The 56,117-nt window shown below is 61.9% G+C and carries 53 protein-coding genes (1 of these 53 cut by a window edge); 31 read left to right on the top strand and 22 right to left on the bottom strand.

Annotated elements, in window-relative coordinates; translation table 11 throughout:
• Positions 1–846: 846 nt before the first annotated feature.
• Genes BLV67_RS18750 through BLV67_RS18760 form a run of 3 tightly spaced genes read right to left on the bottom strand, consistent with a single transcriptional unit; the run spans position 847 to position 4,896 of the window.
• Complete coding sequence (locus BLV67_RS18750; RefSeq protein ID WP_069785883.1) at positions 847–2,184, bottom strand: c-type cytochrome; 1,338 nt, start codon at positions 2,182–2,184, stop codon at positions 847–849.
• Positions 2,185–2,200: 16 nt separating this feature from the next.
• Complete coding sequence (locus BLV67_RS18755) at positions 2,201–4,438, bottom strand: xanthine dehydrogenase family protein molybdopterin-binding subunit (RefSeq protein ID WP_069785882.1); 2,238 nt, start codon at positions 4,436–4,438, stop codon at positions 2,201–2,203.
• Complete coding sequence (locus tag BLV67_RS18760; protein ID WP_065930245.1) at positions 4,438–4,896, bottom strand: (2Fe-2S)-binding protein; 459 nt, start codon at positions 4,894–4,896, stop codon at positions 4,438–4,440. Before BLV67_RS18760 ends, BLV67_RS18755 begins: the two co-directional genes overlap by 1 nt.
• 694 nt (positions 4,897–5,590) lie before the next feature.
• Between BLV67_RS18760 and BLV67_RS18765 the strand changes: the two genes are divergently transcribed.
• Positions 5,591–6,331: a hypothetical protein gene (locus BLV67_RS18765; protein WP_069785881.1), complete on the top strand. Its 741-nt coding sequence runs from the start codon at positions 5,591–5,593 to the stop codon at positions 6,329–6,331.
• Between the two features lie 117 nt (positions 6,332–6,448).
• Positions 6,449–6,748: a hypothetical protein gene (locus BLV67_RS18770; protein WP_069785880.1), complete on the top strand. Its 300-nt coding sequence runs from the start codon at positions 6,449–6,451 to the stop codon at positions 6,746–6,748.
• Positions 6,749–6,988: 240 nt separating this feature from the next.
• Here BLV67_RS18770 and BLV67_RS33135 read toward each other — a convergent pair whose 3' ends face one another.
• The 3 genes from BLV67_RS33135 to BLV67_RS32975 all read right to left on the bottom strand — a co-directional run bounded on the left by BLV67_RS33135 (position 6,989) and on the right by BLV67_RS32975 (position 8,356).
• On the bottom strand, positions 6,989–7,498 hold the full coding sequence (locus BLV67_RS33135; protein ID WP_065930242.1) for a hypothetical protein: 510 nt from the start codon (positions 7,496–7,498) through the stop codon (positions 6,989–6,991).
• A 67-nt stretch (positions 7,499–7,565) separates the two neighbouring features.
• Complete coding sequence (locus BLV67_RS18780) at positions 7,566–8,192, bottom strand: helix-turn-helix domain-containing protein (protein ID WP_069785879.1); 627 nt, start codon at positions 8,190–8,192, stop codon at positions 7,566–7,568.
• 5 nt (positions 8,193–8,197) lie between these two features.
• Entirely contained in the window at positions 8,198–8,356 is a 159-nt protein-coding gene (locus BLV67_RS32975; RefSeq protein ID WP_017137721.1) for a hypothetical protein, read from the bottom strand.
• A gap of 242 nt (positions 8,357–8,598) precedes the next feature.
• On the opposite strand from BLV67_RS32975, the gene BLV67_RS18785 reads away from it, so the two are divergent.
• From BLV67_RS18785 to BLV67_RS18795, 3 genes are all read left to right on the top strand, one after another.
• Positions 8,599–10,713, top strand: a complete 2,115-nt coding sequence (locus BLV67_RS18785; RefSeq protein WP_069785878.1) for a TonB-dependent receptor family protein — start codon at positions 8,599–8,601, stop codon at positions 10,711–10,713.
• Between the two features lie 240 nt (positions 10,714–10,953).
• Positions 10,954–11,496 (top strand): sigma-70 family RNA polymerase sigma factor, encoded by a 543-nt coding sequence (locus BLV67_RS18790; protein ID WP_069785877.1) that lies wholly within the window; start codon positions 10,954–10,956, stop codon positions 11,494–11,496.
• Positions 11,493–12,425, top strand: a complete 933-nt coding sequence (locus BLV67_RS18795) for a FecR family protein (RefSeq protein ID WP_069785876.1) — start codon at positions 11,493–11,495, stop codon at positions 12,423–12,425. Before BLV67_RS18790 ends, BLV67_RS18795 begins: the two co-directional genes overlap by 4 nt.
• A 1-nt stretch (position 12,426) precedes the next feature.
• Here the strand turns inward: BLV67_RS18795 and BLV67_RS18800 are convergent, their stop codons facing one another.
• Positions 12,427–14,244 (bottom strand): sigma-54-dependent Fis family transcriptional regulator, encoded by a 1,818-nt coding sequence (locus BLV67_RS18800; protein ID WP_069785875.1) that lies wholly within the window; start codon positions 14,242–14,244, stop codon positions 12,427–12,429.
• A 289-nt stretch (positions 14,245–14,533) separates the two neighbouring features.
• Here BLV67_RS18800 and BLV67_RS18805 point away from each other — a divergent pair, with 289 nt between their 5' ends.
• From BLV67_RS18805 to BLV67_RS18830, 6 genes are read left to right on the top strand one after another with little or no spacing between them, the layout of a single operon-like run.
• On the top strand, positions 14,534–15,628 hold the full coding sequence (locus tag BLV67_RS18805; protein ID WP_058421312.1) for an ABC transporter ATP-binding protein: 1,095 nt from the start codon (positions 14,534–14,536) through the stop codon (positions 15,626–15,628).
• Positions 15,628–16,725: an ABC transporter ATP-binding protein gene (locus tag BLV67_RS18810; RefSeq protein ID WP_069785874.1), complete on the top strand. Its 1,098-nt coding sequence runs from the start codon at positions 15,628–15,630 to the stop codon at positions 16,723–16,725. Before BLV67_RS18805 ends, BLV67_RS18810 begins: the two co-directional genes overlap by 1 nt.
• A complete protein-coding gene (locus BLV67_RS18815) occupies positions 16,722–17,588 on the top strand; it encodes a carbohydrate ABC transporter permease (protein ID WP_017137728.1) in 867 nt (288 codons plus the stop codon). The genes BLV67_RS18810 and BLV67_RS18815 overlap by 4 nt, the downstream gene beginning before the upstream one ends.
• A gap of 10 nt (positions 17,589–17,598) precedes the next feature.
• Positions 17,599–18,399 (top strand): carbohydrate ABC transporter permease, encoded by an 801-nt coding sequence (locus tag BLV67_RS18820; protein ID WP_003174634.1) that lies wholly within the window; start codon positions 17,599–17,601, stop codon positions 18,397–18,399.
• Between the two features lie 11 nt (positions 18,400–18,410).
• Positions 18,411–18,683 (top strand): DUF2160 domain-containing protein, encoded by a 273-nt coding sequence (locus BLV67_RS18825; protein WP_065930250.1) that lies wholly within the window; start codon positions 18,411–18,413, stop codon positions 18,681–18,683.
• Positions 18,684–18,731: 48 nt separating this feature from the next.
• Positions 18,732–20,474: an ABC transporter substrate-binding protein gene (locus tag BLV67_RS18830; RefSeq protein WP_065930235.1), complete on the top strand. Its 1,743-nt coding sequence runs from the start codon at positions 18,732–18,734 to the stop codon at positions 20,472–20,474.
• Between the two features lie 82 nt (positions 20,475–20,556).
• Here the strand turns inward: BLV67_RS18830 and BLV67_RS18835 are convergent, their stop codons facing one another.
• The gene (locus tag BLV67_RS18835; protein ID WP_069785873.1) at positions 20,557–20,895 is read right to left on the bottom strand and encodes a hypothetical protein; all 339 of its coding nucleotides are present in this window, start codon (positions 20,893–20,895) and stop codon (positions 20,557–20,559) included.
• Between the two features lie 184 nt (positions 20,896–21,079).
• Positions 21,080–21,508 carry a hypothetical protein gene (locus BLV67_RS18840; RefSeq protein WP_069785872.1) on the bottom strand — a complete coding sequence of 143 codons (429 nt, stop codon included), beginning with the start codon at positions 21,506–21,508 and terminating at the stop codon, positions 21,080–21,082.
• A 165-nt stretch (positions 21,509–21,673) separates the two neighbouring features.
• Between BLV67_RS18840 and BLV67_RS18845 the strand changes: the two genes are divergently transcribed.
• Positions 21,674–22,687, top strand: coding sequence for an ABC transporter substrate-binding protein (locus tag BLV67_RS18845; protein ID WP_069785871.1), 1,014 nt, complete (start codon positions 21,674–21,676; stop codon positions 22,685–22,687).
• Between the two features lie 145 nt (positions 22,688–22,832).
• On the opposite strand, the gene BLV67_RS18850 is transcribed toward BLV67_RS18845, so the two are convergent.
• Positions 22,833–23,621, bottom strand: a complete 789-nt coding sequence (locus tag BLV67_RS18850; protein WP_069785870.1) for an AraC family transcriptional regulator — start codon at positions 23,619–23,621, stop codon at positions 22,833–22,835.
• Between the two features lie 85 nt (positions 23,622–23,706).
• On the opposite strand from BLV67_RS18850, the gene BLV67_RS18855 reads away from it, so the two are divergent.
• The 4 genes from BLV67_RS18855 to BLV67_RS18870 all read left to right on the top strand — a co-directional run bounded on the left by BLV67_RS18855 (position 23,707) and on the right by BLV67_RS18870 (position 26,820).
• Complete coding sequence (locus BLV67_RS18855) at positions 23,707–24,705, top strand: bile acid:sodium symporter family protein (protein WP_065930231.1); 999 nt, start codon at positions 23,707–23,709, stop codon at positions 24,703–24,705.
• Between the two features lie 86 nt (positions 24,706–24,791).
• A complete protein-coding gene (locus BLV67_RS18860; protein ID WP_056857921.1) occupies positions 24,792–25,154 on the top strand; it encodes a hypothetical protein in 363 nt (120 codons plus the stop codon).
• Between the two features lie 111 nt (positions 25,155–25,265).
• Positions 25,266–26,450 (top strand): sugar transporter, encoded by a 1,185-nt coding sequence (locus BLV67_RS18865; protein WP_069785928.1) that lies wholly within the window; start codon positions 25,266–25,268, stop codon positions 26,448–26,450.
• A gap of 13 nt (positions 26,451–26,463) precedes the next feature.
• Positions 26,464–26,820: a lysozyme inhibitor LprI family protein gene (locus tag BLV67_RS18870; protein ID WP_065930229.1), complete on the top strand. Its 357-nt coding sequence runs from the start codon at positions 26,464–26,466 to the stop codon at positions 26,818–26,820.
• Between the two features lie 60 nt (positions 26,821–26,880).
• Here the strand turns inward: BLV67_RS18870 and BLV67_RS18875 are convergent, their stop codons facing one another.
• Positions 26,881–27,129, bottom strand: a complete 249-nt coding sequence (locus tag BLV67_RS18875) for a hypothetical protein (RefSeq protein ID WP_056858072.1) — start codon at positions 27,127–27,129, stop codon at positions 26,881–26,883.
• Between the two features lie 415 nt (positions 27,130–27,544).
• Positions 27,545–28,468, bottom strand: coding sequence for a transaldolase (gene tal, locus BLV67_RS18880; RefSeq protein WP_069785869.1), 924 nt, complete (start codon positions 28,466–28,468; stop codon positions 27,545–27,547).
• A gap of 345 nt (positions 28,469–28,813) precedes the next feature.
• Between tal and BLV67_RS18885 the strand changes: the two genes are divergently transcribed.
• The 5 genes from BLV67_RS18885 to BLV67_RS18905 all read left to right on the top strand — a co-directional run bounded on the left by BLV67_RS18885 (position 28,814) and on the right by BLV67_RS18905 (position 34,605).
• Positions 28,814–30,133 (top strand): LLM class flavin-dependent oxidoreductase, encoded by a 1,320-nt coding sequence (locus BLV67_RS18885; RefSeq protein ID WP_069785868.1) that lies wholly within the window; start codon positions 28,814–28,816, stop codon positions 30,131–30,133.
• Positions 30,134–30,285: 152 nt separating this feature from the next.
• Complete coding sequence (locus BLV67_RS18890) at positions 30,286–31,344, top strand: ABC transporter substrate-binding protein (RefSeq protein WP_065930227.1); 1,059 nt, start codon at positions 30,286–30,288, stop codon at positions 31,342–31,344.
• Positions 31,331–32,320, top strand: a complete 990-nt coding sequence (locus BLV67_RS18895) for an ABC transporter permease (protein WP_083269292.1) — start codon at positions 31,331–31,333, stop codon at positions 32,318–32,320. The genes BLV67_RS18890 and BLV67_RS18895 overlap by 14 nt, the downstream gene beginning before the upstream one ends.
• A complete protein-coding gene (locus BLV67_RS18900) occupies positions 32,314–33,102 on the top strand; it encodes an ABC transporter ATP-binding protein (protein ID WP_069785867.1) in 789 nt (262 codons plus the stop codon). Before BLV67_RS18895 ends, BLV67_RS18900 begins: the two co-directional genes overlap by 7 nt.
• 150 nt (positions 33,103–33,252) lie before the next feature.
• Positions 33,253–34,605, top strand: a complete 1,353-nt coding sequence (locus BLV67_RS18905) for a Fic family protein (RefSeq protein WP_069785866.1) — start codon at positions 33,253–33,255, stop codon at positions 34,603–34,605.
• A 6-nt stretch (positions 34,606–34,611) separates the two neighbouring features.
• Here the strand turns inward: BLV67_RS18905 and BLV67_RS18910 are convergent, their stop codons facing one another.
• Positions 34,612–35,154: an acyl-CoA thioesterase gene (locus BLV67_RS18910; protein WP_069785865.1), complete on the bottom strand. Its 543-nt coding sequence runs from the start codon at positions 35,152–35,154 to the stop codon at positions 34,612–34,614.
• A 106-nt stretch (positions 35,155–35,260) separates the two neighbouring features.
• Between BLV67_RS18910 and BLV67_RS18915 the strand changes: the two genes are divergently transcribed.
• The gene (locus BLV67_RS18915) at positions 35,261–36,217 is read left to right on the top strand and encodes a GlxA family transcriptional regulator (RefSeq protein WP_069785864.1); all 957 of its coding nucleotides are present in this window, start codon (positions 35,261–35,263) and stop codon (positions 36,215–36,217) included.
• Between the two features lies 1 nt (position 36,218).
• Here the strand turns inward: BLV67_RS18915 and BLV67_RS18920 are convergent, their stop codons facing one another.
• On the bottom strand, positions 36,219–37,082 hold the full coding sequence (locus BLV67_RS18920) for a LysR family transcriptional regulator (protein ID WP_069785863.1): 864 nt from the start codon (positions 37,080–37,082) through the stop codon (positions 36,219–36,221).
• A gap of 102 nt (positions 37,083–37,184) precedes the next feature.
• Here BLV67_RS18920 and BLV67_RS18925 point away from each other — a divergent pair, with 102 nt between their 5' ends.
• Positions 37,185–38,183, top strand: coding sequence for a quinone oxidoreductase family protein (locus BLV67_RS18925; protein WP_069785862.1), 999 nt, complete (start codon positions 37,185–37,187; stop codon positions 38,181–38,183).
• Positions 38,184–38,483: 300 nt separating this feature from the next.
• A complete protein-coding gene (locus tag BLV67_RS33695) occupies positions 38,484–38,888 on the top strand; it encodes a hypothetical protein (RefSeq protein ID WP_176727906.1) in 405 nt (134 codons plus the stop codon).
• A 121-nt stretch (positions 38,889–39,009) separates the two neighbouring features.
• Here BLV67_RS33695 and BLV67_RS18935 read toward each other — a convergent pair whose 3' ends face one another.
• Positions 39,010–39,732, bottom strand: coding sequence for a pirin family protein (locus tag BLV67_RS18935; RefSeq protein ID WP_069785861.1), 723 nt, complete (start codon positions 39,730–39,732; stop codon positions 39,010–39,012).
• Positions 39,733–39,913: 181 nt separating this feature from the next.
• On the opposite strand from BLV67_RS18935, the gene BLV67_RS18940 reads away from it, so the two are divergent.
• Together BLV67_RS18940 and BLV67_RS18945 are read left to right on the top strand one after the other, a co-directional pair.
• A complete protein-coding gene (locus BLV67_RS18940) occupies positions 39,914–40,864 on the top strand; it encodes a GlxA family transcriptional regulator (RefSeq protein ID WP_065930247.1) in 951 nt (316 codons plus the stop codon).
• A 147-nt stretch (positions 40,865–41,011) separates the two neighbouring features.
• A complete protein-coding gene (locus tag BLV67_RS18945; protein WP_069785926.1) occupies positions 41,012–42,451 on the top strand; it encodes an ATP-binding protein in 1,440 nt (479 codons plus the stop codon).
• On the opposite strand, the gene BLV67_RS18950 is transcribed toward BLV67_RS18945, so the two are convergent.
• Together BLV67_RS18950 and BLV67_RS18955 are read right to left on the bottom strand one after the other, a co-directional pair.
• Positions 42,398–45,160 (bottom strand): ATP-binding protein, encoded by a 2,763-nt coding sequence (locus BLV67_RS18950; protein WP_069785925.1) that lies wholly within the window; start codon positions 45,158–45,160, stop codon positions 42,398–42,400. The two genes, BLV67_RS18945 and BLV67_RS18950, sit on opposite strands and share 54 nt — an antisense overlap.
• A gap of 57 nt (positions 45,161–45,217) precedes the next feature.
• Positions 45,218–45,616 carry a helix-turn-helix domain-containing protein gene (locus BLV67_RS18955; RefSeq protein WP_065930217.1) on the bottom strand — a complete coding sequence of 133 codons (399 nt, stop codon included), beginning with the start codon at positions 45,614–45,616 and terminating at the stop codon, positions 45,218–45,220.
• Positions 45,617–45,820: 204 nt separating this feature from the next.
• On the opposite strand from BLV67_RS18955, the gene BLV67_RS18960 reads away from it, so the two are divergent.
• The 5 genes from BLV67_RS18960 (at position 45,821) to BLV67_RS18980 (ending at position 50,897) form a co-directional block, all read left to right on the top strand.
• A complete protein-coding gene (locus BLV67_RS18960) occupies positions 45,821–46,729 on the top strand; it encodes a LysR substrate-binding domain-containing protein (protein WP_056857896.1) in 909 nt (302 codons plus the stop codon).
• Positions 46,730–46,827: 98 nt separating this feature from the next.
• Entirely contained in the window at positions 46,828–47,418 is a 591-nt protein-coding gene (locus tag BLV67_RS18965; RefSeq protein ID WP_069785860.1) for an antibiotic biosynthesis monooxygenase, read from the top strand.
• Positions 47,415–49,253, top strand: a complete 1,839-nt coding sequence (locus BLV67_RS18970) for an amidohydrolase (protein ID WP_056857894.1) — start codon at positions 47,415–47,417, stop codon at positions 49,251–49,253. Before BLV67_RS18965 ends, BLV67_RS18970 begins: the two co-directional genes overlap by 4 nt.
• Positions 49,254–49,281: 28 nt before the next feature.
• Entirely contained in the window at positions 49,282–49,899 is a 618-nt protein-coding gene (gene ycaC / locus BLV67_RS18975; RefSeq protein ID WP_005787666.1) for an isochorismate family cysteine hydrolase YcaC, read from the top strand.
• A 116-nt stretch (positions 49,900–50,015) separates the two neighbouring features.
• Positions 50,016–50,897: a LysR family transcriptional regulator gene (locus BLV67_RS18980; RefSeq protein ID WP_069785859.1), complete on the top strand. Its 882-nt coding sequence runs from the start codon at positions 50,016–50,018 to the stop codon at positions 50,895–50,897.
• 122 nt (positions 50,898–51,019) lie between these two features.
• Here BLV67_RS18980 and BLV67_RS18985 read toward each other — a convergent pair whose 3' ends face one another.
• From BLV67_RS18985 to BLV67_RS19005, 5 genes are all read right to left on the bottom strand, one after another.
• The gene (locus BLV67_RS18985; RefSeq protein WP_069785858.1) at positions 51,020–51,967 is read right to left on the bottom strand and encodes a D-isomer specific 2-hydroxyacid dehydrogenase family protein; all 948 of its coding nucleotides are present in this window, start codon (positions 51,965–51,967) and stop codon (positions 51,020–51,022) included.
• A 13-nt stretch (positions 51,968–51,980) separates the two neighbouring features.
• A complete protein-coding gene (locus BLV67_RS18990; RefSeq protein WP_069785857.1) occupies positions 51,981–53,144 on the bottom strand; it encodes an acyl-CoA dehydrogenase family protein in 1,164 nt (387 codons plus the stop codon).
• 34 nt (positions 53,145–53,178) lie between these two features.
• Positions 53,179–54,519, bottom strand: a complete 1,341-nt coding sequence (locus BLV67_RS18995) for an LLM class flavin-dependent oxidoreductase (protein WP_069785856.1) — start codon at positions 54,517–54,519, stop codon at positions 53,179–53,181.
• 14 nt (positions 54,520–54,533) lie between these two features.
• A complete protein-coding gene (locus BLV67_RS19000) occupies positions 54,534–55,508 on the bottom strand; it encodes an ABC transporter substrate-binding protein (RefSeq protein ID WP_069785855.1) in 975 nt (324 codons plus the stop codon).
• Positions 55,509–55,607: 99 nt separating this feature from the next.
• A protein-coding gene (locus BLV67_RS19005) for a rhodanese-related sulfurtransferase (protein ID WP_069785854.1) crosses the window boundary here: on the bottom strand, positions 55,608–56,117 show its 3' portion. It continues 1,074 nt past the right edge of the window; 510 of the gene's 1,584 nt are visible here — the last part of the coding sequence; its start codon lies off the right edge, out of view; its stop codon occupies positions 55,608–55,610.

Here is a 56,117-nt window from a genome sequence, read left to right on the forward strand (position 1 = left end):
CGTTGCGGGGTGGGTCGGGGACGACTTTTTTCATTGTTTAGCTACCTTTTGGATTCAGGGAGCCGAACCGTTCGCGACTAAACGTAGGGTGGCGGCTGTACGCAGGTTAGTCGACCGGACCAAAAGGTAAAAACCGGCGCACCCGAGGGCGCCCTGCGCACAGCCACCATAAAACCTCATGGAGGACCATGCACCTTTTGGAATACCGAGCGACTAAACCCGATCACTGATAAGCAGTGACGGATCGCAGACTAGCCACCGATTCCAACAGGCACAAGGCGGCAAGGATTGTCTAGGAAACGTCCTGCAATTTAAAGAGACGCGCCCTGCTGGCCCTTTAAAAACCATGACCAAATGCCACTAATCCCGCCACAGATCGTTCCCACGCGCAGCAAAGGAACGCAGCCTGGGACGCTCCGCGTCCCGCCCACAACATTCAAGTTTTGCGCAGGTGCGACGCGGAGCGTCACGGGCTGCATTCCCACGCGGGAGCGTGGGAACGATCTATCATGCTCGTGATCAGTGACCTGTTGGGCATGCCTAAATTTCACATCAAAAGAGGCGAGGTGACCGAGGCAGAGGTGGCGGCCGTCCCTCTGTCCCTCAAGCGTTGGGCGGTGTGGCCGCATCATTTTGGGATGGTATGGTTTGCTGGCTGTATCCTCTGGACCCTCTTGTATGGCTGGTAGCCTGCGGCCATCAGATCGTTCCCGCGCTCTGCGTGGGAATGCAGCCTGGGACGCTCTGCGTCCCGCTCACAACATTCAAGTTTTGCGCAGCTGTGACGCGGAGCGTCACGGGCTGCATTCCCACGCGGGAGCGTGGGAATGATCTGTTAACGATCTGTCAGCGCATATGCAAAATGATCGGGCTACTACTGGCCGGGTCCGTATGCCCGCGCAGCTTGTTCACCGCCGCAGCCTCCACCGCGCCGCCGTTGTTGCCCCATGTGCCGCGCACGTAGCTCAACACCTGGGCGATTTCCTGGTCGGACAATTGCTCGCGGAACGCTGGCATGCGGTACGCATCCGGCACACCCGCGGTCACGATGCGTTGCGAGCCATTGAGGGTGATGTTGATCGCCGAGGCGCTTTCCTTGGCCAGGGCTGAGGTGGCCCCGGCCAACGGTGGCATCCACTCCGGCTGGCCTTTGCCGTCCAGGCCATGGCAAGAGGCGCAGCGGGTGGCGTAGGTGTGGGCACCCGGAGCGCTCGTGTCGAGTGCTGCCGTTTGGTATTGCCACGGCGAACCGTCACGCTGCGGGTCGCCCGGCAGTGATTTGAGATAACGCGCTATGGCCGCCAGGTCGTCGTCCTGCATGAACTGTGTGGAGTTGTTAAACGCCTCGGTCATCGAGCCATACACCACCGCGTGTTTATTACGCCCGGTTTTGAGGAACTGCACAATCTCCGGCTCGCTCCAGCGGCCCAAACCGGTGTTGTGGTCCTGACGCAGACTCGGTGCATACCAACCGTCGAGCAGGGCACCGGCGAGGAACGGTGCGCCGGACTCGTCCAATGCCTTCTCGTTAAACGCCAGCCCACGCGGCGTGTGGCAACTGCCGCAATGGCCTGGGCCCTGGACGATATAGGCGCCACGGTTCCACAACGCGTCCTGCTCGGGTTTGGCGGCATAGGTTTTAGTCGGCGCGAACACGCCGTTCCACAGTGCGATGGGCCAGCGCATGTTCAGTGGCCACGGGATGCTGCTGGGGATGTTCGGCTCGCTGGCCGGTTGCACGCCTTGCATGAAAAACGCATACAGCGCACGCATGTCGTCGTCGCTGAGTTTTACGTAGGACGGGTAGGGCATGGCCGGGTAGAGCCGTCGCCCACCCGGCGCCACGCCGTGGCGCACGGCGCGGTCGAAGTCGGCGAGGCTGTAGGTGCCGATGCCGACGTTTTTGTCCGGCGTGATGTTGGTGGCATGAATGGCGCCCAGCGGCGTGGCCATCTCCAGGCCGCCGGCAAACGGCGCTTTGCCCGGCAGGCTGTGGCAGGCCACGCAATCACTGACGCGGGCGACGTATTCGCCACGGCTGACCAGGGTCGGGTCAGCCGTGGCGTTGGCCTGTTCAAAAGGCGAAGCCGGTTGACGGGTGACGTACCAGGCCAGCAGGCCGGCGGCGACTGCGCCGGCCAGCACCAGCCAGCCAGCGGTTCTAGCCAATCGTTGGTTGTTCATAGGCGTTCCTTGTCGGTCAGGCGAAGGTGTAGCGGCTCAGGGGCAGACTGCGGATGCGCTGGCCGGTCAAGTGCGCCACCGCATTGGCCACGGCAGGCGCCACTGCGGGCAGCGGCGGCTCGCCGATACCGCCCATCTTTTCGCCGCTCTCGACGATCTTTACGTGCACCTTGGCCATCCGCGAGGGTGGCAGGATCGGGTAAAGGTCGTAGTTGCGCGCCCGTGGTTTACCGTCCACGTACACCGCTTCTTCCACCAACGTTTGTGACAAGCCCAACGCTACGGCGCCATTGACCTGGGCCTCGATGATCGCCGGGTTGACGATGCTGCCAGGGTCGATGGCTTCCCAGATGTTATGCACCTTGACCTGGCCGTTTTCGATCGACACTTCGGCAACCACCGCCGCATGCGAGCCAAAGGGCGAGGCCATGGCCACGCCACGGGCACGCCGGCTGCCGTCTTCGGCGGTGTAGGGGCCACGCTTCCAGCCACCGGACAACTCGCCCACCGCTTGCAGCAAGGTGGTCAGGCGTTTGTTGTCGCGCAGCAAGTGCAGGCGCAACTCATACGGGTCATGGCCGCCTTTGTCGGCCAGTTCATCGAGGAAGGCTTCGTAGAAAAAGTCATTCAGCGAGTTGCCCACCGAACGCCAGTAGCCAAGCATGGTCGGGCCTTTGACGTAGATCTGGGCGATGCGTTTGTTGGGAATCGCGTAGGACTTGCCCGACAACCCTTCAAGGGCCGTCGGGTCGATTTTGTCGCCCTGTTTGCCGGCGATGGCTTCGGACGGGCCTTCGGTGGCGCTCACGGCTTCGATGGCCACCGGCAAGCCTTTGTCATCCAGCGCCGCGCGGAACTTGACCACTGCGACCGGGCGCAGCACATCACGCAGGAACTCTTCTTCGCGGCTCCAGATCAGCTTGACCGGGCGGCCCACAGCCTTAGCCAGCGCGACGGCCTGCGGGTACGGGTTGGCCGAGTCATACAGAAAATGCCGGCCGAAAAAGCCGCCCAGCAACGGCGAATGCAGGGTGATCTTTGACACATCCAGCCCGGTGCGCTTGGCGATATCGGCGCGGAACATGTCGGGTGCCTGGTTCGGCAGCCAGACTTCCAGCGTGCCGTCCGGGTTATAGCGCGCCAGGGCCGATGGCGGCTCCAGTTGGGCATGGTTAACGTACTGGTTGTGGTAAGTGGCTTCGACCTTGGTCTTGGCGTTTGCCAATGTGGCGTTGACGTCGCCTTCGTTTTCTTCGTCGCGGGCCGGGCCTTGCTGGGCGGCGAGGAAGTCACGGTATTTGTCGCTGGAAAAGTCTGCCGGCATGGCGCGCACTGTGGAGTCGGCGGCGGCTTCCAGCCATTCGACCTGAATAGCTTCTACTGCACGCTTGGCGTGCCACCAGCGCTCGGCCACCACGGCTACGGCGCCAGGCAATTGATGCACCGAGTGCACGCCTTTCATGGCTTCGACCTGGGACTGATTGCGCAGGCTGCCCACGGTCATGCCCAGGCGCGGCGCATGCTGCACGGCGGCGTGGAGCATGCCGTCGACCTTGAGGTCGATGCTGTATTGCGCCTTGCCGGTGGATTTGTCGTAGGCATCCAGGCGTTTGACCGGCTTGCCGATCCAGCGGAACTGGCTCGGGTCGCGCAGGGTGATGGTGGACGGGTCAGGCACCGGCATGTCGAGGGCGCGGCTGGCCAGTTCGCCGTAGCCCAGCGAGCGGCCCGAAGCGGCGTGTACTACGCGGCCGGGTGTGGTGGTCAGTTGCGCGACCGGCACGCCCAGTTGCTCGGCGCCGGCCTGCAACAGCATGGCGCGGGCGAGGGCGCCCAGGCGACGCATGGTCGGGTAACTCATGCGCACCGACATGCTGCCGCCGGTGATGCGCATGCCGTTTTCCATCACCACATAGGCATCGCCCGGTGGCGCGGCCTCGACGACAAAGGTGGCAGGGTCGGCGTCCAGTTCTTCACCGACAATTTGCGCCATGGCGGTGTGGGTGCCTTGGCCGCCTTCCATAAAGGGGCTGAGCAGGCGCACCGTGCCGTCCGGGCGAATCTCCAGAAACGCCGGCACCTGCGTGCCGCGCTCCGCAGGGTTGGCGGTGGCCGCGAAGGCGCGGCCGCTTCCCAGCGGCAAGCCGAAACCAATCACCAGTGCGCCCACGGCGGTGCTGGCCAGAAAACGCCGGCGCGACAGGTTGACCGGCTCGCCCAGGGCCACATCCAGCAGTTCGTTGCGCGTATTCATCAGACGCGCTCCTTCTGCTGGGCCAAATCCTGCATGGCGGTGTGGATGGCGTTATAGGTGCCGCAGCGGCACAGGTTGACCATCGCCGCATCAATTTGCGCGACCGTCGGCGCGGGGGTGTGCTTGAGCAGCGCCGTGGCCGCCATCACCTGCCCGGACTGGCAATAACCGCATTGCGCCACCTGATGTTCGACCCAGGCAGCGACTACATGCTTGCCCACCGCATCGTCCTCAATGGCCTCGATGGTCGTGACCTCGCGGCCGACCACGCCCGCCACCGGCGTGACGCAAGAGCGCACCACGTTGCCGTCCACCAGCACCGAACACGCGCCGCACTGGGCCAGGCCACAGCCATACTTGGTGCCGGTCATGCCGAGGTCGTCGCGGATCACCCACAGCAGCGGCGTGTCGGCGTCGGCATCGACCTGGTAGGTCTTTTGGTTGATACGTAATTCCATGGCGGGTTTACCTGCTGATCATCGGTTGGTGGTGCTGAGCCCTTTTGAGCTCTTATAAGAATGTTGGACTCGTGGCCCATCGTTGCACTCTAGACCACGGCGCAAAAGCTATCTATCCACCAGTCGATAAGTCGGAGGATCAGGCAAGTATTTCGCAGGAATGCACTACTGGCGGCTTGATCGTTCCCACGCTCCGCGTGGTAACGCATCCTCTGACGCTCTGCGTCACGGCGTCAGAAGCGGGACGCGGAGCGTCCAGGGCGGCATTCCCACGCAGAGCATGGGAACGATCCTGATGCACTGCCAGCGGTTTGATCGTTCCCACGCTCCGCGTGGTAACGCATCCTCTGACGCTCCGCGTCACGGCGTCAGAAGCGGGACGCGGAGCGTCCAGGGCGGCATTCCTTTGCGGCGCGTGGGAACGATCCTGATGCACTGCCGGCGGTTTGATCGTTCCCACGCTCCGCGTGGACGCATCCTCTGACGCTCTGCGTCACGGCGTTAGTAGCGGGACGCGGAGCGTCCAGGGCGGCATTCCTTTGTGGCGCGTGGGAACGATCCTATAGGCACTCTTTTGTGCGTAGGCAACCTCTGAACCGACCCGGCTCGCCGCACTTTTTTTGATTCTCCTGATCTACCCCTGTCATGACCCCACTCATTCAGAGTGTGGGCAGCACAATCAGACCCGGTGCCGATGGATCGAACTTCACATATTTTTTTCACGCGCTGGCCGTTGTTGTCAGCGGCTCTATTGGCACTGTTTGCCAGCGGTTGCAGCCAGCAGCAGGGCCGCGATATCGCCAGCCAGTTCAGCAATGGCAGGCCCGATGAGTTCTTTCAGACCAGTGTCGACCGCATGGCAACCTTGAGCATGCGTGACAACCTGCAAAGCCTGTATCTGCTGATGAGCAAGCTTTATCTGCGCAACCCCAACCAGTGGCGCCAATCCGGTTACCCGGATGCGGTGAGCGCCGCGCGGGAAATCCGCCAGGCCATCGAGCAGCAGCAACCGCTGCCGGCCCTGGGCGAGCGGCGCGATCTCGCGGCCTTGAGTTACTCGTTGAGCCCCGACTTCAAAGGCGACCGGGTCGGCGCGTTTATCTACGCGATCGGCAGCATGCTGGTGACCGCCCACGGCGGCCGCACCCAGTTTTATATGACCGACTCGATCAACCCGCAGTTTGTCAGCAACGCCGCACGTAATATCGAGAAAGCCACCTGGCTGCTCAGCCAGCGCCAGGACGCCAACGGGGTGTTGCTGCTGTTTTCCAACGAGATATCGGAGGAGGGCAGCAACCTCAGCTTTGCCGTCGAGTTCGGCAAAGTGGTTGCGCGCCTGGACCTGCTCGCCCAGATGCTCGATGAGCGCTACCGACGTGTGGCGCTCAACTATGCGCAGAGTTTGCTGCTGATGAATTTCTTGCCGGTGCAGTGATGTAGGTACGGTATTTCCCTTTCAAATGTAGGAAATGGCCTATCTTAATCCCCTGTGCTTGAAACACCCTTCGGTGGGCAATAGCCTCGGGCTTTTCTCAACGGATGAGTGCCTACCTTGGGTAAGCGAAAAACGGTTTGGCCTACGGATCGCGAAGTTCGCCTGCGATTTATCCTCTTTGCGGTAATCGATGTGGCAAGCGCCCAAGGCGTTCCTGCCGAGGTGTTATTGACCGCACATAAACTGCTGCGCGACTCGCCGGCGGAGTCTCAGTTACGCAAAGCCCTGGCCGGGATTCTGGCATGCGATGAAATGGCGGGGTTCAGTTTCCCCAGGGGGTCTGAGGCGGATGATTTCATGCGCTCGATCGAACCGCTGACGGACGAGACCGATTACCGGGTTTTGCCCTCGGGTTAGATCGTTTATTTCCTTAAGTGAGGTCGCAAGGCTTTAATCGCATATCCATGCTGACGTTTATGCGGTGCCAGTAGCGGCTTTAAACGTCTTTGCAGCAATTCGTCTGTTATCACGTAAAACGTCGCTGTGTTGATCACCCAAGCAAGCTCCCGAACAGCCGTTTGTGCTGCTCTGCCGTCGTCTTGCACCGTCGCCCGGTGTCTCTAGAATCGGCGCCAGAACTTAGCCATTTCCTGTCGATTACGGAGTTTCGAACATGATGAACGCAATGCAGATGCCGATGAACACGTCCATGCCAATGATGCCGATGATGGGCATGCCGATGATGATGGCGACCATGAAGTGCGAAATGGCGGGCGATGCCATGATGTGCACCATGAAGCCGGCGGCCGGTATGGACATGGCGCAGTTCAAGACCAACGCCGAGATGATGGCGATGATGATGAACTGCGGCATGCCGATGATGATGCAGTGCGCAAACATGTCGATGCTGTGCATGTCGGCCGATGCCATGAAGATGATGGCTGACATGAACATGCCGATGATGACCATGGGCATGTCGATGCCGATGATCAAGTGCATGATGGAATGCACCCTCATGGGCGACAGCATGATGTGCAAAATGATGCCGATGCCAGGCATGAGCATGGCCATGATGGATAACTGCTGCATGCTCATGAACAAGCTGATGAACGACTGCGCCATGCCAATGATGATGAGCTGCAACGGCATGCCGATGATGTGCTGCACTTGCTGACCCCCTGCTGCGTAAAACATGTGCAAAAAAAAAGCCCCGACTTGTCGGGGCTTTTTGCATTCAGTCCAGGCGTTCCGGGTAGGTGATCACCAAAAATGCCACCGCCTCGCTGTCCGCCGGGTTGCGGTAGCGGTGGGGCTGGTCGGCGTAGAACAGGATCGAGTCGCCGGTGGAGAGCAAGTAGCGCTCATCGTTGACGCTGACTTCCAGTACGCCCTGGGCCACCACCAGGTTTTCCTGAATGCCGGGGCCGTGACCGGCTGAAACTTCCTCGCCGAGTGCCCGCAGGCGGATTTCGTAAAATTCCGATTGGCGTGCGGTATCAAAGGGAAACAACGCACGGCTGACGAATGCCCCGTCGGCACTCACCAGGCGTTTGCTCTGTTGCGCCGGCAACACCTCGACGCCTTCAAACCCACGGTCCTCCAAAAACGCCGCGACCGACACCTTCAAGCCTTTGGCGATTTTGCACAGCACCTTGATCGACGGCACGCTGCGCCCGGACTCGATCTGCGCCAGCATCGCACGGCTCACGCCGCACGCGCGTGCCAGCCCGTCCAGCGAAAGGTGGCGTTTACTGCGCAACCGTTGCAGGTTCTGCGCCACGCACAGGCTGGTGTCGTCATCCTCAATCGCAGGTTTTGGCAGGGGGTCGGCTGATTCGGGCAGTACCTGTAAAAAATTCATCGGCGTTACGCCCGGCGCGTATCACTGGCGGTTGCGGTGTGGGCGGAGAACACCGCAAGCCCCGCGCGTGCCGCGTACATGGCCCACATCAGCTCGGCCGCGGCACGCGCCTGACGGCGTTTACGGTGGAGGGTGAAGTCAATAACGCTGGCGGATGTTTGCATGGGGGAAATCTCGTGGGCGACTCAATGGCTCCACAGTAATGCGTGCTGGTTATTTCTTTAAATACTGAGTTTGCATGTGTTAATGCGATTTTGGACTTAGAAAATAATCCCGGTCCGAGGCTGTTGTGGGAAGGGTCCGGTCCGTTAATTAAGCGTGACCTGGTGAACCTGCCTGGCTTCCCATCACTGTTCGCGTGATGGCCGAGGCTTTTTCACGCCCCCGAATGCCAAGGATTTGACCCATGCTGTTGCGCCAACCCCCACTGCTGTTTGCCGCCCTGACCCTCAGTTCACTGGCGCACGCCGACACCCTGCAACTGGCCCCGGTCGAGGTCTCCGGCAGCGAAGCCAGCGACGCCGAAATGGCCCAGGCGCAGCTCAAGAGCGTGCCCGGCGGCACCAACTTCATCGATATGAGCAGCGTGCAGCAGGGGCGCGTCAGCACCAACGAAGACGTGTTCAAGTACCAGGCCGGCGTCTACGCCAAGGCGGCGAATAATGAAGGGGTGAAGCTGTCGATTCGCGGTTCTGGCCTGAACCGCAGCCCCGGCTCCCACGCCTCGGGCCTGTATGAAATGCTCGACGGTTTGCCGCTCACCGGCCCCGGCGGCACGCCCTATGAACTCAAGGACCCGCTGTGGCAGAGCCGCGTCGAGGTGCTGCGCGGCGCCAACGGTTTTGACCAGGGCGCCCTGGCCCTGGGGGGCTCGGTCAACTATGTCACGCACACCGGCTATGACGCGCCGAAGTTGCAGGTACGCTACGAAGTGGGCAGTCGCGGTTATGCCCAGCGCGAAATCAGCTCCGGCCAGGTGCTGGGCGACGCCGACTATTACATCAGCCTCACCGACTCCGAATCCGACGGCTACCAGCATCAGAGCGCCGGCACCGGCAAGGGCATCGCGGCCAACTTCGGCTACCGCTTCAACCCGGACCTGGAAACGCGCTTCTATTTTCGCTACCGCGAGACCACCAACGACAGCCCCGGCAAGCTGACGCGCTATCAGATCAGCCATGACCCCAGCGCCGCGAACCGCCTCAATGCCGCCCGCGACTCCAAACGCCTGCAGCCGGGCTCGACCTGGATCGCCAACAAGACCACCTTGCAGCTCGATGACAATGCTCGCGTCGAGGTGGGGCTGGCCTATCACGACTACCCGATGGATTTGCGCGAAGGGCTTAACCGCCTGAAAGTCGCCTACACGGATGTGAGCGGCACCCTGAACTACATCCGCCAGGACAGTTGGTTCGGCCACGCCAGTAAAACCACCGTTGGCCTGCGCACCACCCAGGCGATGCCGAACAACGGCGCCTCGGAATATGTGCGCGTGCCGTCGAGCAACCCGGCCACCTATTACGCCCCGGGCACCAAAACCCGCGACTACAGCTACCTGGGTTCCGACACGGTGCTGCATATCGGCAACGAACTGGAACTGGCGCAAGACCTGTGGCTGACCACCGGCCTGGCGGCGATCTACACCCGCCGCGAAACCCAGGTCAGCTACCCCGAAGGGCAGGCACCGCTCAGTCAGCATGATTGGGACTACGCGCCGCGCATTGGCCTGCGCTATGACTTCACCCCGCAGTTGCAGGTGTATGGCAACCTCAGCCGTTCGGTCGAGCCGCCGCACGCGTGGTCGATGATCTGGGGTTCCAACAAGTACTTTTCGGGCGGCCCCGCTAACGGACTGGCGCGCGAAGGCGTGAGCTTGCGCAATCAGACCGCCACCACCCTGGAGATAGGCGGGCGCGGTGAGCAATGGTTCGGCCAGTGGGACCTGGCGCTGTACCGCTCCGAAGTGCGTCACGAACTGCTCGCTGTGGAAACCCAGGCGCAGACCCAGACCAGCAGCGCCGTGGTCGCCGAGGCCAACGCCAGCCCCACCGTGCACCAGGGCGTGGAACTGAGCCTGCTCAGCCCGTTGTGGGACGGCGGTCGCAATGGCCAGGTGGCCTTGCGCCAGGCCTACACCTACAGCGATTTCCACTACCGCGACGACGACCGCTTCGGCGCCAACACCTTGCCGGGCATCCCCAAGCATTACTACCAGGCGCAGGTGCGCTACAGCCACCCGACCGGTTTCTACACCAGCCTCAACACCGAGCACGCTTCACGGGTGGCGGTGGATTACGCCAACTCTTACTACGCCGCAGCGTACACAACCCTGGGCGCCACCTTCGGCTACGACGCGCCGAAACAGGACTGGCAAGCCTGGGTTGATCTGCGCAACCTCACCAATCGGCGTTATGCCAATACCGTCACGCCGGGGTATGACGACAAGGGGGTGGATGTGGCGCGGTCTACGCCGGCCGATGGGCGCGGAATCTATACCGGTGTTTCCTGGAGTTGGCGTTAAGCAGATTTAGCTGTCAGCGAGGTCGAACTGTGGGAGCTGGCGTGTGTGGGAGCTGGCTTGCCTGCGATGCAGACGCCTCGGTCATTCAGTTGAACTGAGGTGATGCCATCGCAGGCAAGCCAGCTCCCACACAAGCCCGCCCACGGCATCCGGGCCATCCGAGTGGCCCTTGCCCCGTCGCCGTTTTACTGGCATTGTTTGCGCAATTGGTAATATTTCCCATTTGAGAAGTTTTTGCGCATGCATGACATTCCGGCCGCGCCAGGCGATTGCGCCCGTCAGCAGACCCTTACGGCGATGTACCGCGAGCACCATGCCTGGTTGCACGGCTGGCTGCGCAAAAAACTCGGCTGTTCCCACTACGCCGCCGACCTGGCCCACGATGCGTTTATCCGCGTGTTGATGCTGGCCGATCCGCAGGCCATCAAGGAACCTCGCGCCTTTCTCGCCACCACTGCCGGGCGCCTGTTGATCGATGGCGCGCGCCGCCGCCGGATCGAAAAGGCCTACCTGCAAGCCCTGCTGGTGCAGTGTGAAGATGCCGGCATGCCCGACCCGGCCGCCATCCATGTGGCGCTGCAAGCCCTGGAGCGCATCGCCGAGATGCTCGCCGGCCTGCCGGCGAAAACCCGTGAAGCCTTCCTGTTAAGCCGCCTGGACGGGCTCACCTACAGTGAGATCGCCACGCGCCTTGAGGTGTCATCCAGCACGGTCAAAAACTACCTGTCCACCGCGCTGGTGCATTGCTACCACAGCCTGTACGGGGCGGACCTGTTGCCGTGAACTCCGAACACATCATTCAACAAGCGGCGAATTGGCTGACGCGGCTGCACGATGAAGACGTCAGCGAGGCCGAACGCCAAGCCTTCAACACCTGGTGCCAGGCCGACCCGCGCCATGCCGTGGCCATCGAGCGCATGCGCTCGCTCTGGGGTGACTTCGATACGTTGCCCGCGCAACCGGCACGCATCGCCCTGAATCGTGCCTTTGCGCCCCAACGGTCGCGCAGGGTGCAGGCCTTGGGTGTGCTCGGCGTAGTGCTGTGCGGCTGGTTCGGTGTGCAGCACATGCCGGTGTGGATGGCCGATCAGCGCACCGGCATCGGCGAGCGTCGCCAGGTCGCCCTTGAAGACGGCAGCCAGTTGCAGCTCAACAGCAATTCGGCCGTGGACGTGAAATTCGACGGCCACCAGCGCGTGATCGAACTGCTGCAAGGCGAGCTGTGGGTTGACGTGGCCAGGGACGCGCAACGGCCGTTCGTGGTACGCACCGATCAAGGCACGGCCACGGCCCTGGGCACGCGTTATCTGGTCAAGCGTGCGGCGGACGGCAGCACGGTGGTCACGGTGATCGAGTCCGCCGTGGCGGTCAAAGGCGACACGGGCGAGGGCGTCAAGGTCACGGCCGGGCAGCGCGCGATTCTTGATCATGGCCACGCGGGGCCTGTCCAGGCCAGCACCAGCGCCGACCCGGATGCCTGGACCCGTGGCTTGCTCAAGGTCAACGACCAACCGCTGAGTGAGGTGCTGCAAACCCTGGCCAGCTACCGCCACGGCCTGGTGCGCTTCGATGCCCAGGCGTTGAAAAACCTGCGCGTTTCCGGGGTGTTCAAACTCGACGACACGGCGGCTGCGCTCTCGGCGCTGGCCGATAACCTGCCGATCCGAGTGGAGTACTTCACCGACCTGATGGTGGTGGTCAAACCGCGCTAGCTCAACCTTCGTGCTGGCGCAGGCGCTTGTACAGGGTGTTGCGGCTTACGCCCAGCTCCCGCGCCAGGTGCGAGATGTTGCCGCCCGCCGCTTTCAGGCGTTGGGCCAGGTCGCTGCTGTCTTCCAGGCTTTGCCGGGTGGGCAAGGGCGCCGCCACGTTCAAATCGACGAAAAAATCATCCGGCAGATGCTCCGGTCGCACCGGTTGCTCCTCGGCCATTGCCAGCGCCACCTGCAACACGCTGCTGACCTGGCGCAGGTTGCCCGGCCACGGGTGCTGCTCGAACAAGGCCAGCACCTCGGCACTCAGCCCGGCCCATTGGGTCGGCTCACGGTGCTGCTGCCACAACTGCTGGAACAGCGCCTGTTTGTCGGTGCGCTCGCGCAAGGGCGGCAGTTCCAGGGTCAGGCCACCGATGCGGTAGTACAAATCCTCACGAAAGTGCCCGGCCTGCACCCAGTCGCGCAGCACGCGGTTGGTGGCCGAGATAATGCGCAAGTCCACCGGGAACAGCTCGCTGCTGCCCACCGGCTGCACGCAGCGCTCCTGTAGCACGCGCAGCAAGCGGGCCTGGGTCGGCAGGGGCATGTCGCCAATTTCATCCAGAAACAGCGTGCCCTTGTCCGCCTTGCGGATCAGGCCGATGCTGCCTTTCTGGTTGGCACCGGTGAAAGCGCCTTTTTCATAGCCAAACAGCTCGGACTCGACCAGTTCGGCGGGGATCGCTGCACAGTTCACCGCAATGAACGCCTGTTTGCTGCGCGAGCTGGCCTGGTGCAGGGCTTTGACGAATACCTCTTTGCCGACGCCGGTCTCGCCGTGAATCAACAACGGAATGTCCTTTTCCAGCAATCGCTCGGCCTGGCGCACGGCCTTTTCCACGCGCACATCGCCAAAATGCAGGGTCTGGATGCTCATCGGCGCAGGTTTGCCGGGTTTGGGCTCAGCAAAGACCCGTGCCTGCACCGGCATCTTCTGCGGCCGCTTCAATAAACACTGGAACCGATTGCGGCCCGCCGCCTGCAACGAGAACGGCAAGCCCTCCGGTTGATTCAGCAACTCCAACAACGAGACCTTGAACAAGCTGTCGATCAGCACCCGCGACAGGCTGATGCCCAGCAAGTTATCGGCGCGGCGGTTGGCCGATAGCACCTGGCCGCTGTCATCAAAAATGATCAGGCCCGCCCACTGGCTGTCGAGGTTGTTCAGGCCGGTGTTGAAGGTCAGTTGAAAATGCTCGCCGCGAAACAAGTTAAGGATCAGCCGGTTCTCGACGGTCTGGCTCATCATCTTGACCATGCCCAAAGTGTGGGAGGGCGGCAGGTAGCTGTCGCTGGACACATCCAGCACGGCAATGATTTCGCGCTGGGCATCAAAGATAGGCGCCGCCGAGCCGGTCATGAAGCGGTTGGCCTTGAGGAAGTGTTCATCGTGCTCGATATGCACCGCCTGGGCACAGGCCAGCGCGGTGCCGATGGCATTGGTGCCGCTGGAGCGCTCCATCCAACTGGCGCCGGCACTGAAGCCGCGCGCCAGCTTCGGCTCGATAAAACGCTGGGTGCCCCACGAGGTCAGCACCTGGCCCTGATTGTCGGCCAGCATGATCAGGCAGTTGGAATTGCTGAGGATGTTTTCGTAGTAGGGCAGCACTTCCTGATGGGTGGTCTGCACCAGGGAATGCTGGCTTTCGAGCAACTGGCTGATGCCTTCGGCGGGCAGCTGATCGAAGCTGGGCGTGCTCTGGTGGTCCAGGCCGAAGGCGCGGCAACGGCGCCAGGATTCCTGGATAAGGGTGTCGTGTGCGAGGGGTTCGGCCATGGGGGCGACCTTCTTTTATTTTTATTGTTATCAAGCCTTGCGCCGTCCAACTGTGGGAGCTGGCTTGCCTGCTCCCACATTAAATCTGTGGCGCCCATCGATTGTTGTTCAGAATTGTTCAATGTCAACCCGCCCGCTGTTCAGTTGTTCAGCGCTGATTGTTCATTTGTGTTCATGCCTGAACGTCTTGTTCGGCGCATTTCCTTACAGATCAGCCACCTGCCACTTCTGGCACGAAACTCGCTGCTACGAATGGCCAGAATCATTCCAATAATAAAAAGGGCGTGTCATGTCATTGACCCTGGAACATGTCTCCCGCGTTGTCGAAGGCCAGACCTGGATCGACGACGCCAACCTGCGTTTCGAAGCCGGTTCCTTCAACGTATTGCTCGGCCGCACGCTGTCCGGCAAGACCAGCCTGATGCGCCTGATGGCCGGGCTGGACAAGCCCGACAGCGGCCGCATCCTGATGAACGGCGTCGACGTCACCCACAAGCCGGTGCGCCTGCGCAACGTGTCGATGGTCTACCAGCAGTTCATCAACTACCCGACCATGACCGTGTTCGAAAACATCGCCTCGCCGTTGCGTCAGGCCGGTGTGTCCAACGAGCTGATCCACAGCAAGGTGCTGGAAACCGCGCAGATGCTGCGCATCGAGAAATTCCTGCAGCGCCATCCGCTGGAGCTGTCCGGCGGCCAGCAGCAACGCACGGCCATGGCCCGGGCCTTGGTCAAAGACGCCGAGCTGATCCTGTTCGATGAGCCGCTGGTGAACCTGGACTACAAACTGCGCGAAGAGCTGCGTCAGGAAATGCGCGAACTGTTCAAGGCGCGCCACACCATCGCCATCTACGCCACCACCGAACCCAATGAAGCCCTGGCCCTCGGTGGCACTACCACCATCCTGCACGAAGGCCGGGTGATCCAGAGCGGCAAGGCTGCCGAGGTGTATCACCAGCCCCAGACGGTGCTGGCCGCCGAGCTGTTCTCCGAACCGCCGATCAACCTGATGCCGGGGCGGATCAGTGGCAATGAAGTGAGCTTTGCCAATGTCGTGCACTTCCCGTTGAATGTGGACTTGCGCCCGATCGGCGAAGGCGAGTTCCGGTTTGGCGTGCGCCCCAGCCATATCAGCCTGGTGCCGAGCAACGACGATGACCTGGAACTGGCGGTGACCGTGGAAGTGGCCGAGATCAGCGGCTCGGAAACCTTCCTGCATGTGCGCAGCGAGCACTTTTTGTTGGTACTGCATCTGCCGGGCGTGCATGAATACGACGTCGACGCGCCGATCCGTGTGTATATCCCTACCCATAAACTCTTCGTGTTTGATGGCCAGGGCCGTTTGGTCCAGGCCCCCGGGCGCCGCGTTGCGAGGGTTGCCTGATGGCCGAGATCCATTTGCAGAACCTCGCGCACAGCTACAGCCCTACACCCAATGGCCCTGAGGACTACGCCATTCGGGCCATGAACCATGTGTGGGAGCAGGGCGGCGCCTACGCCTTGCTCGGGCCGTCGGGCTGTGGCAAGTCGACCTTGCTCAATATCATCTCCGGGTTGCTCAGCCCGTCCGAAGGCCAGGTGTTGTTTGACGCCAAAGTGGTCAACGACCTCACTCCCGAGAAACGCAATATCGCCCAGGTGTTCCAGTTCCCGGTGGTGTACGACACCATGACGGTGTTCGACAACCTGGCGTTTCCCCTGCGGAACCAGGGCATGGCCGAGGCGAAAATTCACAGCAAGGTGCAGGAAATTGCCGAAGTCCTCGACCTGCAAGCCCTGCTGAGCAAAAAAGCCCGCAACCTCACCGCCGATGAAAAACAAAAAGTTTCCATGGGCCGTGGCCTGGTGCGCGATGACGTGTCGGCGATCCTGTTCGACGAACCGCTGACGGTGATCGACCCGCACCTCAAATGGAAACTGCGCCGCAAGCTCAAGCAGATTCATGAGCAGTTCAATATCACCATGGTCTACGTCACCCACGACCAGCTTGAGGCGTCGACTTTCGCTGACAAAATCGCGGTGATGTACGGCGGGCAGATCGTGCAGTTCGGCACGCCGCGTGAGCTGTTCGAGCGGCCCAGCCACACCTTTGTCGGCTATTTCATCGGCAGCCCCGGGATGAATCTGATCGAGGTGCAGGCCGAAGCCGGCGGCGTGCGCTTTGCCAGCACGTTATTGCCGCTGTCCGAGGCCTTGCAACAGCGCCTGTGCGAGGCGGACTACAAAAAGCTGCAGGTGGGTATCCGCCCGGAATTTATCCACGTGTGGGACGAGTACAACCCTGACGCGCTGCAGGCCGACGTCGTCCATGTGGAAGACCTCGGCACCTACAAGATCATGACCCTCAACCTCGACGGCGCGCCGTTGAAAGTGCGCCTGGCCGAAGACAAACCGGTGCCCGAAGGCCACGCCTCCATCAGTTTTCCCACGCAATGGTTGATGGTGTACGCCGACGATTACCTGCTGGAGGTGCAGCCATGAACAAGGTGCAGAACAACAAGGCCTGGTGGCTGGTGTTGCCGGTGTTCCTGCTGGTGGCGTTCAGCGCGGTGATCCCGATGATGACCGTGGTCAACTATTCGGTGCAGGATATTTTCGACCAGTCCAGCCGCTACTTTGTCGGTGCCGACTGGTACAAACAGGTGCTGCTCGACCCGCGCCTGCATGATTCCTTGCTGCGCCAGTTCATCTACTCGGCCTGCGTGCTGCTGATCGAAATCCCGCTGGGCATCGCCATCGCCCTGACCATGCCGACCAAGGGACGCTGGTCATCATTGGTGTTGATCATCCTGGCGATTCCGCTGCTGATCCCGTGGAACGTGGTCGGCACCATCTGGCAGATTTTTGGCCGCGCCGACATTGGCCTGTTGGGTTCGACGCTCAACGCCATGGGCATCAACTACAACTATGCGGCCAACACCATGGACGCCTGGGTGACGGTGCTGGTGATGGACGTGTGGCACTGGACGTCACTGGTGGCGCTGCTGTGTTACTCGGGGCTGCGCGCCATACCGGACGTGTACTACCAGGCCGCGCGGATTGATCGCGCATCCGCCTGGGCGGTGTTCCGACATATCCAGTTGCCAAAGATGAAAAGCGTGCTGCTGATCGCGGTGATGTTGCGCTTTATGGACAGCTTCATGATCTACACCGAGCCATTCGTGCTGACGGGCGGCGGGCCGGGTAACGCCACCACCTTCCTCAGTCAGACCTTGACCCAAATGGCCGTAGGCCAATTCGACCTGGGCCCGGCGGCAGCGTTTTCTCTGGTGTACTTCCTGATCATCCTGTTGGTGTCCTGGCTGTTCTACACCGCCATGACCCACTCCGACGCCAACCGCTGAGGCCGCCAACATGAGCAAGCGCAAGGTTATCCCGCTGCTGATCTACATCCTGTTTCTGCTGGTGCCGATCTACTGGCTGCTGAACATGTCCTTCAAGAGCAACACCGAAATCCTCGGCGGGCTGACCCTGTTTCCGCAGGACTTTACCCTGGCCAACTACAAGGTGATCTTCACTGACCCGAGCTGGTACACCGGTTACCTCAACTCGCTGTACTACGTGAGCCTGAACACGGTGATCTCCCTGAGCGTGGCGCTGCCGGCGGCCTATGCGTTTTCGCGCTATCGTTTCCTGGGCGACAAGCACCTGTTCTTCTGGCTGCTGACCAACCGCATGGCGCCGCCGGCGGTGTTTTTGCTGCCGTTTTTCCAGCTGTATTCGTCCATCGGGCTGTTCGATACGCACATCGCCGTGGCGCTGGCGCATTGCCTGTTCAACGTGCCGTTGGCGGTGTGGATCCTGGAAGGCTTCATGTCCGGCGTACCCAAGGAAATCGACGAAACCGCCTACATCGACGGCTACAGTTTTCCCAAGTTTTTCGTGAAGATTTTTATCCCGTTGATTGGCTCCGGTATCGGCGTGACCGCGTTTTTCTGCTTCATGTTTTCCTGGGTCGAACTGCTGCTGGCGCGCACCTTGACCTCGGTCAACGCCAAGCCCATCGCGGCGGTGATGACGCGCACGGTCTCGGCCTCCGGCATTGATTGGGGCGTGCTGGCAGCGGCCGGGGTGTTGACCATTCTGCCAGGCATGCTGGTGATCTGGTTTGTTCGCAACCACGTGGCCAAGGGCTTTGCCCTGGGCCGGGTCTAGAGGGTTCGATGATGGAATGGATGGCCTGGACCACACCCACCGCACTGTTCTTTGTGACGATTGGCCTGCTGCTGGCAGGCATGACCACCTGGGAACTGCGTTCGCCGAGTATTCCTCGGCGCGGTGTGTTGCCGATCAGCACCACCCGTGGTGATCGTTTGTTTATCGGTCTTCTCGGCAGCGCCTACCTGCATTTGCTGGTGATCGGCGTTACCGACTGGAGCATCTGGGTGGCGTCTGCGCTATCCCTGGTATGGCTGTTGAGTGTGATGCGTTGGGGCTAGTGCCCTTATGAACTAGTGCCCTTATGAATAAACCACCAGGAGGTCTCTATGTTGAATAAAAACAATAAGCTGCGACATAGCATTTCATTGGCCGCCGTACTGGCCTTAAGCGGTTTGAGCGCCACGGCCTGGGCCGATGCGTACGAAGATGCCGCGAAAAAATGGATCGGCAGCGAGTTCAAACCGTCCACCCTCACCGAAGCCCAGCAGCTCGAAGAGTTGAAGTGGTTTATCAAGGCGTCGGAACCGTTCCGTGGGATGAAGATTAACGTGGTGTCGGAAACCCTCACCACCCACGAGTACGAATCCAAGGTACTGGCCAAGGCCTTCAGCGAAATCACCGGCATCAAGCTGACCCACGACCTGCTGCAGGAAGGCGACGTGGTCGAGAAGCTGCAAACCCAGATGCAGTCCGACAAGAATATCTATGACGGCTGGGTGAACGATTCCGACTTGATCGGTACGCACTTTCGCTATGGCAAGACCGAATCCATCACCGACCTGATGGCCAACGAAGGCAAGGATTTCACCTCGCCGACCCTGGATATCAAGGACTTTATCGGCATCTCCTTCACCACGGCGCCGGACGGCAAGATCTACCAGTTGCCCGACCAGCAGTTCGCCAACCTCTACTGGTTCCGCGCCGACTGGTTCGAACGCGCGGACCTCAAAGCCAAGTTCAAGGAAAAGTACGGCTACGAGCTGGGTGTGCCGGTGAACTGGTCGGCCTATGAAGACATTGCCAAATTCTTCAGCGAAGACGTCAAGGAGATCGACGGCAAACGCATCTATGGGCACATGGACTACGGCAAAAAAGACCCGTCCCTGGGCTGGCGTTTCACCGATGCCTGGTTCTCCATGGCCGGCGGCGGCGACAAGGGCCTGCCCAACGGCTTGCCGGTGGACGAGTGGGGCATTCGCGTGGAGGACTGCCACCCGGTGGGTTCCAGCGTGACCCGTGGCGGCGACACCAACGGCCCGGCCGCGGTGTTTGCCACGCAAAAATACGTGGACTGGATGAAAGCCTACGCGCCACCGGAAGCGGCGGGCATGACCTTCTCCGAATCCGGCCCGGTGCCGTCCCAGGGCAATATCGCCCAGCAGATCTTCTGGTATACCGCGTTTACGGCCGACATGACCAAGCCGGGCCTGCCGGTGGTGAATGCCGACGGCACGCCGAAGTGGCGCATGGCGCCGTCGCCGGTCGGGCCGTATTGGGAAAAGGGCATGAAGAAGGGTTATCAGGACGTGGGTTCCTGGACCTTCCTCAAGTCCACGCCCGAGAAGCAAAAACTCGCGGCCTGGCTGTACGCGCAGTTCGTGACCTCGAAAACCGTGTCGCTGAAGAAAACCATCGTTGGCCTGACGCCGATTCGTGAGTCCGATATCAACTCCCAGGCCATGACCGACATGGCGCCGAAACTCGGCGGCCTGGTGGAGTTCTACCGCAGCCCGGCACGGGTGGAATGGACCCCGACCGGCACCAACGTGCCCGACTACCCACGCCTGGCGCAGTTGTGGTGGAGCAACATCGCCGCAGCGGCCAGCGGCGAGAAAACCCCGCAACAGGCGCTGGATAACCTGGCCAAGGAGCAGGACGCGATCATGACGCGCCTGGAACGCTCCAAGGTGCAGCCGGTGTGCGGCCCGAAAATGAACCCGGAGCGGGATGCGCAATACTGGTTTGACCAGCCGGGTGCGCCGAAGCCCAAGCTGGCGAATGAGAAGCCTAAAGGTGAGACCGTGGCTTATGGTGACCTGTTGAAGCAGTGGGAGGCGGCGCGCAAGTAATCACTGGTTCGTGATGACAAAACGGCACGCTTGCGTGCCGTTTTTCAGGAGCAGAACGGATGGCTGGTCCGTTTAAGGGACGTTACTGATGGGATGGTGGGATATTGACGACGCCGTAGCCAGCGCCCGATCGCAGATCCCTGATTGTCATATCCCAGGTCGAACCCGTGGAAGTCAGGTGATACACATGATTTTGCTTTAGATAAAGTACGGTATCAGGCGCGTGGCCATTAATGTTCGTCGTAGTGAGTTCTCCGTACTGACAGTCTTGGGTAACGATCAAAACCGTTGCACCAGGGCGGTCGTTTGGAAGAACCCTATAGCGTCCCATCATGTTGGCCAGTAGAGCAATTACAGTCACATCATTCGCCCCGGCGAGGTCACTGGGAATGTCGCCTTGGCTGCCATATATCAAAGTCATTTTGATCATCCTTAATTGAGTGTGCAATTATTCAGACGTTGGTAGGGTTGGCTAGAAAATCACGGCCTGAATGCACTGAATGTAAGGCTGGGCGAATAGGTTTTATACTGTGAAAATTGACAGTTTTCATACTGTTTGATAAGTAGAGCAGTTGTTTTTATTTCCTAAAAATTCTCGAGTGGGTTCAACTCGCCTGCGGCTGAACCTGTAACTGCCCATCCACATCCTTGACCAACCCACTGGCCAAAAACAGCGGCGCCACACGCTTGTGCAACTGCGGCTCGACAAACTCTTTCACCGTCTCCAGCACCAACACACCACTGAGCGGCAGCTCGGCCTTGGTGTAGGACAACCACGCTTTCTTCAACACCATCAACACATCACTGCCCGCCGTTGAGGCGAAGCGGCGGTGCGTAGGTTTGCCGTCAAAGCTGAAGGTGTGCTGGAACGCGTAGCCGGTTTCGTCGCCGTTGGCGGCGGTGCAGCGCACGCAGGTGCACGGGCCATCGCCGAACGCGCTGCGCAGGTAAGCGTTGAAGTCCACCACGGGCTTGAGTGACAGGCGCTTATCGACCTCGAACAGATCCCCAGTCATTTTATCGTCAGTGTTCAACGGCTATTTCCTCGCAGGTTGGCAGGTGTATTTCAAAGCGCGGCACAATAACAGCCATAGGGCATTTTGGGGATGATTAGCATAACAATAGATCCCGATATTCTTTTCCAGTCTTAAAATTCGTCGCTAGGCTCTATCACCTTCTCGAAAACGCGGCAGATTCCCATGACTTTCAAGCGTTCCTCCCTGACCCTGTTGGCCGCGTCCCTGGCGGCCGCGAGCGCCTTGCTCAGCCCCGGCGCCCACGCCGAAGGCAAGATCAGCATTGCCCAGCAATTCGGTATCGGCTACCTGATCCTCGACGTAGTGCGCGACCAGCACCTGATCGAAAAACATGGCAAGGAGCAGGGCCTGGATATCCAGGTGGAATGGAACAGCATTTCCGGCGCCACCGCCATGAATGAATCACTGCTGGCCGGCGCCCTGGACGTGGTTTCGGCCGGTGTGCCGCCGATGCTCACCCTGTGGGACCGCACCAAGGGCAAGCAGAACGTCAAGGCCATCGCTTCCCTGGGTTCGATGCCCAATTACTTGCTGACCAATAATCCTAACGTGAAGACCTTGCAGGACTTCACCGACAAAGACCGCATCGCGGTGCCGGCCGCTGGCGTGGGTTTCCAGTCGCGTACTTTACAGATCGAGACCGCCAAGCTGTTTGGCGATGCCAATTTCAAGAAGTTTGATGATATCTCGATCAGCCTGGCCCACCCGGATGCCACGGCGGCGTTGATTGCCGGTGGTTCGGAGATTAATTCACACTTCTCCAGCCCGCCGTTTCAGTATCAGGAGTTGTTGAGCCCCAAGGTGCACAAGGTGCTCAGTTCCTACGACATTCTTGGCGGGCAGGCGTCGTTCAACGTGCTCTATACCACGCAGAAATTTCACGATGACAACCCCAAGACCTACAAGGCGTTTTATGACGCGCTGGCGGAGGCCGAGAAGATCATCAAGGCCGATAAACCTGCGGCCGCCAAGACGTATATCCGCGTAGAGGAGTCCAAGCTGCCGTTGGATCTGGTGGAGAAAATCGTCCAGGACCCGGAAATCGACTTCACCATCGTGCCGCAGCGTACGTTTATCTATGCGCAGAAGTTGCAGGAATTGGGCGTGCTGAAGAACAAGGCGGCGAGCTGGAAGGATTACTTCTTTGAAGAGGCCCATGGTGGAGATGGCAGCTAAGCGCCTTTTTTGAAGTGAAATACAGTCAAAGTGTGGGAGCGGGCTTGCTCGCGAATGCGGTGTGTCAGTCGCCAGATTCATTGGCTGGTTCACCGTATTCGCGAGCAAGCCCGCTCCCACAATTGGATCTCCTATATCTGTTATGTCAGCGGAAGAATTCGCCGGGCGTAGACTCAAACTGCTGCCGAAACGCATTGATAAACGCCGACGTCGACTCATACCCACACCCCAGCGCCACATCCGTCACCCGTTCGCCTTGCTCCAGCGCGGGCAGGGCGCTCAGCAAGCGCAGGCGCTGACGCCAGGCGCGAAAGGTCAGCCCGGTGTCACTCAAAAACAACCGGCTCAGGGTCTTTTCACTGACCCCAAGCTTCTGGCTCCAGTCACCCAAGGTGGTCTGCTGCTCCGGGTGCAGGTTCAGGCTGCGGTAAATCTGCCGCAGCCGCGGGTCATGGGGCAACGGCAGCATCAAATCCACTTGGGGGGCGGCCGCAAGCTGGTCGAGCACCACCTGAGCCAGCCGCCCGTCTGGCCCATCCTCGGCATATTCCACCGGCAACTCGCTGAAACTGCGGATCAACTCGCGCAACAAACTGCTCACCTCCAGCACCTGGCAACGCTCTGCCGCCCAGGCGGTGACGCTGCAATCGAGGTACAGGCTGCGCATTTCCGTGTGCGGTGAACTGAATACCCGGTGCGGCACGCCCGCCGGAATCCACACGGCACGCTGAGGCGGGGCGACGAAGCGGCCGACACTGGTCTGGATCTCCAGCACCCCCGAAATCGCATACGACAACTGCACCCACGGGTGGCTGTGCCGACGGGTCAGCGCGCGGTTGGGCAGTGATTCGGTGCGCCCATACACCGGGCGCGGCAGGCTGGAAAGCCCGGGGACAGTGCGCCGAACCGTCTTGTCATGTCCTTTAGGCGGCATTTACTGGCTCATTGGCGTTAGTCGGTAACAAGCCGTTAAGTTAGAGTCGCAGCGATGCTCTTGGCAACCCCTGGAAGATTTGCTTATGACCCGCCCGCGATTTCTACCTGACAACTTCACCCTGACCCTGATCGCCACGGTGATCCTCGCCTCACTGCTGCCCGCCAGCGGCCAGACCGCCGTGGCCTTCGGCTGGGTGACTAACCTGGCCATCGCGCTGCTGTTTTTCCTGCACGGCGCCAAGCTGTCGCGCCAGGCCATCGTCGCCGGTGCCGGGCACTGGCGCCTGCATTTGCTGGTGTTCAGCCTGACCTTTGTGCTGTTCCCGTTGCTGGGCCTGGCGCTCAAGCCGCTGCTGTCGCCGCTGATCGGCAATGACCTGTACATGGGCATGCTGTATCTGTGCGCGCTGCCGGCCACGGTGCAATCGGCGATTGCCTTCACCTCGCTGGCGCGCGGCAACATCCCGGCAGCCATCTGCAGCGCGGCGGCTTCCAGCCTGTTCGGCATCTTCCTGACGCCGTTGCTGGTGACCTTGCTGCTTAACGTACACGGCGATGGCGGCTCGACGGTCGACGCGATCCTGAAAATCAGCGTGCAACTGTTGCTGCCTTTCGTGGCGGGCCAAATTGCCCGGCGCTGGATTGGCGAGTGGGTGGGCCGTAACAAGTCCTGGCTGAAGTTCGTCGATCAAGGCTCGATTCTGCTGGTGGTGTATGGCGCGTTCAGCGAAGCGGTCAACGAAGGCATCTGGCACCAGATCCCGCTGTGGGAGCTGGGCGGTCTGGTCGTCGCCTGCTGCGTGTTGCTGGCCTTGGTGCTGGTGGCGTCCACCGTGCTGGGCAAGGCGTTTGGCTTCAGCCAGGAAGACCGCATCACCATCCTGTTCTGCGGCTCGAAGAAAAGCCTGGCCACCGGCGTGCCGATGGCCCAGGTGCTGTTCGCCGGGGCGACCATGGGCGTGCTGATTTTGCCGTTGATGCTGTTTCACCAGATCCAGTTGATGGTCTGTGCGGCGTTGGCGCAGCGCTACGCCAAGCGCCCGGAAAGCATCCCCGAGATGATGGGCCAGGTCGATCCGTGATCCAGCGCACACCTTGGCGCGATTGACCTCAAGTTAACGCCCGAGCGGACGACTTCCTTATTGAGAGCCCAATAAGGAGTGTCGGCATGAACGTTAAAGGTATTTCGCTGTTTACCGGCCTGTTTTGCCTATGGGCGGGCGCCTGTGGTGCCGCGCAGACCATCGGGCAGGGCACCATTCAGTTTCGCGGCGCCATCGTCGAACCTGGCTGTGCGACAAATGCGCGCAGTGGCGCGGTGATGGAGTTGACCGGGTGCGCCAGTTCCAATCGCGGCAGCCGCTTCGAGGTGCGCAATATGGCGCCAGTGGCCAGCGTCAACGCCGCCCATGTAAAGCTGGTGGCAGACAGCGGCGACGGGCGTTATTACAACCAGCGTTACCTGCTGGTGGACGCCTTTGGGAAGCCGATCCAGTCGGGGAACTACGTGATTACCATGACCTCGCCCTAAGCTTTTGGGCGACGATCCGCGTCAACAGCGGGCCAAGAAACCTATAGAATGCTCGGCGGCGGCGCTGTTCTGCGCGGCCGTTGGATCATCGCCAGAGTATCTCGCCCGCCAATGAGCATTTCAGCCGCAACGCCCCAAGCCAATTGGCAACCGGTCATCGCCTTGGCGCTAGCCGCCTTTGTGTTCAATACCACCGAATTCGTGCCCGTCGGTTTGCTCAGCGCCATCGGTGCGAGCTTCGACATGCCCATCGCCAGCGTCGGCCTGATGCTCACCATCTATGCCTGGATCGTCTCGTTGACCTCGCTGCCGGTGATGCTGCTGACGCGTAACGTCGAGCGGCGCAAATTGCTGATCGTGCTGTTCGGCCTGTTTATCGCCAGCCATATCCTCTCCAGCGTCGCCAACAGTTTTGGCCTGCTGATGGTCAGTCGCATCGGCATTGCGTTGTCCCACGCGCTGTTCTGGTCGATTACCGCGTCCCTGGCCGTGCGCCTGGCGCCGGAAGGCAAGCAGGTGCAAGCCCTTGGGTTGTTGGCTACTGGCACCTCTTTGGCGATGGTGTTGGGCATTCCCCTGGGCCGTCTGCTCGGCGAAGCCATGGGCTGGCGCACCACCTTCCTGGTGATCGCCGCGTTTGCCGCCGCCCTGGTGTTCTGGCTGGCGCGCACCTTGCCGCCGCTGCCGAGCCAGAACTCCGGCTCGCTGCGCAGCCTGCCGTTACTGTTCAAACGCCCGGCACTGGTGGCGCTGTACGTGCTCACCGCCATGACCGTCACCGCGCAATTCACCGCCTACAGCTACATCGAACCCTTCGTTGAAGGCGTGGCCGGTTTGGGCGGTGGCGCCGTGACCCTGATTTTGCTGGTGTTCGGCGGCGCGGGCATCATCGGCTCGCTGCTGTTCAGCCTGGTGCACCGTTTCAACCCGCATATTTTCGTGGTCAGCGCGGTGTTCCTGCTCGCGGCCTGCTTGACCCTGATGCTGCCCTTGAGCGGCGCCGAGTCGTACCTGGTGGTACTGAGCATTTTCTGGGGCATGGCGATCATGGGCTTCGGCCTGGCGATGCAATCGAAGGTACTGGTGCTGGCACCGGACGCCACCGACGTGGCCATGGCAATGTTCTCCGGCATCTACAACATCGGCATCGGCGGCGGCGCCCTGATGGGCAGTTGGGTCGGCAGCCACTTCGGCTTCGCCTGGATCGGCGTGGCGGGCGGGGCGTTGGCGGCCGTGGCGTTGATCGGGTATTGCCTGGCGATTCGCAAGTTTGGGACGGGTGTGGTGCGTAACTGAGGAGTAACGATTGATGATCAAACCTGCTGTTTTCGCGATGTTTGCCAGCGTGTCTGCGCTGTTGCTCAGCCCTTCGAGCGTTGCCGCCAGTTTCGACTGCGCCAAGGCTCGGGCGCCTGACGAAATCACCATCTGCAAAAATGTCAGCCTCAACGATCAGGACGTGACCATGGCGTTGCTCTACGACCTGAACAAGCACTTTATGGCCATGGGCGGGCGCGGTTCATTGATGGACGGGCAGGCCGAGTGGCTCAAGCAGCGCCATGCCTGCGGGGCAAAAGTCAGTTGCCTGAGCGCTGCTTATACGCAGCGGATCGGCATGTTGCGCGGGTTTATTGATGAGCGGGTGATGACGAAAGGGCCGTTTTGAGTCATTCCCGATGCGGCAGTTAGAGGGCGACCAACAGGTCGCCCATTTTTCTTTACAGCCCTACGCTCGCAATCTTCGCCCAATCACATCGAGTAAATCGCAACCGTCACGCAGTGGAATACTCAACAGCAACGCGAAGTCCTGCAGCACAACAGCGTCGCTGCTGAGCCCATCGCGAAGCGCCAGGTTCTCCAGAAATTGAGTGACTGCCCGTATGCGAAACACCGCGGCATCATGCAGTGCGTCCAGTGGTGCCTGAGTGTCGATAAGCAGGGTAGGGATAGTGCAATCGGGGCCTGTGATGGGCATATACCGATCTTGTGCGGTCATGGATCTTGCTCCTATATCTGAATGAGCCGTCACCTTCTGCCGCCAAGCAGAATTAGGGTGGCGGATTACGCAAGGTTGGCGGACCGGGGATATAGGACCCGGCACTTCCGAAGAAGTCCCTGCGCAACCCGCCATTGCACGAAATCACGGGCGCAAAAAAAGCGCCTGCAATCGTGTTGGGGGCGCTGTTGCGCCTATATCTGGTCGGACCGCCAAGTCCAATCGCAGCGTTTGCTGCGAGTTGAAAGGTTAACGTGCGAGGTTCTCAGGGGCAACAGGCAAATGGGCGGGATCTAAAATTTGGATCATTCGCCTGTGCGGCAATCTGCTTTTCTGTGGGAGCCTGCTCGCCACAAGCCAGCTCCCACATTTGACCGCATGCAGTTTTAGACCCTTACAGTGCAGCCAGTACCGCCTCGAGTTTCTCCTGGCCCCGCGCAAACTGGCGAATGCCTTCGGCCAGCTTCTCGGTGGCCATCGCATCTTCATTCGACGCCCAACGGAACTGCGCTTCGGTCAATGGCTGGCGCGCTTCGCCTTCTGCGCCCGGCGCCAATTTGCGTTGCAGCACGCCGTTATCGTCAGCCAGTTTTTGCAGCAGGTCAGGGCTGATGGTCAGGCGGTCGCAACCGGCCAGTTCTTCGATCTGGCTCAAGGTGCGGAAGCTGGCGCCCATCACCACGGTGTCGATTGTGTTGGCCTTGTAGTAGTTGTAGATACGCGTCACCGACTGCACGCCTGGGTCTTCGGCACCGGTGTAGTCCAGGCCGGTGTTTTTGCGGTACCAGTCGTAGATGCGGCCCACGAACGGCGAGATCAAAAACACCCCGGCATCGGCGCAGGCCTGGGCCTGGGCGAAGGAAAACAGCAGGGTGAGGTTGGTCTGGATGCCGGCTTTTTCCAGGCGCTCGGCGGTGCGGATGCCTTCCCAGGTGGAGGCCAGTTTGATCAGCACGCGGTCGCGGCCGATACCGGCCTGGTCGTACAGGGCGATCAGCTGGTTGGCCTTGGCCCACAGCGCGTCTTCGTCGAACGACAAACGTGCGTCGACTTCCGTGGAAATACGCCCCGGAATCACCTTGAGAATGCCCGCGCCCACCGACACCGCAAAGTGGTCGCAGGCCAGGTCCACATCGCCTTTGGACAGGTTCACCGCATTGCGCAGCAGCTCGGCGTATTCCGGGATGGCGGCGGCCTTGAGCAGCAGCGACGGGTTGGTGGTGGCATCCACCGGGCGCAGGCGGCTGATGGCTTCCAGGTCGCCGGTGTCGCAGACCACGGTGGTAAATTGCTTGAGTTGTTCGAGCTTGGACGTCATGAGCGGCGGTCCCCAGGAAAAGAGTGAAGGGTAGCTGTTGTACCATTTCCAGGGCGCCCTGTTTACCGTGCGTAAACCTGTCGCGGCCTTAAGGCTTCCAAATCTGCACATCCTGCGCATCCACCGCCTTGGCGTAAGGCGTGCCCGTCATCACCGCGATTTTTTTGCGAAATAGCGCCAAGCTTGGAGTTATGAAAAAGCATTCGATAAATACTCTTTCGATCTGAGCTTAGGGCACTTTTTGTAACATCCGACCAATCGGGCATAACCATAGAGTTATATGATTCTTTCATAATTGTGTGTGATTAATATAATCAAAGGCGAATTTTCCCGCGAAGACGCTTTATGACCACACGCCGCCAGATCCATTTGTCAGCCTTCCTGTTAAGCGGCCCGGTGGTGCACAGCCACGCGGTATGGCGCCACCCCGAAACCGTCGGCAATTACCTCGACCCCGAGTACTACACGCGTATCGCCAAGGTTGTGGAAGAAGGCCTGTTCGATTTCCTGTTCTTCGCCGATCGCCTGGCCGTGGGCGACCAGATGGGCGGCTCCCGTGAGTTTGCCTTGCGCTACGGCGCCCAGGACGCCACGCGCCTGGACCCGTTGCCGATCCTGTCGTACCTGATCGGCCAGACCACCCGGCTTGGGCTGGGCGCGACCCGCTCCACCACCTATTACGAACCGGCGCATATTGCCCGCGAGTTTGCCACCCTGGACCACCTGTCCAAGGGCCGCGCGGCGTGGAATATCGTCACCTCGATGAACGACAGCGAAGGGCGTTTGTTCGGCAAGGCCAAGCACCTGGAGCACGACCTGCGCTACGACCGCGCCGATGAGTTTGTCGAGGTCGCGCTGAAACTCTGGAACAGCTGGGGCAAGGACGCGCTGAAGCTCGACCGCGAAAGCGGGGTGCTTGCCGACCCGGCATTGATTACCTCGGTGCAACACCAGGGCGAGTGGTTCCGGGTCGAAGGCCCACTGAATATCCCGCGTTCGCCCCAGGGCCGGCCGGTGCTGATCCAGGCCGGTTCGTCCGGGCGTGGTCGGCGCTTTGGCGCACGGTGGGCCGAGGCGATTTTTACCATTCACCCGCACCTGGCGGCGATGCGGGCGTTTCGCGATGACGTGCGCGCCCAGGTGGTGCAACAAGGCCGCGCCGCCGACAGCTGCAAAATACTCACGGCGGTGATGCCGTTCATTGGCGGCAGCGAAGCCGAAGCCCGCGCCAAGCGCGACCAGCACAACGCTCTGGCGCGGCCGGAGTTGGGGCTGGTGACACTGGCTTCGCAATTGAATGTGGACCTGTCGCCGTTCCCGTTGTCGGCCACCCTGGCCGAGGTGGCGCAGTCGCCGCTGATCCACCCGGCGGCCGCTGAAAAGCTGCTGATGCAAGGCGCTGAGCTGACCCTGGAACAACTTGGCCGGATCTTCGCCAGCAGCGTGCGCGTGCCGCAACTGGTGGGTACCGGCGCGCAGATCGCCGACCAATTGGCCGAGCTGTTCAAGCAAGGCGGTTGCGACGGCTTTGTGATTTCGCCGGGGTACTTGCCGGGCTCGTTCACCGAATTTGTCGAGAGCGTGATTCCGCATTTGCAGCGCAAGGGCCTGTTCCGCACCGCGTACGAAGGCTCGACGCTGCGTGAGCACCTGGGGCTGGACTGAATGCGTTCTATGTGGGAGTTGGCTTGCCTGCGATAGCGGTGGGTCAGTTTGCATCGTTGTCGGCTGACACTGCGCTATCGCAGGCAAGCCAGCTCCCACATTAGGGCGGCGGTGTTTTTTATTGGGTACATCAATTTAAAGGGATATTGCGCATGGCTGCTTTCGATCACTTGACCCGTCGCCGCTTGCTCGGCATGGCAGGCATTTCCATGGCCGGCCTGGCGCTGCCCAGCCTGGGCTTTGCGGCCGACGAGCACGCCGGGCACGGCACGCCTGCGGAACCAGCAGGCACCGGCGCGTTCATCCGCCTCGACTCGCCGCGCAAGCTCAAACTGGCGGTCAACCTCAACGCTGTGTGCCTGGCACCCGTGGTGATCGCCCACGGCCAGGGATTTTTCAGCAAACACAACCTTGATGTAGAGCTGGTCAACTTCGGCAACTCCACCGAAGTGCTGCTCGAAGCCATCGCCACCGGCAAGGCGGATGCCGGCATCGGCATGGCGCTGCGTTGGCTCAAGGCGCTGGAACAAGGCTTTGACGTCAAGCTCACGGCCGGCACCCACGGCGGTTGCTTGCGCTTGCTGAGTGCCGCGAACGGTGGCGTGAATAAGCTGGAGGACCTCAAGGGCAAGGCCATCGGCGTCACCGACATGGCCAGCCCCGACCGCAATTTCTTCTCGATCCTGCTGAAAAAGCACGGCGTCGACCCGGTGCGCGATGTGGAGTGGCGCCTGTACCCGGCCGACCTGCTGGGCACCGCGCTGGAGCGTGGCGAAGTGCAGGCGGTCAGCGGCAGTGACCCGTTCATGTACCGCCTGATCAAGTCCGGCGTGGCGCGGGAGTTGTCCACCAACCTGGTGGAGGAATACGCCAACCTCAGCTGCTGCGTGGTCGGCGTCACCGGCAAGCTGGTACGTGAAGACAAGCGCGTGGTGGCGGCGCTGACCCAGGCGATTCTGGAGGCCCATGATTATTCCGTGCAGCACCCCGAAGAGGTCGCCAAGGGCTTCCAGGCCTATGCGCTCAATACTACGACAGAAGAAGTGCAGGCGATCCTGCACGATCACACCCACGGTCACCATGCGGTCGGCGCGGCATTGACGCAGGAAATCACCACCTATGTCACCGACCTGAAAACCGTCGAGGTGATCAGCAAGGGCACCGACCCGGTGGAGTTTGCCAAGGAGATCACCGCTGATGTCTTCAGTTGATGCAACCACCCTGAACCCAAGCCTGGCATTCAAGGCCGGCTGGCAGGGCGCAACGGTGGTGGCTGCCTGGGTGGCCGTGGCGCTGTTGATCAGCTATTGGCCCAATGCCGTGCGCAACTGGCCAATGACCCAGGGGCTGGCCAATGTGTGCGTGGCGGTGGCTGCGCTGTTCATCGTGTTGAGCCTGCTGGGGCGGCGTTTTTCGCGGCTCGGCCAGCGCTTGAAAAACGCCGGGCCGTGGCTGATTGCCTTGCCCGTGTTGCTGGGTATCTGGGAGCTGCTCACCGCCAAGCTGGCGCTGCTGCCGGTGCCGTTTTTTGCGCCGCCCCAGGCCTTGCTCGCGGTGTATATCGAAGACTATGCGCGCCTGGCCGACAGTCTGCTGCATTCGGCCTTGCTGCTGGGTTCGGGCGTGGCGTTGGGCGCTGCTACCGGGTTTGTCGCGGGCGTCTCCATCGGCTGGTCCACGCGCATCGGCTATTGGTTGCACCCGGTGCTGCGCATCCTCGGGCCGGTGCCGTCGACGGCATTGCTGCCACTGTGTTTTTTCCTGTTTCCCAGCAGTTGGAGCGCGAGTGTGTTCCTGATCGCGCTGGCCACCTGGTTTCCGGTCACGGTGCTGACCTGGTCCGGCGTGGCGAGTGTCGATAAAGCTTATTACGACGTGGCGCGCACCTTGGGTGCCAAGCCGGGTTTCCTGATTTTCAAAGTGGCGATTCCCGCCGCGTTGCCCCACGTGTTTGTCGGCCTGTTCATGGGTTTGGGCGCCTCGTTTTCGACCTTGGTGGTGGCCGAAATGATGGGGGTTAAATCCGGTATCGGCTGGTACTTGCAGTGGGCCCAGGGTTGGGCCGCCTACGCGAATATGTACGCGGCCCTGTTGATCATGGCGCTGGCGTGTTCGGGGTTGATCACCGGGTTGTTCCTGGTGCGTGACCGGTTGTTGGCCTGGCAGAAAGGAGCGATGAAATGGTAGCGCTGGCACAGGCAGTCCAACCCTCGTCGGGGCTGGCGCTGCGCATTGAAAACCTCAGCCATGGCTTTGCACTGGACGGGCAGCATTTGCCGGTATTGGAGCGGGTTTCCCTGGAGGTGGCGCCCGGTGAGTTCGTGGCGTTGCTCGGGCCTTCGGGCTGCGGCAAATCCACTTTGCTGCGCCTGGTGGCCGGGTTGGAACCGGCTGACTCCGGGCGTTTGCTGGCCGACGGGCACGCCATCAAAGGCCCCGACCCGAGCCGCGTGGTGGTGTTCCAGGACCCGACCCTGTACCCGTGGCGCCGCGTGTGGGACAACGTCGCACTGGGCCTGGAGGCTCAAGGCTTGCTCAAGACCCACTCGGCCAAGGTCGATCAAGCCCTGGAAAAAGTCGGCCTCGGCCCGTTCGCGCGCGCTTATCCTCGGCAACTCTCTGGCGGCATGGCCCAGCGCGTGGCGCTGGCCCGTGCGTTGGTCAACCAGCCACGGTTGCTGATCCTGGATGAACCCCTGGGCAAGCTGGACTCGCTGACGCGCATCACCCTGCAAAAGGAGCTTATCGACCTGTGGCAGCGCCAGGGTTACACGGCGCTGCTGGTGACCCACGACGTGGAAGAAGCCCTGCTGCTGGCCAACCGCGTGATCGTATTCAGCGACCGCCCGGCGAAGATCCAGGCGCAGTTGACCATCGATCGGCCGTACCCCCGGCATCGCGATGATGCCTATCTGGTGGATTTGCGCCGGCAGATTATGGGGTTGTTGGGGTTGGGGGAGAGCTGGTAGTTGTCGGTCTGATCGTTCCCACGCTCTGCGTGGGAATGCCGCTTGGGGCGCTCCGCGTCCCGCACCCCCACAGCCTGACTGCATAGTCCTTGACACCGCCAACCCCAACGCGCAAGGATCAACTCAATTTTAGAAAATTGAGTTTCAGCCATGGCGAGAATCCATAAGCCAACCGAATTCGCCGACTTGTTAAAGCAATATGGCCTGGAGGTTTTCGAGCTGGCGCGCGTCTACAAAGCGGTCGACGGCAAAGGTCGATACTTGCACTGGGATGAATTTCGTCGATATCCCGCGCCGGGCATCAATAAAGACGCTGCTTGGGCCGCGATCAAAATGTCGCGGGCCTGCGCAAGCAAGACCCTCGAACTGCGCAGCGAGTGCGGCAGCCCTTTTTTTGTGTGCACCACGGACTTCTGTGATGCGGTCGTTCACGCCGTAGAGTCGCTGACGTCCAGGTTGGGCGGGGCGGCGGCGTCGTCTCCTCAATACCGGGATAACACCCGCTACCTGGTTGACGCCTTGATGATGGAGGAAGCCATCTCCAGCGCCCAACTGGAAGGCGCCGCGACGACCCGTAAAATCGCCAAGGACATGTTGGCCAAGGAACGCCCGCCTCAAGATGATGATGAGCGGATGATCCTGAACAACTATCAACTGATGAAGCATGCCAAATACAACAAGGACGAAAGTCTGTCGCTCGGGTTGATCTGCGAGTTTCATGGCATTGCCACGGCGGGCATTGATGAGGCGCATGTTCATCCGGGGGCCATCAGGGACGAAGACGATGTGTTTGTCGGCGGTGCGGGCAATGACATTGTGCATCAGCCGCCCAAGGCCGCCTTGCTGCCAGCCAGGCTTGAAGCGCTCTGCCGGTTTGCCAATGAGCGGCATGATGGGCAGGAGGGCAGGCACTTTATCCACCCAGTGGTGAAAGCCATCATCCTGCATTTCATGCTGGGCTATGAGCATCCGTTCAGGGACGGGAACGGGCGCACCGCACGCGCTTTGTTTTATTGGTTCATGCTCAAAAGTGGTTACTGGCCGTTTGAATATATTTCTATCAGCACGCTGCTTAAAGAGGCGCCAATGCACTATGGGCGTTCCTATGTCTACACGGAAACCGACGCCTTCGACCTGACCTATTTCGTGATTTACCAACTGCGCGTCATTGAACGTGCAATGCAAGCGTTCATGACGTATTTCGAGGCCAAAAGGAAAGAAGCCACCGAGCTGATGGGCTGGCTGGATACGCTTGAATTGAAAGATGCACTCAATTATCGGCAGGGGCATTTCCTTAAAAAGGTGCTGCAATACCCAGGGCGTACCTTCACGCCCAAGGAGATCACCCATGACTATGACGTTTCGGAAAATACCGCGCGTAAGGACCTGGAGAAGTTGGTCGGCATGAAGGTGTTGTTCAAGGTCCAGGAAGGCAAAAGCTTCCTTTATCTGGCCAGGGATGACGCCGAAGCCAACCTGAAGAAACTCGCATCCAAGGCCTAGGTGCGCTTAAACCTGCTCCTGCGCCCGCAACTGCACGCTCATCTCATCACAACTGTTTGCCCAGTCGCTCAGCCACTGCGGCATGGGCGGTGACGCTTCGGCCAGCCCGAGTTCGCGCACAAAGTCGGCCGGGGGCAGGGTGCCCTTGGCGCAGCGGAACAGGCCGCGCATCACCACCACGCCCACCACTCGGCCCCGGCTGACAAAACGGTGCTCCATCAGGCTCCATTTGTGGTCCCAGCCGAGCATGCGGGTGTGTACCTCGAACACTTCAAACAGCTTCAGCTCGCGGCGGAACTTGCCCCAGGTGTCGCCCACGATGGGCATTGCCTTGTTGCGCAGGGCCACGCGAAAAGCGCCGGTACGCAGCACGAAATCCATCCGCGCAACGTCTGCCAGGGTGAAATACCGGCCATTGGTGACGTGCCGGTTGAGGTCAAGGTCCAGCGGCCACACGCGCATGCGCACCACCGTGGTGTCCAACGCCTGCACGGGCTTGCGCCAGGGGCGACGGAACAACATAAACAGCAATCGAAACCAGAGATTCATACACGTGCCAGGCAGTTGATCAGAAGCCGCACTGTACGGAGCCGGAATCGGCTAAGGTAGGTGCGCAAATGACTTATTACATGCGAAAAACGCAAACAGGCTTTTTATGCACATTACCTTGCTCCTGGCCGATGATTGTTCTGCCGCCAACGCCACCCTCGTCCTGGAAATGCTCAGCGCCGCCAATCTGTTTGCCGACAGCCCACCCTTTGAGGTGGTGGTGGTCTCCCTGGACGGCCAGCCCGTCACCACTTGGAGCGGGCAGTGCATGCAGGTGGCGTGCGCGGCGGCGCAGGTGCGCCGCACCGACCTGATCCTGATCCCCGGTTTCCTGTTTACCCTCAAGCAGGCGTTGCCCACCTTTCCTGCCTACGGCCCGTGGTTGCGCGAGCAATATGCCCAGGGCGCGGTGTTGGCATCGATGTGCACCGCAGCTTTTTTGCTGGCCGAAAGCGGCCTGTTGCAAGGCTTGCGCGCTACCACCCACTGGGCGTTTGCCGAGCTGTTCCGGCGCCGTTACCCCGACGTGACCCTGGAGGACGCGCAGATCCTGTGTGAAGAAAACCGCGTGATCACCAGCGGTGGCGCCAGCGCGGCGATGGACCTGATGCTGCACCTGATCCGCCGCTTCGGTTCACCAGAGCTTGCGCAGACCTGTGGCAAATACCTGCTGATCGACGGCGTGCGTACCGAGCAGTCGGTGTACGCCCTGTGGTCGTTGCCCAAGAACCACGGCGACGGCGAGATCCTGCGGGTGCAGCATTGGCTGGAGCAGCACTTTGCCCAGGCGTTGGTGATTGACGACGTGGCGCGGCGCTTTGGCTTTGGTGTGCGCAATTTCAAGCGGCGTTTCAAGGAGGCGACTGGCTATACGCCCGTGGTCTATGTGCAAACCCTGCGCCTGGAACGGGCCAAGCAGATGCTGGAGTCCACGCGCATGACCCTCGAAAGCATCACCTACGCGGTGGGGTATGAAGACAGTAATTCGTTTCGCCGCCTGTTCCAGCAGCGCGTGGGGATGCTGCCGGCGGCGTATCGCAAGAAATTCCTCGCCACGGCCTGAATCAGCGACGTAGCTGCGCCTGCGCTTCAATGCATTCCACCAGAAATTCCATCACCACTTTCACCGATGGTGAGCGGCGCATGTCCGGGTAGACCGTCAGCCAGATATCACGCACCGGGCCGTCGCTGGGCGTGGGCAACCGCATCAACAGCGGGTCGGCATCGCCCACCAGGGTGGGCAGCACCACTGCGCCGACCTGCGCACGGGCGGCCATTTGCTGGGTGATCAACTCGCTGGCGGCAAACACCACGGGGCGCGGGCCGCGCAGTTGATGCAGCCAGGCTTGCTGGGGCAGGTGATCGCGGCTGGGGTCGTAGGCGATGAAGGTCCATTGCGCCGCCGGCAAGTGCTCGAGCGCAGGTGCGGCGTATAAGCCGAAGCGCACCACGCCGACCTTGCGCCGCACCAGGGCTGCTTCGTCGGGGCGCGCGGTGCGCAAGGCGATGTCGGCTTCGCCCTTGTCCAGCGCAGCCAGTTGAGTGGACGGCATCAGCACCAGGTTCAGCTGCGGGTAGTGGGCGCGTAAACGCGCAAGCTGAGGGGCGACGCAGTGATTGGCGATGGACGGCGGGCAACTGACGCGCACAGTGCCGGCCAGTTCGATGGAGGCAACACGCGACAAACGCATCACCTGCGTGGCCATATCGCCCATGCCCGCCGCTACTTGCGCCAAGGCCAGGCCTTGCGCCGTGAGCGGGCGGCTGCGGGGCAGGCGGTCCACCAGTTTTACGCCCAGGGCTTTTTCCAGCGCATCGACCCGGCGCCCGACGGTGGCGTGCTCCACCTGCAACTCGCGGGCGGCGGCCGATAGCGACTGGGTGCGGGCCAACACGGTGAAGTAGTAGAGGTCCTGCCAATCGAACATCGGGTTATTTCCGCACAGAGGCTGGGAGGGATTGGGGAATATTCCAACCGAATAAACCCTTTTACCATGGCCGCTTCCCAGTGCAAACGGAGTTGTTCCCTGATGAAAGCCATCACCCTGCAAGCCTACGGCGGCCCCGACGTCGCCCAACTGCGCCATGATGTGGCCAAACCCCAGGTCACGGCCGGGCATGTGCTGGTCAAGGTGGCCTGCGCCGGGATCAATTTCATGGATATTCATACGCGCCAGGGCAAATACGCGGCGTCGATGACGTACCCGGTGCGCTTGCCCTGCACCTTGGGCATGGAAGGCGCCGGCGTGGTGGTTGAGGTCGGCCCCGGCGTGAGGCATTTGGCCGTGGGCGACCGGGTGGCCTGGTGCATTGCCTGGGGCGCCTATGCCGAATATGCCAATGTGCCCGCCGATAAGGTTGCGCAGATCCCCACGGCGATTCGCTTCGATCAGGCCGCAGCCGCGATGTTTCAGGGCTGCACCGCGCACTACCTGGTTGAGGACGTGGCGCGCTTGCAGGCGGGCAGCAGCTGCCTGATTCACGCGGCGTCCGGCAGCATCGGCCAGTTGCTGGTGCAGATGGCGCGGCGGTTGGGTGCGACCGTGTTCACCACCGGCAGCAGTGCGGAAAAATGCGCGATTGCCCGGCAACTCGGCGCCCACCAGGCCTGGACCTATGACGGCTTTGCCGATCAGGTGCTGCAAGCCACCGATGGGCGCGGGGTGGATGTGGTGTTTGACTCAGTCGGCAAAAGCACTTTGCGCGAGAGTTTCCGCGCTTGCCGCACACGGGGTTTGATCGTCAATTATGGCAACGTGTCGGGCTCGCTGAGCGACCTTGACCCGATTGAATTGGGCGAGGCGGGCTCGCTGTTGTTGACCCGACCACGGCTGGCCGACCATATGGCCGACGGGGCGACCGTGCAGCGGCGTGCCAATGCGGTGTTCGCGGCGATGCTGGAAGGGGCGTTGAGCGTCGAGATCGAGGGCCATTACCGCCTGGAGACGGTGCAACAGGTGCACGCACGCATCGAAGCGCGCCAGCAGATTGGCAAGGCGGTGTTGTGGGTGGACCGCGACCTGCGCTGATTGGTGGGGTGAGTGGGCTTGATTGTGTGAGTAGGTTTGTTGGGGGGGAGTGGGCTTGTTGTGGCGAGCAGGCTTGCCCTGCGTTGGGCTGCGAAGCGGCCCCAGTGCGGCTAATGCGATTTTTCAGTTAAACCGCGTGTTCAGGTTTCAGGGCCGCTGCGCGCCCCAACGCAGGGCAAGCCTGCTCGCCACAACAGCCCGTTAACCAGAAGTTGGGTGGGTACATGGCCAGATCGCAGGCGAAAAAAAACCGGCTGATCAGGCCGGTTTGGGGTGCCTCGCCAACAGCGAGGGTTATACGTGGTTGCTCTGCAGACGATCCGAACCACCTTCAGCCAGGCCGCGTTCCTGCAGGCGATCCGCACCACCTTCAGCCAGGCCGCGTTCCTGCAGGCGGTCAGCACCACCTTCAGCCAGGCCACGTTCCTGCAGGCGATCCGCACCCCCTTCGGCCAGGCCACGTTCCTGCAGGCGGTCAGCACCACCTTCAGCCAGACCGCGTTCCTGCAAGCGATCAGCACCACCTTCGGCTATACGGCGTTCCTGCAGACGGTCAGAACCATTTTCGGCTACGTGGCTGCCTTGCAGGCGATCCGCGCCGCCTTCAGCGACAACCGGGTGGGCAAAAGCGTTGGCAGCCAGTACCGAGAAAGCGAGGCTAAGCAAGAGTTGGCGTTTCATGGTGGTGTGCTCCGAGAGTTGTAGTTGGGTGTTGCCGGGTATGGGTTTGATGGTACGCGTTGGATTTTTTAAGAGAACTTCATTGCGCTGATGGTGACTATCGACGCCAGCGATGGCCCGTTTTGGCGGGCCATCGTGCCGGCGCTCAAGGCATCTGCGGCAGTTCCTGAGGGCGCAGGTCAAACACCAGCACCTCGGCGTCTTCGCCCTGGCTCAGGCGGATCTGGCGTTCATTGCGCAACCGTGCGCCGTCGCCTTCCTGCAGGCGTTGGCCATTGAGTTCGACGCTGCCGCGGGCCACATGCACGTACACATGGCGGTCCGCCGGCACGTCCAGGGTGGCGGCTTCGTCGCCCTTGAACAGCCCGGCATACACCCGCGCATCCTGGCGAACGTTCAGCGAGCCATCCGCGCCTTCCGGCGAGATGATCAACTGCAAGCGCCCACGTTTCTGCGCCGCGCTGAAGTGCTCCTGCTGATAGCGCGGTTCGGCGCCGACCACATTCGGCACAATCCAGATCTGCAAAAAGTGCACGCCATGGCTCTGGCTGTGGTTGAACTCGCTGTGGGCCACGCCGCTGCCGGCGCTCATCAATTGCACGTCGCCAGGGCGGATCACCGAGCCGGTGCCCAGGGTGTCCTTGTGTTCCAGGGCGCCTTCGAGCACATAGGAGAAAATCTCCATGTCGCGATGCGGGTGCTGGCCGAAGCCTTTGCCGGCGGCGACGCGGTCATCGTTGATCACCAGCAGGTCGGAAAAACCCTGCTCCTTGGGATCCCAGTAGTTGGCGAACGAGAAGGTGTGGAACGACTTCAACCAACCGTGGTTGGCGGCGCCGCGTTCCGAGGCTTTGCGAAGGGTCAGCATGGTCTTGTCCTCTAGTGAGCGCAGGCTGCGAAATGCAGAGCGCTTGCGTTGAGAAGAAGGTTAATGGTTTTCAGCGGATTCATTAATAAGCTGAAAATTGAATTAATGTCTCATTTTAGTTGACAGTTTCAGGCGTGCCATAATGCCGCCCCGACTCCCCGTTATGATGGACTTGCTCTTGATGAAAACCGTGGCCATGGTGCTGTTTCCAGACTTCCTGCTGCTCGATATGGCCGGGCCGCTGGAGGTATTTTCCATCGCCAACCGCTACCTGCCGGCGGCGGAGCATTATCGGATCCTGACAATCGGCACTGAGCCCGGCCCGCTGCGCGCCTCCAATGGCGTGCACGTGCATGCCGACCTGCCACTGGACCATGCCGACGAGGCCTACGACCTGCTATTGGTGCCCGGCGGGCCTGGCGCTTATAACGAATGCCATCCGGCGTTGCTGCCCTGGCTTGGGGCCGCAGCGCCACGGGCACGGCGCTTCGGTTCGATCTGCACTGGCGCCTTTGTGCTGGGGCATGCCGGGCTGCTCGACGGCCACCGCGTCACCACGCACTGGCATTACACCGATCGCCTGATCAAAGGCTTTCCCAAGGCCATCGTCGAGACCGACCGCATTTACTTGCAGGATGGCCGCTTGATTACCTCCGGCGGGGTCACTGCCGGCATCGACCTGGCGCTGTCGATCATCGCCCAGGACCACGGCCGACAGGTGGCGGTCGACGTCGCCAAGGTGTTGCTGGTGGTGATGAAACGCCAGGGCGGTCAGGCGCAGTTCAGCCCGATGACTGCCGCCGTCGCGCCGCTGGAAACCCCGATCACCCGCGTGCAGAACCAGGTGCTGGCGCAGTTGGACCAGCCATTGAGCATCGTGTCCATGGCTGCGCTGGCGGGCATGAGCGCGCGCCATTTTGCGCGGCTGTTCGCTAAAGAAGTGGGGATGACGCCCATGGCCTTTGTGCAAGGCGCGCGCATCGACCGTGCCCGGCACCTGCTGGAAAGCACTGACCTGCCGCTCAAGACCGTGGCTTTCCGCGCAGGCTTCGGCAGCGTGCGGCATATGCGCTTTCTGTTCAGTGAAAAACTCGGCCTTAACCCCACGCAGTACCGACAACAGTTCAGTTGACGCCGGAATGTCCGTCTGGCTGCCCTGATTGTCCGTGTCGCTCCCTGTGCCAGCATTGTCCTGTCACGCATAGCTGGCAAGATAGCTCCAGGCCCCTAGAAAGGAGGCGCAGACGCCCAAGGCCGGGTGTTCCAGCGCTGTCAGCAGATGAACCATGCACACACGGTGAGCTTCGGCCCCTATACCTTTCATCGCGATCAACGCCTGGTCAGCAAGACCGGCTTGCCGGTGCCATTGGGTGGGCGTGCGCTGGATATCCTCGCGGTACTGCTGGAGGCGCCGGGGCAATTTGTCAGCAAGGACACCTTGATCGGCCGGGTCTGGCCGAACAGCGTGGTGGAAGACAACAATTTGCGCGTGCACATCGCCGCCCTGCGTCGTGCGCTGGACGGACAACGCTATATCCTCAATGAACCGCAACGCGGCTACTGTTGCGTGGCGCCGTCACCGGCACCGCGGCCTCGGCACAATCTGGCCGCACGGCTCAGCCCGGTGATCGGCCGCGACGAACTGCTGGGCAGCCTGGTGCGACGCCTGGGCGGCCAACGGCTGATGATGCTCACCGGCTGCGCCGGGATCGGCAAGAGCAGCGTGGCGCTGGCCCTGGCCGAACGGGTGTTGCCGCGTTACCGCGATGGCGTGTGGTGGCTGGACGTGGCAACTGTACAGGCGCCGACCCGGTTGCTCGACTCTCTGACCGAAACCCTGCACCTGCAACCCTGTGAGAGCGCCCATGCGCTGTGCGAGCAATTGGCTGCCCGGCAACTGTTGCTGGTGCTCGACGGTGCCGATCTGTTGCTGGGTGCCTGCCGCCACCTGGTGCATACGCTGCAAGCCAGAGCGCCGCAGGTGAGCGTGCTGCTGACCAGCCGCGAAGCCTTGCAGGTGCCCGGCGAATGGGTGCAACACGTGCCCCGGCTGGCGTTGCCGACGCCGACTGAGTGGGGCAGTGTCGAGCAGGCCATGAGGTATCCCGCCCTGCAACTGTTCGTGGCACGGGCGCGTGCCGGTCAGCAGGGATTTGTGGTGCGGTCTCAGGACCTGGCGCCGTTGCGCGATATCTGCCGGCGCCTGGACGGCATCCCGCTGGCTCTGGAACTGGCGGCGGCCCAGGTTGAAGCCCTGGGGGTACGCGGGTTGCAAAAGCAGTTACACAAGGGCGTGCACGTGTTGAGGCGGGGCCGACGCACGGCGGTCGAGCGCCATCAATCGCTGACGGCCGCGCTGGATTGGACGTATCAACGCCTGAGCCTGCCGCAGCGTTGGCTGTTCCTGCAATTGGCGCTGTTCAAAAGCGCGGTGACGTTGCCGGCCTTGACCGAACTGGTGGCCGGTACTGAACTTGCGCACGCCGACCTGGCTTACCTGCTGGCACGTCTGACCGCGACGTCCGCCCTGGCGGTCGTGCCCGGCCCCGGCCCGCGGCGCTATCGCCTGCTCAACAGTGTGCGCAGCTACGCCCTGGCGCAACTGCGTGACCCGTTGCAGGTGGCGCGTTTGCAGCAGGGCTATGGGCATTACCTGGGGCCATTTTCAGGCCGGCCGTTTGTCCTGCAACTGGTCGAGCAGGCTGCGCACGCGGACTAGATCCTGGGTGGCAAAGCCTTCGGTAAATTGCCCATGGACCGCGCTCAACAGCTCACGCGCCTCCCGCACACGGCCCTGGCTTTGCCACAGGCGGGCCAGCGAGGTCGCGCAGCGCAGCGCCCAGGCCAGCGCGCCTTGTTCGTGCGCCATGCCCAAGGCTTCCAGCAGCAGCGATTCGCGCGTGCGCAGATCGGGCAGGGCCTCGGCGCGCACTCTGAAAATCTCGGCCGTGCACCAACCGGCTGCGCCGTTTCTGGCGCGCTCAAATACTGTGTCATCTACCTGCGTGGCATTGAAGGTCACCCGTATGTCCTGAACCAGCCCCAGGCCTTGCAATGCCTCAGGGGGGGCGGTGCCCTCGTAGTGCCGCGCCCAGGTATGGAACAACTGCGCCGAATGTTTCTGTGCGTGTTCCAGCAACAGCGCCAGCAGCGAGTGCGCCGTGTCGCTGTCACCGTTGTAGTGGGCAATCGGTACGCCGGCCAGCGCCAGGGTGTAGCAGATCGAGGTGCCGTGGTTGATCTGCAACGCCAACGCCAGCGCCTGGTTGGCCGTTCGCGCGGCCCGCTCGGGAAACCCGCGCAGCCACAGGATGCGCGCCAGTACCGTCAGCGACGCCACACTCTGGTCGTATTGCACGCCAAAGCCATGGGTGAAACGGTTGAGATGGCCGCTGTGGGCCATGCGCTGCAGCACTTGTTCGGCATTGTGCAGGGCCAGGACCTGGTCGCCCGCGAAATGCTGGGCCAGTACCCGTAAGCGTTGGGCACTCAAGTCCAGCAGCGGATCGGTGCGCGGGTCGAGGCGGTCGAACTGTATGCTCTGCTGCAGCGCCTCACGGTAGTGGCCGGCACACAGGTTGACGGCCATGTGCCCGGAGATGGCGCGCAACTGGCCGCCATTGTCCTGGAGCGCCTCAGCCAGGCGCCGGGCCGCCACGAAGGCAGCGATGGTCTGCGGCGCGGCCCCCAGGGCGTGATAGGACAGGCTGCCCAGGGCCAGTTGCAGTTGCATGGTCAGCTGCGTGCAGGGCGCGTCCGATTGCAGCATCAGCGCCAGGGCCTGGTCTACGTACAGCCCATGTTCGCGCAGCAGCGACAACTCTTGCCACAGGGGCATGGCGCTGACCGTCAGGCGAATGCCCAGCAGGTGCGCGCCGTGTTCGCCCAAGCCCCAGTCGAGGGCGGCGCGGATATCCTCACGCAACGGTGCATAACGGTTGATCCACAGCTCGGTGGGGGTGAGTTCCCAGTCCTCCCGCGCCTGCTCCATCAGCGCCAGGCAGCGTGCCCCATGGCGCTCGCGTGTGCTGTCGAGCTCAGCCGCGAGGGCGAGCTTTTCCAGGGCATAGCTACGGGTGATATCCAGCAGACGATAGACCATTTCATCATCGCCGGCCTCGACGTTGAGCAGTGACTTGGCCACCAGCTGGCTGATCGCGCCCAGCACTTCGGCCGGTACGATCTGCTCCCCGGCGATGACCGCCGCCGCGCTCGCCAGGCTGAACCCGCCGCGAAACACCGCGAGGCGGCGCAGGCAAATCTGTTCGCAGGCGGTGAGCAGGTCAAAACTCCAATCCAGCGTGGCGCGCAAGGTTTGCTGACGGGGCAGGTCGCTGCACCGGCCGCGGTTAAGCAGGCGCAGGTTGTCCTCCATTTGCACCAGCAAGCCCGGCAAGCCGAAACGCTCGATCTGCGTGGCGACCAATTCGATTGCCAGGGGAATGCCGTCCAGGCGCTTGCAGATATCGATCGCCAGGGGCAGTTCCGCTTCGCTGAGCTCAAAACTGTCCTGGTGCGACATGGCGCGTTCGATCAGCAGTTGCAACGCCGGGTAGCCGAGGGCCTGGGCGCGGTTGCCGCTGGCGGGTGGGCAGGCCAGCGGCTCCAGGCGCTGCACGTACTCTCCCTCGGCGCGCAGGGCTTCGCGGCTGGTGGCCAGAATGTGCAGCTGTGGCACATGGCGCAGCAGGGTTTCGCTGATCAGGGCGATGTCGTCCAGCAGGTGTTCGCAATTGTCGATCACCAGCAGCAACTGTCGAGCGTGCAGGTTGCGGGCCAGGCTCAGCAGTGGCTCAGGTTCGCTGGGGGCGAGGTCGAGCAGGGCGGCCAGGTTGGGCAGGATCATCGACGGCGTGCTGAGCGACGCCAGATCCAGCAGGCGAATGCCGTCGCGGTAATGGCCGATCAATAATTCCGCCACGCGCAGCGCCACGGTGGTCTTGCCGATGCCGCCCGCGCCGGTCAGGGTGATGAAGCGTTGCTGCGGCAGTTGCTGCACCAGCGTGTCGATCAATACCTGGCGGCCGATCATCCGCGTACGGCGCAGCGGCAGGTTATGGCCCTGGTTGTGGGCAATACCGTCGATGGCGGTGGTCATCGGTTCGATGCTCAGGGGGGCGACAAAACTGTAACCGCGCTGGGCGACGGTGACGATATAGCGCTGCCCGGCCTGACCATCGCCCAGCGCCTTGCGCAATGCGGCCACATGCACACGCAGGTTGCCGTCTTCGACTACCGTTTTGGGCCATACCCGCGTGATCAGTTCCTGCTTGCTCACCACATTGCCGGCGTGTTCCAGCAAGATCAGCAAGATTTCCATCGCGGGCCGGCCCAGCCGCAAAGGGCGTCCAGCCTCCAGCACCAGGCGCTGGCGCGGGTGGACCCGGTAGGGACCGAAATGCACGGCCTGGTCGCTGAGGTCACTCATGCTGGCCCCCTGTTCTGAAAAAAGTCCGGCCAGCATATTCCAGGCAGGTGCAGACCACTAGGCTGCAACCCCCGGTGATTTTTGACGAATGTGGTGATTTCGCCAGGTCATCGGGTTCACGCCCTCGCTGCGCGTGAACATATGGCAGAAGTGCGCCTGGTCGCAAAAGCCGCATTCCAGGCTGATCTGGGTCAGGCTCAGGGACGACTCGGTGATCAGTTCCTTGGCCCGCTGAATGCGCTGTTGGCGAATCCATTCCTGGGGCGACAGCCCCGTGGTGCACTTGAATGCACGGGAAAAGTGGCTGCGCGACAGCGCACAGGCTTGCGCCAGCTCGGCAATCGCCAGGCTTTCGCCGAGGTTGGCGAGGATCAACTGCTTGGCAATTCGCTCGCGCCGGGGGCATAAACCACCGATGACGCCAAAGCGGGGGGCACAGTCATCAAGTCGGGCCATGACAATTATCCGTAGTCGATGGGAGCGTTCCCGGTGAATGGATGCAGTGTAGACCGCTGTATTTTTGGCGCCGGGCCGTTTGGCTGGCGAGTTAATCGTTGTTAATTTCGCCAGGTGCGCGCCCGGAAAAGACAGCACAGGCATGCAATCGTCGATCCGTGCGACATGCTTACCTGACGGCCTGATAACCGTTTGGATACCGCCATGAATCGCAACGACCTGCGCCGCGTCGACATGAACCTGTTGGTGATTTTCGAGGCGCTGATGTTCGAGAAGAACCTGACCCGGGTCGCCGAAAAGCTCTTCATGGGCCAGCCGGCCGTGAGTGCCGCGCTCGGGCGCCTGCGCGACTTGTTCGACGACCCATTGCTGTTGCGCAACGGGCGCGGCATGGAGCCCACGCCACGGGCGGTGGCCATACTCAAGGAGCTGCAACCGGCGATGGACACCATTTCAGGCGCAGTCAGCCGCGCCAAGGATTTCGACCCTTCCACCAGTTGCGCAGTGTTTCGCATCGGCCTGTCCGACGATGCCGAGTTCGGCCTGTTCCCGCCGTTGCTCAGCCAACTGCGCGAAGAGGCACCGGGGATCATCGTGGTGGTGCGCCGCGCCAATTACCTGTTGATGTCGTCGTTGCTGGCCAGTGGCGAGATTTCCGTGGGCGTCAGCTACACCACCGAACTGCCGGCCAATGCCAAGCGCAAGAAGCTGCGGGACATTCCCTGCAAGGTACTGCGCGGCGACGACGGCGCGGCGCCGTTGACACTGGATGACTACTGCACGCGGCCCCACGCGATGGTGTCGTTTTCGGGAGACTTGAGCGGCAATATCGACCTTGACCTGGCCCGCATCGGCCGGGCGCGCAGGGTGGTGCTGGCAGTGCCGCAATTCAGCGGCTTGCGCGCACTCTTGGCGGGCACGCAAATCATCGCGACAGTGCCCGACTACGCCGCCTGTGCCTTGACCGAAGGCACCGTGCTGCGCGCCGAGGACCCGCCGTTCGCGATTGAAGCCTCGGAATTGTCGATGGTCTGGAGCGGCGTGCATGACAACGACCCGGCGGAGCGCTGGTTGCGCTCGCGCATCGGTGAGCATATGGCGCGGATGGCGTGAGCGCGCCAGGCGAGACAGCACAAACATCCAATTCCCGCGCCCCCGTTCCCCGCCAGACTCCCCCCATCGCTCAACTCTCCAGGGGGGAAACACACCATATGGACCCGACACCTGAAACCAGCCCCGACGAAGTCGTCACCCTGGTCGTCAAACACCTGATCAAGGCCGGCCGTGAAGGCGATTACGAGGCCTGGCTGCGGCGCATTGTGCGCATCGCCGGTGAGCGCCCCGGCCACCTCGGTGTGGATGTGGTGCGCGGCAAGCAGGGTGGGCAGGCGCTGTTTACCTGCGTCTTGCGTTATCGCTCCACCGACGCGCTGCAACGCTGGCTCGACTCCCCCGAACGCCAGGCGCTGATCGCTGAAGCGGCGCCGATGCTGGCTGACGGCGACAAAACCGAAATCGGTGCCGCCAACGAGTTCTGGTTCGCGCCCCTGGCCGACAGCGCCGCGAAGCCGCCGCGCTGGAAGCAGGCCGTGGTCAGCCTGTGCGTGATCCTGCCGCAAACCCTGTTGTTGCCGTTTATCTGGGGCCCGATCCTGCGCTTGCACCCGTTCCTGTCCAACTATGTGGTCTCCACTTTTCTGGTGACGCTGACCATTGTGTTGCTGGTGGTGTACCTGCTGATGCCGGCCGCCACCCGCCTGTTCGCTCCCTGGCTTGAAGCCTCTGTAAAGGAAACCCTATGAACGCCGATCTGATTCTGTTCAATGGCCAGTTCCACACCGTGGACCGTGAAAACCCACGGGCCACTGCGGTCGCAATCCACCAGGGCCGCTTTGTCGCGGTCGGCACCGACGGTGAGGCCATGGCCCTGCGCGGCAGCGGCACCCAGGTCATCGACCTCAAGGGCCGCACCGTGATCCCCGGCCTCAACGACTCGCACTTGCACCTGATCCGTGGCGGGCTGAACTACAACCTCGAGTTGCGCTGGGAAGGCGTGCCGTCTTTGGCCGATGCGTTGCGCATGCTCAAGGACCAGGCCGACCGCACACCGACGCCGCAATGGGTGCGCGTGGTGGGTGGCTGGAACGAATTCCAGTTCGCCGAAAAGCGTATGCCGACCCTGGAAGAGCTGAACCAGGCCGCGCCGGATACGCCGGTGTTCGTGCTGCACCTGTATGACCGTGCCTTGCTCAACCGCGCCGCCCTGCGCGTGGCCGGTTACACCAAGGACACGCCGAACCCGCCGGGCGGCGAGATCGTGCGCGACAGCAACGGCAACCCTACCGGCATGCTGGTGGCGCGTCCCAACGCGATGATTTTGTATGCAACCCTGGCCAAGGGCCCGAAACTGCCGCTCGAATACCAGGTCAATTCGACCCGCCAGTTCATGCGTGAACTCAATCGCCTGGGCCTCACCAGCGCCATCGACGCCGGCGGTGGTTTCCAGAACTACCCCGATGACTACGCGGTGATCGAGCAACTGGCCAAGGACCAACAGTTGACGGTGCGCATCGCCTATAACCTGTTCACGCAAAAGCCCAAGGAAGAGCTCAGCGACTTCAAGCACTGGACCGGCAGCGTCACCCTGCACCAGGGCGACGATTACCTGCGCCACAACGGCGCAGGCGAGATGCTGGTGTTTTCGGCGGCGGATTTCGAAGATTTCCTTGAGCCACGCCCCGACCTGCCGTTGACCATGGAGCAGGAACTGGAACCGGTGGTGCGCCATCTGGTTGAGCAGCGCTGGCCGTTCCGGCTGCACGCCACGTACGACGAATCCATCTCGCGCATGCTCGACGTGTTCGAGAAGGTCAACCGCGACATTCCGTTCAATGGTCTGCCGTGGTTCTTCGACCACGCCGAAACCATTACGCCGAAAAACATTGAGCGCGTCCGGGCCCTGGGCGGGGGTATCGCGATCCAGGACCGCATGGCGTTCCAGGGCGAATATTTTGTTGAGCGCTACGGCGCCAAGGCCGCCGAAGCCACGCCGCCGATCAAGCGCATGCTGGCCGAAGGTGTGCCGGTCGGGGCGGGCACCGACGCCACGCGGGTTTCGAGCTACAACCCCTGGACTTCGCTGTACTGGATGGTCAGCGGCCGCACCGTCGGCGGCCTGGAACTGCACGCCGAAGGCTTGCCGCGCCTCACCGCGCTGGAATTGTTCACCCACGGCAGCGCCTGGTTCTCCTCGGAGCAGGGCAAGAAGGGCCAGATCAAGGTCGGCCAGTTGGCGGATGTGGCGGCACTCTCGGCGGACTTCTTCAGCGTGGATGAAGAAGCCATCAAATGGATCGAATCGGTCCTGACCGTGGTCGGCGGCAAGGTGGTGTACGGCGCCGGCGACTTCGAAGATTTCGCCCCGCCCCAAGTGCCGGTGCTGCCGGACTGGTCGCCGGTGGTCAAGGTGCCGGGGCACTGGCGCCCAGGTTCACCGGTGCAAGCCCAAGTGCACCACTGCAGCGGGCCGTGCGGCGTGCATGCCCACGGCCATGAAAAAGCGCGGCTTTCCAGCGTGCCGGTCAGCGATTTCCAGGGTTTCTGGGGCGCGTTTGGTTGCTCGTGCTTTGCCTTCTGATTTTAAAAACACCCAAAGGAGTTTACCCATGACTTACAAGCGCTTGAACAAAGATGACGCCGTTGTATTGCTGGTCGATCACCAGACCGGCCTGATTTCGCTGGTGCAAGACTTCTCTCCGAACGAGTTCAAGAACAACGTGTTGGCCCTGGCCGACGTGGCCAAGTTCTTCAACCTGCCGACCATCCTCACCACCAGTTTTGAAAGCGGCCCTAACGGTCCGTTGGTTCCGGAACTCAAGGCACTGTTCCCCGATGCGCCTTACATCGCCCGCCCTGGTCAGATCAATGCCTGGGACAACGAAGAGTTCGTCAAGGCTGTGAAGGCCACCGGCCGCAAGCAGATCATCATTGCCGGCGTGGTAACGGATGTGTGCGTCGCGTTCCCGACCCTGTGCGCCCTCGCTGAAGGCTTCGAGGTGTTCGTGGTGACCGACGCCTCGGGCACCTTCAACGAAACCGTGCAACAAGCCGCCTGGGCACGCATGACGGCCGCCGGCGCGCAACTGGTGAACTGGTTCTCTGTCGCCTGTGAACTGCAAGTTGACTGGCGCAACGATATGGAAGGCCTGGCTAACCTGCTGTCGCCGCGCATTCCCAACTACCGTAACCTGATGAACAGCTACTCGGCGTTTACGGCCAAGTAAGCGGCGCTTGAAGGGGTGGATTAACCCTGTAGGAGGGGGCAAGCCCCTCCTGCATTTGATTGTGTCGTAGCGGCTGACAGGCTATAAACCTGTCAACTGTCCACCGAGAAGCGACAATGAACCCCTTCGAAGACATGCGCCTGTTCTGCCAGGTCATGGAATCCGGCAGCTTCACCGCCGCGGCCGAGCAATTGGGCGTGTCCAAACAATTCGTCAGCCGCCGCCTGATCCAACTGGAAGACCGCCTGGGCGTGCGCCTGCTCAATCGCTCCACCCGTCGATTGGACGTCACACCGCTCGGCCAGAGCTACTACGAATCGGCCTTGCGCCTGCTCAGCGAAGTCGAGCAAGTAGAGCAGGGCATCGCCGGACAGAACAGCGAACCGCGTGGCACGATTCGGCTCAGCGCGCCGTTGTCGTTTGCCATGGCCCATTTGGGCTGCTTGCTGCCGCAGTTCCTGCAACGCCACCCGCAGGTGTCGGTGGAAGTCGATTTGAGTGATCGCCCGGTGGACCTGATCGGCGAAGGCTACGACCTGGTCTTGCGCATCGGCACGCTGGAAGACTCGACCCTGATTGCCCGGCGCATCGCCAGCGTGCAGCGGGTGTATTGCGCCAGCCCTGATTACCTCGCCGCCCGGGGTACGCCGCTCAAGCCCGAAGACCTGGTTGATCATGACTGCCTGCCCTATGGCCATGGCCGCCAAGTGCAATGGCGCTTCAAAGGCAAGTTGCAGGCGCTCAATGTCAGTGGTCGCATGCGCGTGAACAATGGCGAGTTGCTGCGCGACACCGCAATCGCCGGGTTGGGCGTGACCTACCTGCCGACTTTTATTGTTGCCGAGGCGTTGAAAGACGGGCGCTTGGTGACCCTGCTGGACGACTTTGCTCCCGAAGCCTTGACGCTCTCGGCGGTCTATCCACAGCACCGGCAAAGTTCGCGGCCAGTGCAGGCGCTGGTGGAGTTTTTGCGCGACCGCCTGGCTAGCGGCTGCTGATTCACACTCATCCCTGTGAAGACTGGCTTATGTGGGAGCTGGCTTGCCTGCGATGCAGGCGCCTCGGTTGCTCAGGTGTACCGAGGTGATGCTATCGCAGGCAAGCCAGCTCCCACACATATTCAAGGGGCGACAAGATTGGCCAACGTCGAACCCTGCACATACCGCAGCAGATTCGCCAGGAACGTATCGGCAATCTCCTCCTTGCTGTTGGTCGAAATCGCTGAGGTATGCGGCGACAACCGCACCCGCGCATGGCTGTACAACGGGTGCCCCGGCGGCAGTGGCTCAGGTTCCGTCACATCCAGCGAGGCCAGGCCGATCTGACCGTTATCCAGGGCTTCCAGCAGGGCCTCCTGATCCAGCAAACCACCGCGTGCAATGTTGATCAGATGCAATCCCGGCTTGGCGCTGCCGAGCACATCACGGTCGACAATATGCCGCGTGGCCTCGGTGAGCGGCGCCGCCAGCACCAGGTGGTCGGCGCGGGCGAACAGGTCGTGGATGTCCTTGGCGGCCTCAACATGGTCCACCTCAAAGGGTGCCTGGCTCTGGCGCAGCGCAACCACGTTGATCCCCAAGGCCTGGGCTTTTTGCGCCAGGCTTTTGCCGATCGCACCAAAGCCGAGAATGCCCAATGTGCTGCCCTTGAGCGGGCGCAACGCGGTGAATGTCCACTGGGCATCCTTCACCCAAATAGCCGGCAAATGCTTGGCCGCCGCAAAGATCGCCGCCAGGGCGAACTCGGCAAGGTTATCGGCGGCGCTGCCCCGTGAGGTGGTCACCGGCGGGCCGCTGAACAGCCACTGCGGGTAGAAGTCGATGCCCGACGACACCAGATGCACCCACTGCGCGCCATACGGCCAGCCCGGCGGCGGGGTGTTGGGCGCGGTGTAGCCGCGCACGTTGATCGGGCGCAGCAGCAGGATATTGGCCTGGGGCGGCAGGTCGCCGGGCACGCCGGCCGGCACGCCGATGACCTGGGCCTGGGGGTGGATCGAGGCAAGGCGTTCGCGCAATACCTGGTTGTAATCTTCGTCCAGCTGGCTGGCGATAATCACCTGACTCATGAGCGTTCCTTATTCATTGTTGCGCACGTTGCGCGAACACCGCTTTACCCACACCTTGCAGCACCGCGTCGTTCTGCGGCGTATGCACGCGGCTGCACAGCACGTCGCGGTAATGCCGTTGCAGCGGGCTATGGCGCGACAGACCAGGGTTGCCCGAGGCTTCGATGGCAAGCTCCACGGCGCGGATCGCATTGCCGGTCACCAGGTATTTAAGCTGCGCCGCATTGGCGGCTGGCGTGTGGCCCTGGGCGGCGGCATCGAGCAGGCTGCGGTTGGCGAACAGCAGGGTGTCGATATGGCCGACGGTTTCCTGAAAGCGCGGCAGGCTCGCCAGCGCGGCGCCGAGGTTGGACGGCGTGCGCTGCTCCAGCCAATTCACCAGCCAGTCCCGCGCAGCCTGGGCCACGGCGTCATACACCGACGACAGCAGCACCGACATCCACAGGAACCCGTCGCCATCCAGCTCAGGCTGCGGTGCGCTCCAGGGGCTCACGCTGACGGCATGGTCCAGCGGCACCAGGACGTTATCGAGCACCACTTCGTGGCTGCAGGTGGCGCGCATGCCCAGGTGGTCCCAGGTGTCGATGATGCTCACGCCGGGGCTGTTTTTCGGCACCAGCCAGGCGCCCACCAGCGGGTCGGCATCATCACTGCGCGCCCACACGCTGAACCAGCTCAGGCCGTGGCTGCCGGTGGAGTAAATCTTGCGGCCGCTGACGCGCCAGCCTTCGGCGGTGCGCACCGCCGTGGTTGCCGGCAGCCCGCCACGGGCCGGGGTGCCGAGGTCGGGTTCGACGCGCAGGGCGTTGATCAACGCACCGTTGCGCACGGCGTCTTCGGCGACCTGCACGCGCAGGTGCTGCGGCCAGGTTTTGCTGTCTTGCAGGCGTGTGTGTTGCAGGTACTGCATCACCAGAATCAACGCGGTAGACGGCTCGCCTTTGGCAATCGCGCTGATGGCCTTGCGCGCCTGCGGCAAACTTGCGCCACCACCACCCAGGGCCTTGGGCACGGTGAGGGCGACCAGGCCATGTTCATGCAGCAGCGTGAAGTTGGCGTGGGGGAAGGCGCCGCTTTCGTCATACCGGTGCGCGGTGCTGGCCAGCTCGGCGCTGAGGCGTTCGAGCAGGGCGTCGAATTGCGCGACTTCCACGGAGCGTAAAGACGGTTGAGTCATAAGTCTGTACTCAGTCAAAAATGTGGGATCGTGTTTAAGCCCGTGCTTTCAGGGGTGCTTCAACTTCGCTGTACCGATTGGTCGGCACCTTAAGCCCCAGGTTGTCGCGCAAGGTCTGGCCGCTGTATTCGCTGCGAAACAGCCCGCGTTGTTGCAGCACCGGCACCACCAGTTCGGTGAAGTACTGCAAGCCATCCGGCAGTACCGAGTTGATGATGAAGCCGTCGCTGGCGCCGGATTCGAACCAGGTTTGAATCGCATCGGCGACCTGCTCCGGGGTACCGACAAAATCGCGCTTGGGCCGCGAAAAGCGCAAGGCCACTTCGCGCAGGGTCAGGCCTTCGTCCCTGGCCAGTTGCTTGATACGGTCGGAACCGCCTTTCTGGCTGTTGCTGCCCAGGTCGCCAAGCTCCGGGAACGGTGCGTCCAGTGGGTATTGGCTGAAGTCGTGGTCGTTGAAAGGGCGGCCCAGCGCCACAATCGCATCTTCGACGGTGACCAGGTCCACGGCCTGCTGATAACGGCGTTCCACCTCGGCGGCATCGCGCCCGACAATCGGGCGGATGCCCGGCAAAATCGACAGGCTCGCCGCATCACGGCCAAACCCCTTGGCGCGGCGTTTCAAGTCAGCCGAGTAAGCCTTGCCTTCTTCGAGCGTCTCGACATGCACAAAAATCGCATCGGAATGCTCGGCGGCGAAGTTGCGCCCATCTTCAGAGGTGCCCGCCTGAAAAATCACCGGCTGGCCCTGGCGTGAGCGGGCGATGTTCAGCGGGCCTTTGACCGAGAAAAACTCGCCCTTGTGGTTCAGCGCGTGCAGCTTGTCGGGGCTGAAAAATTCGCCGCTCTGCTTGTTATAGGCAAAGGCGTCGTCTTCCCAGGAATCCCACAGGCCCTTGACCACGTTCAGGTGCTCCTTGGCGATGCGGTAGCGCACGGCGTGGGGCGGGTGCTCGGCTTTGCCGAAGTTGTCGGCGGTGCCGCTCAGCCACGAGGTGACCACGTTCCAGCCGGCGCGGCCGCCGCTGATATGGTCCAAAGAGGCGAACTGGCGCGCCACCTGGTAGGGCTCGGTGTAGCTGACGGTCACGGTGGCGACCAGGCCGATGTGAGTGGTCAACGCGGCGAGGGCCGAGAGAAGGGTCAGCGGCTCGAAACGGTTGAGGTAGTGCGGGCTGGATTTGGCGTGAATGTGCAGGCTGTCGGCGATAAACACGAAGTCGAACTTGGCCGTTTCGGCCAGTTCGGTTTGTTGTTTATAGAAGCCAAAGTTCGTACTGGCATTCGGTTGCGCCTGCGGATGGCGCCATTCGCCCCAGCCGTGACCGACACCGTGGACCATAGCGCCCAGTTTCAGATGACGTGGCGTGCTCATAGGCGGCTCCTTGCTTAGCGCGATGCTTGGGAAGTGGGAAAACGTTCGGCGTTAAAGCTGGTGTCGAAACCCTGGGACACGTCGATGCGCTTGGGCAGCAAGCCTTCTTGCTGATAGGTGTCGGCGGTGGCTTGCAGGCCCTTGATTACGCTGTCGTCAATCACCACGGGGTTCAGTTGCGTGTCTTTGGCCACCTCCAGGTGCACCGCCAAGGGCAGGCCGGTAATTTTGGCCTGGGCAGCGGCGTATTCATCCGGGTGTGTGTTGGCCCAGGCGTAGGCACGGTCGACGCGGGCCACGAAGTCATCCAGTTGCGGGCGTTTGTTGGCGATGGCCTGGCGGGTGGCGGCGAAATACAGGTGGTTGCTCAACAACTGCTTGCCGCTGACCAGGACCCGGGCGTGGCTCTGTGAGGTGACCACCGTGGTGTAGGGGTCCCATGTCGCCCAGGCATCGACGGTGCCGTTATCGAGTACCAGCCGGGATTCGGCGGGCAACAGAAAAATGAATTGCACATCCTTGCTCGTCAGGCCCGCGCTGGCCAAGGCCCGGATCGCCAGGTAGTGCCCGATGGAGCCGCGTCCGGTGACGATTTTCTTGCCCTTGAGGTCGGCGGCGGTCTTGATCGGCGAGTCCTTGGGCACCACCAGGGCGGTGGTGTTGCGCCCTTCGGCGTGGATGATGCTGACCACCTTGAGCGCGGCCCCGGCGCCCAAGGCGAACACATACGGCGCGTCGCCGAGGGCGCCGATATCGACGGCACCGGCGTTCAGGGCTTCGCCCAGCGGCGAGGCGGAAGGGAACTCCGACCACTGGATTTGATAGGGGACGTTTTTGGTTTCGCCGGAGGCTTCCAGCAGCGCCTTGATCGTGGATTTTTGATTGGCCACCCGCAGCGGTTGCAGGTCGGCGGCGTGTGCAGTGCTGATCAGGCCGAGGGCCAGGGCGCTGCTCAGGAGCAGGTGTTTGAAGGGCGTGCGAAAGACCATGATGGATAAATCCCAGGCAAAGTGAAAAAGTGTGGGTTACCTCCGCCTGGCAAGGGGTCGGTGCGGCCTGCCCCGGTGTGGGGCAGGCGTGAAGGTGGTTCAGATCACGTAGAAACCGTGGGTGCCATCGCGTGCCAACTGGTCGACCAGGCCGAATTCCCAGTCCAGATACGCCTGCATGGCTTCCTTCGGGCTGTCGGTGCCTTCGTACGGGCGGCGATAGCGGTCGATACGCGGTGACGCGAGATGGGTTTCGCCTTCTTCCAGCGGTAGCTTCTCGGCGATCCAGTTAAGCGTGCCCCCCTGCAACAGGAACACCGGCTTGCCGGTGATGGCTTCGACGTCGGCGACCGCCAGGCGCGCCAGTTGGCTGGTGCCGCAGGTCAGCACATAACGTTCGGCGGGCGGCACCTTGGCCAGGGCCTGTGGCAACTGCGCACGCAAGACCCAGAAGGCACCGGGGATATGACGTTTGACGTAGTTGACGCTGGGGGTGAAATCCAGCACCGCCGTGTCGCCATGGGTTAGCCATTCGGCCAGGGTGTGGGGGCTGATCAGTTCGGCCTGCAAGGGCGCCGGCACCGGCACGACCCACGCGCCTTGTTCGCT

It is taken from the genome of Pseudomonas salomonii (assembly GCF_900107155.1).
Classification (GTDB): domain Bacteria; phylum Pseudomonadota; class Gammaproteobacteria; order Pseudomonadales; family Pseudomonadaceae; genus Aquipseudomonas; species Aquipseudomonas salomonii.

What these genes read in the sequence shown, in the direction of transcription:
- BLV67_RS18965 (WP_069785860.1), top strand. Translation starts at nt 46,828, where the DNA reads ATGGACCCGACACCTGAAACCAGCCCCGACGAAGTCGTCACCCTGGTC.
- BLV67_RS18955 (WP_065930217.1), bottom strand. Translation starts at nt 45,616, where the DNA reads ATGGCCCGACTTGATGACTGTGCCCCCCGCTTTGGCGTCATCGGTGGT.
- BLV67_RS18780 (WP_069785879.1), bottom strand. Translation starts at nt 8,192, where the DNA reads ATGAATTTTTTACAGGTACTGCCCGAATCAGCCGACCCCCTGCCAAAA.
- BLV67_RS18935 (WP_069785861.1), bottom strand. Translation starts at nt 39,732, where the DNA reads ATGCTGACCCTTCGCAAAGCCTCGGAACGCGGCGCCGCCAACCACGGT.
- BLV67_RS18805 (WP_058421312.1), top strand. Translation starts at nt 14,534, where the DNA reads ATGTCATTGACCCTGGAACATGTCTCCCGCGTTGTCGAAGGCCAGACC.
- BLV67_RS18925 (WP_069785862.1), top strand. Translation starts at nt 37,185, where the DNA reads ATGAAAGCCATCACCCTGCAAGCCTACGGCGGCCCCGACGTCGCCCAA.
- BLV67_RS18995 (WP_069785856.1), bottom strand. Translation starts at nt 54,519, where the DNA reads ATGAGCACGCCACGTCATCTGAAACTGGGCGCTATGGTCCACGGTGTC.
- BLV67_RS18910 (WP_069785865.1), bottom strand. Translation starts at nt 35,154, where the DNA reads ATGAATCTCTGGTTTCGATTGCTGTTTATGTTGTTCCGTCGCCCCTGG.
- BLV67_RS18915 (WP_069785864.1), top strand. Translation starts at nt 35,261, where the DNA reads ATGCACATTACCTTGCTCCTGGCCGATGATTGTTCTGCCGCCAACGCC.
- BLV67_RS18845 (WP_069785871.1), top strand. Translation starts at nt 21,674, where the DNA reads ATGACTTTCAAGCGTTCCTCCCTGACCCTGTTGGCCGCGTCCCTGGCG.
- tal (WP_069785869.1), bottom strand. Translation starts at nt 28,468, where the DNA reads ATGACGTCCAAGCTCGAACAACTCAAGCAATTTACCACCGTGGTCTGC.
- BLV67_RS18815 (WP_017137728.1), top strand. Translation starts at nt 16,722, where the DNA reads ATGAACAAGGTGCAGAACAACAAGGCCTGGTGGCTGGTGTTGCCGGTG.
- BLV67_RS18885 (WP_069785868.1), top strand. Translation starts at nt 28,814, where the DNA reads ATGACCACACGCCGCCAGATCCATTTGTCAGCCTTCCTGTTAAGCGGC.
- BLV67_RS18755 (WP_069785882.1), bottom strand. Translation starts at nt 4,438, where the DNA reads ATGAATACGCGCAACGAACTGCTGGATGTGGCCCTGGGCGAGCCGGTC.
- BLV67_RS18940 (WP_065930247.1), top strand. Translation starts at nt 39,914, where the DNA reads ATGAAAACCGTGGCCATGGTGCTGTTTCCAGACTTCCTGCTGCTCGAT.
- BLV67_RS18970 (WP_056857894.1), top strand. Translation starts at nt 47,415, where the DNA reads ATGAACGCCGATCTGATTCTGTTCAATGGCCAGTTCCACACCGTGGAC.
- BLV67_RS18835 (WP_069785873.1), bottom strand. Translation starts at nt 20,895, where the DNA reads ATGACTTTGATATATGGCAGCCAAGGCGACATTCCCAGTGACCTCGCC.
- BLV67_RS18920 (WP_069785863.1), bottom strand. Translation starts at nt 37,082, where the DNA reads ATGTTCGATTGGCAGGACCTCTACTACTTCACCGTGTTGGCCCGCACC.
- BLV67_RS18950 (WP_069785925.1), bottom strand. Translation starts at nt 45,160, where the DNA reads ATGAGTGACCTCAGCGACCAGGCCGTGCATTTCGGTCCCTACCGGGTC.
- BLV67_RS18875 (WP_056858072.1), bottom strand. Translation starts at nt 27,129, where the DNA reads ATGCCCATCACAGGCCCCGATTGCACTATCCCTACCCTGCTTATCGAC.
- BLV67_RS18800 (WP_069785875.1), bottom strand. Translation starts at nt 14,244, where the DNA reads ATGGCCGAACCCCTCGCACACGACACCCTTATCCAGGAATCCTGGCGC.
- BLV67_RS18865 (WP_069785928.1), top strand. Translation starts at nt 25,266, where the DNA reads ATGAGCATTTCAGCCGCAACGCCCCAAGCCAATTGGCAACCGGTCATC.
- ycaC (WP_005787666.1), top strand. Translation starts at nt 49,282, where the DNA reads ATGACTTACAAGCGCTTGAACAAAGATGACGCCGTTGTATTGCTGGTC.
- BLV67_RS18765 (WP_069785881.1), top strand. Translation starts at nt 5,591, where the DNA reads ATGGATCGAACTTCACATATTTTTTTCACGCGCTGGCCGTTGTTGTCA.
- BLV67_RS18895 (WP_083269292.1), top strand. Translation starts at nt 31,331, where the DNA reads ATGTCTTCAGTTGATGCAACCACCCTGAACCCAAGCCTGGCATTCAAG.
- BLV67_RS18790 (WP_069785877.1), top strand. Translation starts at nt 10,954, where the DNA reads ATGCATGACATTCCGGCCGCGCCAGGCGATTGCGCCCGTCAGCAGACC.
- BLV67_RS18900 (WP_069785867.1), top strand. Translation starts at nt 32,314, where the DNA reads ATGGTAGCGCTGGCACAGGCAGTCCAACCCTCGTCGGGGCTGGCGCTG.
- BLV67_RS18825 (WP_065930250.1), top strand. Translation starts at nt 18,411, where the DNA reads ATGGAATGGATGGCCTGGACCACACCCACCGCACTGTTCTTTGTGACG.
- BLV67_RS18960 (WP_056857896.1), top strand. Translation starts at nt 45,821, where the DNA reads ATGAATCGCAACGACCTGCGCCGCGTCGACATGAACCTGTTGGTGATT.
- BLV67_RS18855 (WP_065930231.1), top strand. Translation starts at nt 23,707, where the DNA reads ATGACCCGCCCGCGATTTCTACCTGACAACTTCACCCTGACCCTGATC.
- BLV67_RS32975 (WP_017137721.1), bottom strand. Translation starts at nt 8,356, where the DNA reads ATGCAAACATCCGCCAGCGTTATTGACTTCACCCTCCACCGTAAACGC.
- BLV67_RS18785 (WP_069785878.1), top strand. Translation starts at nt 8,599, where the DNA reads ATGCTGTTGCGCCAACCCCCACTGCTGTTTGCCGCCCTGACCCTCAGT.
- BLV67_RS18760 (WP_065930245.1), bottom strand. Translation starts at nt 4,896, where the DNA reads ATGGAATTACGTATCAACCAAAAGACCTACCAGGTCGATGCCGACGCC.
- BLV67_RS18985 (WP_069785858.1), bottom strand. Translation starts at nt 51,967, where the DNA reads ATGAGTCAGGTGATTATCGCCAGCCAGCTGGACGAAGATTACAACCAG.
- BLV67_RS18750 (WP_069785883.1), bottom strand. Translation starts at nt 2,184, where the DNA reads ATGAACAACCAACGATTGGCTAGAACCGCTGGCTGGCTGGTGCTGGCC.
- BLV67_RS18945 (WP_069785926.1), top strand. Translation starts at nt 41,012, where the DNA reads ATGAACCATGCACACACGGTGAGCTTCGGCCCCTATACCTTTCATCGC.
- BLV67_RS19000 (WP_069785855.1), bottom strand. Translation starts at nt 55,508, where the DNA reads ATGGTCTTTCGCACGCCCTTCAAACACCTGCTCCTGAGCAGCGCCCTG.
- BLV67_RS18820 (WP_003174634.1), top strand. Translation starts at nt 17,599, where the DNA reads ATGAGCAAGCGCAAGGTTATCCCGCTGCTGATCTACATCCTGTTTCTG.
- BLV67_RS18850 (WP_069785870.1), bottom strand. Translation starts at nt 23,621, where the DNA reads ATGCCGCCTAAAGGACATGACAAGACGGTTCGGCGCACTGTCCCCGGG.
- BLV67_RS18870 (WP_065930229.1), top strand. Translation starts at nt 26,464, where the DNA reads ATGATCAAACCTGCTGTTTTCGCGATGTTTGCCAGCGTGTCTGCGCTG.
- BLV67_RS18905 (WP_069785866.1), top strand. Translation starts at nt 33,253, where the DNA reads ATGGCGAGAATCCATAAGCCAACCGAATTCGCCGACTTGTTAAAGCAA.
- BLV67_RS18990 (WP_069785857.1), bottom strand. Translation starts at nt 53,144, where the DNA reads ATGACTCAACCGTCTTTACGCTCCGTGGAAGTCGCGCAATTCGACGCC.
- BLV67_RS18890 (WP_065930227.1), top strand. Translation starts at nt 30,286, where the DNA reads ATGGCTGCTTTCGATCACTTGACCCGTCGCCGCTTGCTCGGCATGGCA.
- BLV67_RS18980 (WP_069785859.1), top strand. Translation starts at nt 50,016, where the DNA reads ATGAACCCCTTCGAAGACATGCGCCTGTTCTGCCAGGTCATGGAATCC.
- BLV67_RS18830 (WP_065930235.1), top strand. Translation starts at nt 18,732, where the DNA reads ATGTTGAATAAAAACAATAAGCTGCGACATAGCATTTCATTGGCCGCC.
- BLV67_RS18860 (WP_056857921.1), top strand. Translation starts at nt 24,792, where the DNA reads ATGAACGTTAAAGGTATTTCGCTGTTTACCGGCCTGTTTTGCCTATGG.
- BLV67_RS18810 (WP_069785874.1), top strand. Translation starts at nt 15,628, where the DNA reads ATGGCCGAGATCCATTTGCAGAACCTCGCGCACAGCTACAGCCCTACA.